Annotated in this window: 63 protein-coding genes, 3 pseudogenes and 1 riboswitch (2 of these 67 running past the window's edge); of the genes and pseudogenes, 28 read left to right on the top strand and 38 right to left on the bottom strand. The window is 37.4% G+C overall.

Going from position 1 to position 57671, the window contains the following annotated elements; all coding sequences use genetic code 11:
• Positions 1-897, bottom strand: the 5' portion of a protein-coding gene (locus ADM90_RS06490) for a 2,3-butanediol dehydrogenase (RefSeq protein ID WP_053994907.1). 153 nt of this gene lie to the left of the window's left edge; only the first 897 of its 1050 coding nucleotides appear in the window; it begins with the start codon at positions 895-897; its stop codon lies off the left edge, out of view.
• Between the two features lie 19 nt (positions 898-916).
• Positions 917-1555, bottom strand: a complete 639-nt coding sequence (locus ADM90_RS06485) for a GntR family transcriptional regulator (protein WP_053994209.1) — start codon at positions 1553-1555, stop codon at positions 917-919.
• Positions 1556-1834: 279 nt separating this feature from the next.
• On the opposite strand from ADM90_RS06485, the gene ADM90_RS06480 reads away from it, so the two are divergent.
• Positions 1835-3232 (top strand): hypothetical protein, encoded by a 1398-nt coding sequence (locus ADM90_RS06480; protein ID WP_053994208.1) that lies wholly within the window; start codon positions 1835-1837, stop codon positions 3230-3232.
• Positions 3233-3316: 84 nt separating this feature from the next.
• Here ADM90_RS06480 and ADM90_RS06475 read toward each other — a convergent pair whose 3' ends face one another.
• From ADM90_RS06475 to ADM90_RS06450, 6 genes are read right to left on the bottom strand one after another with little or no spacing between them, the layout of a single operon-like run.
• A complete protein-coding gene (locus ADM90_RS06475) occupies positions 3317-3715 on the bottom strand; it encodes a GntR family transcriptional regulator (RefSeq protein WP_053994207.1) in 399 nt (132 codons plus the stop codon).
• Positions 3712-5262 carry a hypothetical protein gene (locus ADM90_RS06470; RefSeq protein WP_053994206.1) on the bottom strand — a complete coding sequence of 517 codons (1551 nt, stop codon included), beginning with the start codon at positions 5260-5262 and terminating at the stop codon, positions 3712-3714. Before ADM90_RS06470 ends, ADM90_RS06475 begins: the two co-directional genes overlap by 4 nt.
• A complete protein-coding gene (locus ADM90_RS06465; protein WP_053994205.1) occupies positions 5252-5953 on the bottom strand; it encodes an ABC transporter ATP-binding protein in 702 nt (233 codons plus the stop codon). Before ADM90_RS06465 ends, ADM90_RS06470 begins: the two co-directional genes overlap by 11 nt.
• 19 nt (positions 5954-5972) lie before the next feature.
• Positions 5973-6752: an ABC transporter permease gene (locus ADM90_RS06460; protein WP_053994204.1), complete on the bottom strand. Its 780-nt coding sequence runs from the start codon at positions 6750-6752 to the stop codon at positions 5973-5975.
• A gap of 4 nt (positions 6753-6756) precedes the next feature.
• Positions 6757-7659 (bottom strand): ABC transporter ATP-binding protein, encoded by a 903-nt coding sequence (locus tag ADM90_RS06455; protein ID WP_053994203.1) that lies wholly within the window; start codon positions 7657-7659, stop codon positions 6757-6759.
• Positions 7643-7894, bottom strand: coding sequence for a PLD nuclease N-terminal domain-containing protein (locus ADM90_RS06450; RefSeq protein ID WP_053994202.1), 252 nt, complete (start codon positions 7892-7894; stop codon positions 7643-7645). Before ADM90_RS06450 ends, ADM90_RS06455 begins: the two co-directional genes overlap by 17 nt.
• A gap of 185 nt (positions 7895-8079) precedes the next feature.
• On the opposite strand from ADM90_RS06450, the gene ADM90_RS06445 reads away from it, so the two are divergent.
• The 4 genes from ADM90_RS06445 (at position 8080) to ADM90_RS06430 (ending at position 11264) form a co-directional block, all read left to right on the top strand.
• On the top strand, positions 8080-8619 hold the full coding sequence (locus ADM90_RS06445) for a transcriptional regulator (protein WP_053994201.1): 540 nt from the start codon (positions 8080-8082) through the stop codon (positions 8617-8619).
• Between the two features lie 31 nt (positions 8620-8650).
• Positions 8651-9511 carry a YitT family protein gene (locus ADM90_RS06440; protein ID WP_053994200.1) on the top strand — a complete coding sequence of 287 codons (861 nt, stop codon included), beginning with the start codon at positions 8651-8653 and terminating at the stop codon, positions 9509-9511.
• Between the two features lie 383 nt (positions 9512-9894).
• Entirely contained in the window at positions 9895-10200 is a 306-nt protein-coding gene (locus ADM90_RS06435; RefSeq protein WP_053994199.1) for a hypothetical protein, read from the top strand.
• A 206-nt stretch (positions 10201-10406) separates the two neighbouring features.
• On the top strand, positions 10407-11264 hold the full coding sequence (locus ADM90_RS06430; RefSeq protein ID WP_053994198.1) for a hypothetical protein: 858 nt from the start codon (positions 10407-10409) through the stop codon (positions 11262-11264).
• A 33-nt stretch (positions 11265-11297) separates the two neighbouring features.
• Here the strand turns inward: ADM90_RS06430 and ADM90_RS06425 are convergent, their stop codons facing one another.
• Entirely contained in the window at positions 11298-11894 is a 597-nt protein-coding gene (locus ADM90_RS06425; protein ID WP_053994197.1) for a TetR/AcrR family transcriptional regulator, read from the bottom strand.
• Positions 11895-12008: 114 nt separating this feature from the next.
• Between ADM90_RS06425 and ADM90_RS06420 the strand changes: the two genes are divergently transcribed.
• Both ADM90_RS06420 and ADM90_RS06415 read left to right on the top strand, forming a co-directional pair.
• A complete protein-coding gene (locus ADM90_RS06420; protein WP_053994196.1) occupies positions 12009-12737 on the top strand; it encodes an ABC transporter ATP-binding protein in 729 nt (242 codons plus the stop codon).
• Positions 12734-13750 carry an ABC transporter permease gene (locus ADM90_RS06415; protein WP_053994195.1) on the top strand — a complete coding sequence of 339 codons (1017 nt, stop codon included), beginning with the start codon at positions 12734-12736 and terminating at the stop codon, positions 13748-13750. The genes ADM90_RS06420 and ADM90_RS06415 overlap by 4 nt, the downstream gene beginning before the upstream one ends.
• A gap of 29 nt (positions 13751-13779) precedes the next feature.
• Here ADM90_RS06415 and ADM90_RS06410 read toward each other — a convergent pair whose 3' ends face one another.
• Positions 13780-14232 (bottom strand): 2-thiouracil desulfurase family protein, encoded by a 453-nt coding sequence (locus tag ADM90_RS06410; protein ID WP_053994194.1) that lies wholly within the window; start codon positions 14230-14232, stop codon positions 13780-13782.
• A 375-nt stretch (positions 14233-14607) separates the two neighbouring features.
• Between ADM90_RS06410 and ADM90_RS25305 the strand changes: the two genes are divergently transcribed.
• The gene (locus ADM90_RS25305) at positions 14608-14787 is read left to right on the top strand and encodes an ATP-binding cassette domain-containing protein (RefSeq protein ID WP_053994193.1); all 180 of its coding nucleotides are present in this window, start codon (positions 14608-14610) and stop codon (positions 14785-14787) included.
• A gap of 91 nt (positions 14788-14878) precedes the next feature.
• On the opposite strand, the gene ADM90_RS06400 is transcribed toward ADM90_RS25305, so the two are convergent.
• Positions 14879-15985: an RNA-guided endonuclease TnpB family protein gene (locus ADM90_RS06400; RefSeq protein ID WP_053994192.1), complete on the bottom strand. Its 1107-nt coding sequence runs from the start codon at positions 15983-15985 to the stop codon at positions 14879-14881.
• 11 nt (positions 15986-15996) lie between these two features.
• A pseudogene (locus ADM90_RS23710) lies at positions 15997-16083 on the bottom strand (transposase); the annotation flags it as partial.
• 106 nt (positions 16084-16189) lie between these two features.
• Here ADM90_RS23710 and ADM90_RS06395 point away from each other — a divergent pair.
• A complete protein-coding gene (locus ADM90_RS06395; RefSeq protein ID WP_053994191.1) occupies positions 16190-16921 on the top strand; it encodes an ATP-binding cassette domain-containing protein in 732 nt (243 codons plus the stop codon).
• Positions 16914-17621: a hypothetical protein gene (locus ADM90_RS06390; protein WP_053994190.1), complete on the top strand. Its 708-nt coding sequence runs from the start codon at positions 16914-16916 to the stop codon at positions 17619-17621. Before ADM90_RS06395 ends, ADM90_RS06390 begins: the two co-directional genes overlap by 8 nt.
• A gap of 26 nt (positions 17622-17647) precedes the next feature.
• Here the strand turns inward: ADM90_RS06390 and ADM90_RS06385 are convergent, their stop codons facing one another.
• Together ADM90_RS06385 and ADM90_RS06380 are read right to left on the bottom strand one after the other, a co-directional pair.
• Positions 17648-18391 carry a DUF4184 family protein gene (locus ADM90_RS06385; RefSeq protein WP_053994189.1) on the bottom strand — a complete coding sequence of 248 codons (744 nt, stop codon included), beginning with the start codon at positions 18389-18391 and terminating at the stop codon, positions 17648-17650.
• An 85-nt stretch (positions 18392-18476) separates the two neighbouring features.
• On the bottom strand, positions 18477-18992 hold the full coding sequence (locus tag ADM90_RS06380; protein ID WP_053994188.1) for a DUF6886 family protein: 516 nt from the start codon (positions 18990-18992) through the stop codon (positions 18477-18479).
• Positions 18993-19282: 290 nt separating this feature from the next.
• Here ADM90_RS06380 and ADM90_RS06375 point away from each other — a divergent pair, with 290 nt between their 5' ends.
• From ADM90_RS06375 to ADM90_RS06350, 6 genes and pseudogenes are all read left to right on the top strand, one after another.
• Positions 19283-20347 carry an iron-siderophore ABC transporter substrate-binding protein gene (locus ADM90_RS06375; RefSeq protein WP_053994187.1) on the top strand — a complete coding sequence of 355 codons (1065 nt, stop codon included), beginning with the start codon at positions 19283-19285 and terminating at the stop codon, positions 20345-20347.
• A 1-nt stretch (position 20348) separates the two neighbouring features.
• Positions 20349-20672 (top strand): annotated as a pseudogene (locus ADM90_RS06370) (iron chelate uptake ABC transporter family permease subunit); the annotation flags it as partial.
• A 97-nt stretch (positions 20673-20769) separates the two neighbouring features.
• Positions 20770-22200, top strand: a complete 1431-nt coding sequence (locus ADM90_RS06365) for an IS4 family transposase (RefSeq protein WP_053993818.1) — start codon at positions 20770-20772, stop codon at positions 22198-22200.
• A gap of 116 nt (positions 22201-22316) precedes the next feature.
• Positions 22317-23039, top strand: a pseudogene (locus tag ADM90_RS06360) (FecCD family ABC transporter permease); the annotation flags it as partial.
• A complete protein-coding gene (locus tag ADM90_RS06355; RefSeq protein ID WP_053994184.1) occupies positions 23036-24067 on the top strand; it encodes a FecCD family ABC transporter permease in 1032 nt (343 codons plus the stop codon). The pseudogene ADM90_RS06360 and the gene ADM90_RS06355, both read left to right, overlap by 4 nt.
• Entirely contained in the window at positions 24067-24867 is an 801-nt protein-coding gene (locus ADM90_RS06350; RefSeq protein WP_053994183.1) for an ABC transporter ATP-binding protein, read from the top strand. Before ADM90_RS06355 ends, ADM90_RS06350 begins: the two co-directional genes overlap by 1 nt.
• A 122-nt stretch (positions 24868-24989) precedes the next feature.
• On the opposite strand, the gene ADM90_RS06345 is transcribed toward ADM90_RS06350, so the two are convergent.
• On the bottom strand, positions 24990-26189 hold the full coding sequence (locus ADM90_RS06345) for a YbfB/YjiJ family MFS transporter (RefSeq protein ID WP_053994182.1): 1200 nt from the start codon (positions 26187-26189) through the stop codon (positions 24990-24992).
• A gap of 122 nt (positions 26190-26311) precedes the next feature.
• On the opposite strand from ADM90_RS06345, the gene ADM90_RS06340 reads away from it, so the two are divergent.
• The 6 genes from ADM90_RS06340 (at position 26312) to ADM90_RS06315 (ending at position 32853) form a co-directional block, all read left to right on the top strand.
• The gene (locus tag ADM90_RS06340; protein ID WP_053994181.1) at positions 26312-27199 is read left to right on the top strand and encodes a LysR family transcriptional regulator; all 888 of its coding nucleotides are present in this window, start codon (positions 26312-26314) and stop codon (positions 27197-27199) included.
• A 310-nt stretch (positions 27200-27509) separates the two neighbouring features.
• Positions 27510-28628 carry an N-methyl-L-tryptophan oxidase gene (solA, locus tag ADM90_RS06335; RefSeq protein ID WP_053994180.1) on the top strand — a complete coding sequence of 373 codons (1119 nt, stop codon included), beginning with the start codon at positions 27510-27512 and terminating at the stop codon, positions 28626-28628.
• 299 nt (positions 28629-28927) lie between these two features.
• On the top strand, positions 28928-29566 hold the full coding sequence (locus ADM90_RS06330; RefSeq protein ID WP_053994179.1) for a TrkA C-terminal domain-containing protein: 639 nt from the start codon (positions 28928-28930) through the stop codon (positions 29564-29566).
• 237 nt (positions 29567-29803) lie between these two features.
• Complete coding sequence (locus ADM90_RS06325; RefSeq protein WP_053994178.1) at positions 29804-31003, top strand: quaternary amine ABC transporter ATP-binding protein; 1200 nt, start codon at positions 29804-29806, stop codon at positions 31001-31003.
• Entirely contained in the window at positions 30996-31850 is an 855-nt protein-coding gene (locus ADM90_RS06320; RefSeq protein ID WP_053994177.1) for an ABC transporter permease, read from the top strand. Before ADM90_RS06325 ends, ADM90_RS06320 begins: the two co-directional genes overlap by 8 nt.
• A 118-nt stretch (positions 31851-31968) precedes the next feature.
• Positions 31969-32853 carry a glycine betaine ABC transporter substrate-binding protein gene (locus tag ADM90_RS06315; protein WP_053994176.1) on the top strand — a complete coding sequence of 295 codons (885 nt, stop codon included), beginning with the start codon at positions 31969-31971 and terminating at the stop codon, positions 32851-32853.
• 50 nt (positions 32854-32903) lie between these two features.
• Here ADM90_RS06315 and ADM90_RS06310 read toward each other — a convergent pair whose 3' ends face one another.
• From ADM90_RS06310 to ADM90_RS06300, 3 genes are all read right to left on the bottom strand, one after another.
• Positions 32904-33218: a DMT family transporter gene (locus ADM90_RS06310; RefSeq protein ID WP_053994175.1), complete on the bottom strand. Its 315-nt coding sequence runs from the start codon at positions 33216-33218 to the stop codon at positions 32904-32906.
• A complete protein-coding gene (locus ADM90_RS06305; RefSeq protein ID WP_053994174.1) occupies positions 33218-33559 on the bottom strand; it encodes a DMT family transporter in 342 nt (113 codons plus the stop codon). Before ADM90_RS06305 ends, ADM90_RS06310 begins: the two co-directional genes overlap by 1 nt.
• Before the next feature lie 62 nt (positions 33560-33621).
• Positions 33622-33718: riboswitch (guanidine-I (ykkC/yxkD leader) on the bottom strand.
• Positions 33719-33750: 32 nt separating this feature from the next.
• Positions 33751-34899, bottom strand: coding sequence for a PstS family phosphate ABC transporter substrate-binding protein (locus tag ADM90_RS06300; RefSeq protein WP_053994173.1), 1149 nt, complete (start codon positions 34897-34899; stop codon positions 33751-33753).
• 121 nt (positions 34900-35020) lie between these two features.
• Here ADM90_RS06300 and ADM90_RS06295 point away from each other — a divergent pair, with 121 nt between their 5' ends.
• On the top strand, positions 35021-35494 hold the full coding sequence (locus tag ADM90_RS06295; RefSeq protein ID WP_053994172.1) for a YbaK/EbsC family protein: 474 nt from the start codon (positions 35021-35023) through the stop codon (positions 35492-35494).
• A 100-nt stretch (positions 35495-35594) separates the two neighbouring features.
• On the opposite strand, the gene ADM90_RS06290 is transcribed toward ADM90_RS06295, so the two are convergent.
• Both ADM90_RS06290 and ADM90_RS06285 read right to left on the bottom strand, forming a co-directional pair.
• Positions 35595-35804, bottom strand: coding sequence for a hypothetical protein (locus ADM90_RS06290; protein WP_053994171.1), 210 nt, complete (start codon positions 35802-35804; stop codon positions 35595-35597).
• 153 nt (positions 35805-35957) lie between these two features.
• Positions 35958-37001, bottom strand: coding sequence for a DUF418 domain-containing protein (locus tag ADM90_RS06285; protein WP_053994170.1), 1044 nt, complete (start codon positions 36999-37001; stop codon positions 35958-35960).
• A gap of 177 nt (positions 37002-37178) precedes the next feature.
• On the opposite strand from ADM90_RS06285, the gene ADM90_RS06275 reads away from it, so the two are divergent.
• The 3 genes from ADM90_RS06275 (at position 37179) to ADM90_RS06265 (ending at position 38716) form a co-directional block, all read left to right on the top strand.
• Positions 37179-37442 carry a phospholipase A2 family protein gene (locus ADM90_RS06275; RefSeq protein ID WP_053994168.1) on the top strand — a complete coding sequence of 88 codons (264 nt, stop codon included), beginning with the start codon at positions 37179-37181 and terminating at the stop codon, positions 37440-37442.
• A 595-nt stretch (positions 37443-38037) separates the two neighbouring features.
• A complete protein-coding gene (locus tag ADM90_RS06270) occupies positions 38038-38382 on the top strand; it encodes a hypothetical protein (protein WP_053994167.1) in 345 nt (114 codons plus the stop codon).
• 19 nt (positions 38383-38401) lie between these two features.
• On the top strand, positions 38402-38716 hold the full coding sequence (locus ADM90_RS06265; protein ID WP_053994166.1) for a DUF5713 family protein: 315 nt from the start codon (positions 38402-38404) through the stop codon (positions 38714-38716).
• A gap of 157 nt (positions 38717-38873) precedes the next feature.
• Here the strand turns inward: ADM90_RS06265 and yidA are convergent, their stop codons facing one another.
• A complete protein-coding gene (gene yidA / locus ADM90_RS06260; protein ID WP_053994165.1) occupies positions 38874-39683 on the bottom strand; it encodes a sugar-phosphatase in 810 nt (269 codons plus the stop codon).
• Between the two features lie 144 nt (positions 39684-39827).
• Here yidA and ADM90_RS06255 point away from each other — a divergent pair, with 144 nt between their 5' ends.
• A complete protein-coding gene (locus ADM90_RS06255; protein WP_053994164.1) occupies positions 39828-40523 on the top strand; it encodes an HAD family hydrolase in 696 nt (231 codons plus the stop codon).
• Between the two features lie 82 nt (positions 40524-40605).
• On the opposite strand, the gene ADM90_RS06250 is transcribed toward ADM90_RS06255, so the two are convergent.
• Together ADM90_RS06250 and ADM90_RS06245 are read right to left on the bottom strand one after the other, a co-directional pair.
• On the bottom strand, positions 40606-41643 hold the full coding sequence (locus tag ADM90_RS06250) for a galactitol-1-phosphate 5-dehydrogenase (protein WP_053994163.1): 1038 nt from the start codon (positions 41641-41643) through the stop codon (positions 40606-40608).
• Positions 41644-41674: 31 nt separating this feature from the next.
• Complete coding sequence (locus ADM90_RS06245) at positions 41675-42439, bottom strand: DeoR/GlpR family DNA-binding transcription regulator (RefSeq protein ID WP_053994162.1); 765 nt, start codon at positions 42437-42439, stop codon at positions 41675-41677.
• 211 nt (positions 42440-42650) lie between these two features.
• On the opposite strand from ADM90_RS06245, the gene ADM90_RS06240 reads away from it, so the two are divergent.
• Positions 42651-43643 carry a tagatose 1,6-diphosphate aldolase gene (locus tag ADM90_RS06240; RefSeq protein WP_053994161.1) on the top strand — a complete coding sequence of 331 codons (993 nt, stop codon included), beginning with the start codon at positions 42651-42653 and terminating at the stop codon, positions 43641-43643.
• Between the two features lie 71 nt (positions 43644-43714).
• Here the strand turns inward: ADM90_RS06240 and ADM90_RS06235 are convergent, their stop codons facing one another.
• The 15 genes from ADM90_RS06235 to ADM90_RS06165 all read right to left on the bottom strand — a co-directional run.
• On the bottom strand, positions 43715-44491 hold the full coding sequence (locus ADM90_RS06235; protein ID WP_053994160.1) for a DeoR/GlpR family DNA-binding transcription regulator: 777 nt from the start codon (positions 44489-44491) through the stop codon (positions 43715-43717).
• Between the two features lie 174 nt (positions 44492-44665).
• Positions 44666-45289: an HAD family hydrolase gene (locus tag ADM90_RS06230; protein ID WP_053994159.1), complete on the bottom strand. Its 624-nt coding sequence runs from the start codon at positions 45287-45289 to the stop codon at positions 44666-44668.
• A gap of 117 nt (positions 45290-45406) precedes the next feature.
• Positions 45407-46051: a bifunctional 2-keto-4-hydroxyglutarate aldolase/2-keto-3-deoxy-6-phosphogluconate aldolase gene (locus tag ADM90_RS06225; RefSeq protein ID WP_053994158.1), complete on the bottom strand. Its 645-nt coding sequence runs from the start codon at positions 46049-46051 to the stop codon at positions 45407-45409.
• An 11-nt stretch (positions 46052-46062) separates the two neighbouring features.
• A complete protein-coding gene (locus ADM90_RS06220) occupies positions 46063-46638 on the bottom strand; it encodes a glucose-6-phosphate isomerase (RefSeq protein ID WP_053994157.1) in 576 nt (191 codons plus the stop codon).
• A gap of 18 nt (positions 46639-46656) precedes the next feature.
• Positions 46657-47601: a shikimate dehydrogenase family protein gene (locus tag ADM90_RS06215; protein ID WP_053994156.1), complete on the bottom strand. Its 945-nt coding sequence runs from the start codon at positions 47599-47601 to the stop codon at positions 46657-46659.
• Between the two features lie 19 nt (positions 47602-47620).
• Positions 47621-48586: a phosphotriesterase family protein gene (locus tag ADM90_RS06210; RefSeq protein ID WP_053994155.1), complete on the bottom strand. Its 966-nt coding sequence runs from the start codon at positions 48584-48586 to the stop codon at positions 47621-47623.
• Entirely contained in the window at positions 48586-49530 is a 945-nt protein-coding gene (locus ADM90_RS06205) for a phosphoglycerate dehydrogenase (protein WP_053994154.1), read from the bottom strand. Before ADM90_RS06205 ends, ADM90_RS06210 begins: the two co-directional genes overlap by 1 nt.
• Positions 49531-49566: 36 nt before the next feature.
• A complete protein-coding gene (locus ADM90_RS06200) occupies positions 49567-50592 on the bottom strand; it encodes a zinc-dependent alcohol dehydrogenase (protein ID WP_235473348.1) in 1026 nt (341 codons plus the stop codon).
• 14 nt (positions 50593-50606) lie between these two features.
• The gene (locus ADM90_RS06195; RefSeq protein WP_235473346.1) at positions 50607-51644 is read right to left on the bottom strand and encodes a zinc-dependent alcohol dehydrogenase; all 1038 of its coding nucleotides are present in this window, start codon (positions 51642-51644) and stop codon (positions 50607-50609) included.
• A 21-nt stretch (positions 51645-51665) separates the two neighbouring features.
• On the bottom strand, positions 51666-52625 hold the full coding sequence (locus ADM90_RS06190) for an ABC transporter permease (RefSeq protein WP_053994152.1): 960 nt from the start codon (positions 52623-52625) through the stop codon (positions 51666-51668).
• Positions 52626-52628: 3 nt separating this feature from the next.
• A complete protein-coding gene (locus tag ADM90_RS06185; RefSeq protein WP_053994151.1) occupies positions 52629-54110 on the bottom strand; it encodes a sugar ABC transporter ATP-binding protein in 1482 nt (493 codons plus the stop codon).
• Positions 54111-54225: 115 nt separating this feature from the next.
• On the bottom strand, positions 54226-55296 hold the full coding sequence (locus ADM90_RS06180; protein WP_053994150.1) for a substrate-binding domain-containing protein: 1071 nt from the start codon (positions 55294-55296) through the stop codon (positions 54226-54228).
• A 148-nt stretch (positions 55297-55444) separates the two neighbouring features.
• Positions 55445-56221: a glucose 1-dehydrogenase gene (locus tag ADM90_RS06175; RefSeq protein WP_053994149.1), complete on the bottom strand. Its 777-nt coding sequence runs from the start codon at positions 56219-56221 to the stop codon at positions 55445-55447.
• A gap of 11 nt (positions 56222-56232) precedes the next feature.
• The gene (locus ADM90_RS06170) at positions 56233-57162 is read right to left on the bottom strand and encodes a 1-phosphofructokinase family hexose kinase (protein WP_053994148.1); all 930 of its coding nucleotides are present in this window, start codon (positions 57160-57162) and stop codon (positions 56233-56235) included.
• 69 nt (positions 57163-57231) lie between these two features.
• Positions 57232-57671 carry the end of a xylulokinase gene (locus ADM90_RS06165; protein WP_053994147.1) on the bottom strand. It continues 1060 nt past the right edge of the window, so 440 of the gene's 1500 nt are visible here — the last part of the coding sequence; its start codon lies off the right edge, out of view; it ends in the stop codon at positions 57232-57234.

The raw sequence follows: 57671 nt of genomic DNA, 5'->3' as shown, positions 1-57671 counted from the left end.
TCTTTGGAAAATGGACGGTGTATAAACAATGGAAGATAATACATTAACGCCTGTGTTTGTAAGTTGCATTGGATTCCATTCGATTGGTCTTGCAAAAATCGACACAATCATCATGTTTCCACGAGGTTTTGTTACATCAATTGCTTGTTTAAAGGTAGGAGCAACTCCTGCAACCTCAAAGGATACATCAACCCCATCTGCAACAATCGAACGAACAGCTTGTACAGGATTTTCTTTACCTGAGTTAATAGCATGGGTTGCACCTAATTCTTTTGCCTTTTCTAATCGATCATCCGATAAATCTAATACGATAACTTTACTAGCACCAGATGCTTTTGCAGCAATTACTGTTAATAATCCAATTGGTCCAGCCCCAAATACAGCAACAGAATCGCCTAATGTAACCCCAGCATCTTTGACAGCCTGTACAGCAACAGCCATTGGTTCTACCAGTGCACCATCTTGTAATGTTAAGTTATCTGCTAAACGATGTATATTTGTTACAGGGACATTAACATATTCCGCAAATCCACCGTTTCCATGTAAACCGATGAAGTTAAATCCATCATAACGATCGACTTCTTCATGTTTATTTCTATATGTTAATGTAGGATTGATGACAACTCGGTCCCCAACCTTAAAGTCAGTCACCTTAGCGCCAACTTCTTCGATGATACCAGCAAATTCATGTCCCATTGTAAGTGGGGCAACTTCACCTGTTAATGCAGCTTTTTCATCAACTGGTACGAAAACCGGACCTTCTTCGTATTCATGCAAATCACTCCCACAAATTCCAGCCCATGCTACTTTTACTTTCACTTCTTCTTCTCTTAAAGCGCGTAATTCAACCTCTTCGACTCTAATATCTTTCACACCATGCCAAACTGCAGCTTTCATGTATGTTACCCCCATAAAATTATTTAAATTGGTACCATAAAATAACATCCTTAATAGCCACTCGTGCATGATCAAAATCCGACACTTCTATACACTTGATAAAAGTATTGATGGACATATGATAGGATTCAACTAGATTCATTTTCCATTTTGTTTGCGCCGCTACATTTGTAACGAATATTGTTTCTTTAAAGAATCGTAGCATGGCAATATTTCCTGTAACATCAAAAAACAATTGTAACAAGTGGGCAAACGAAACAACATATTCATAAATATTTTCGGCAGACTTTCTTTCCTTCATCGCTTCAAAACGAAGTAATAGTTCATTTTGCAAATCGGCAGTCCATTTAGATTCACACGTTGTAAGTGCAATATCCAATAGGTTATAAAGCGCTTCCAAATAATCCTTTAATTCCTGATCCGTTATAATCTTCACTCTTACACCTTTATGTTGTACTTTTTCAACTACACCATCTTTTTGTAAAAGATAAAGGGCCTCACGGACAGGTGCATGACTTACTTGTAACTCCTTTGCAATTTCTGCCTCTATTAAGCGCTGACCTTGTTCATAGTAACCTGAAAATATGCGAAATAATAATCGTTCAGCTATTTGCTCAGAAATTGTTTTTTTTGAAATTGAATTTTCATCAAACCCCATTAAACCACTCCAATAAATTTATATCTTTTCATTTTAACATAGTTCAGTGTATAGGGTGATTAGCTAAAAGCGTTATATATTATGGATTATAGATTATCGATAATCTATAAAAGTATTTTAATCTATAAATTCATTTCTTTCAAATATCTTGTTTTGGGTATAACTTAAAATACCTTTTTGGTTGTTGTTTAGCTTTCGCCTAAGTTAAATTTTTTAAAATCATCACCATCTTTTTTTCTCTTCATATTCTATAGAATCAGAATATTGAGGGGGAAACGTATGGGGATTGAATTCACAGCTCTCCATTGGATTTACGTGGTTTTTATTGTGCTCATCATCGGATTTATGGTTAAACGTCGCGATACCACCCTCATTTGTATAGTAGGCATCTTTATGCTAGCGATTGGGGCGACTGGCGATTTTACCTCGTCCATAAGTGGGGTTTTTAACAGCTTTATTTATGCGATAACTGAGCTGTTATCAACGATTCTTATTATTTCTATTATTGTTGCGATGAGTCGAGTGATGATGACTTCAGGTATCAATGAGGTCATGGTTGCTCCTTTCACAAAGATCATTAAAACACCAGCTCTTGCCTATTGGACGATTGGTTTATTAATGATGCTGATCTCATGGTTTTTCTGGCCATCTCCTGCTGTTGCATTGTTAGGAGCGGTACTATTGCCTGTGGCGATTCGTGCGGGTCTGCCAGCACTGGGCGTTGCCATGGCGATGAATTTATTTGGGCATGGCATTGCGTTATCGAGTGATTTTGTCATACAAGGAGCTCCAAAGCTAACGGCTGATGCTGCGGGTATTCCTGTTGGGGATGTTGTATCAGCTAGTATTCCACTTGTTATCACGATGGGCGTTGTAACGACAATTGTTGCTTATATTTTTTTACGACGTGATATGAAAAGAGGCACATTCCTTTTAAACACTGTCAGCGAGGAAAATGAAGATAGTACACAAGCAATGGAGGAAAATTTACTGTCTATCGGGCAAAAACGATTCTTTGCTGTGCTTATTCCTATCGCTTTCATTTTAGATGTTATGGCAATGGCTGTCTTTAAATTACAAGGTGGCGATGCTACTGCTTTAATCGGAGGAACCTCTGTTTTTATCCTACTGTTACTTAGTATTGTTGCTCATAAATCAGAGGGGCTTGAAAAGACAACAAGCTATTTAATTCAAGGATTTCAATTCGGCTTTAAAGTCTTCGGACCAGTAATCCCAATTGCTGCCTTCTTCTACCTTGGTGATGTTGGCTTTATTCAAATTATCGGCGACCATTTGCCCGCTACCTCGCATGGTATTGTCAATGACCTTGGTGTTGGTCTTGCCGCAGTGGTACCTTTAACAAAGGAAATAGCCGTTGTAACATTAACAGTGGTGGGCGCTATTACTGGATTAGATGGTTCAGGCTTCTCCGGAATTTCTCTCGCAGGCTCTGTTGGTAGTTTGTTTGGCAATGCTATTGGTGGTGGTACGGCAACTTTAACAGCTTTAGGGCAAATCACAGCTATTTGGATTGGCGGCGGAACATTGATTCCTTGGGCATTAATCCCAGCCGCTGCTATTTGTAATGTAAGTCCCTTTGAACTGGCACGACGTAACTTAATTCCTGTAGTGATTGGGCTTGTTGTGACAACAATAGTAGCGATGTTTTTAATATAGCGTTATCAAAAAATAGTTAAGCGATGGACATTTTCCTAGCCCATCGCTTTTAAATATTTTTTTAAAGCAATTTTTTTATAAAGATTAATCGTACTGCCTATTATCTGTATAATATTTGCTTAATTTCTCCTGAAATACCTGCTGAAGTTGTTGCCTACTCATCCCTAAAACACAAGCTTCTATCACTAGTTGTTCGATTTTTATAGACAGTTGTTGTTGGGTAGCATTCTTTGCTTTATCCGATTTTTCAGTAATAACAAATGCATTTGAAGAAGGCTTTATCGTAATAATGCCCATTTTTTGAAGCTCCTTATAGCTTTTATGAACGGTGTGATAATTGAGATTTGTTTGCCCTGCTAAATCACGAATCGAGGGTAGCTGGTCCCCATGCTGTAAATTTCCTGTCGCTATTCCTAAAAGAAGCTGGCGTGTTAGTTGCTGATAATAAGGGATTTTATTCTTTCGATCTATGTTTATCTTCAATGATCTACATAACCTTTCATTATCGTGCTATTGAATAGTTTATATATGAATATAATTACAACTATCAAAATAATGACTGTTGCCATCAATGGGGAAATATCAAAAATAAGCAAACTAACATGAAGAAGTGCAATGATTAGCAATAATGGTAATCCATATACCAAACTAATTAATACAGTAGGATTAGATTTAATGGCCTCTGATGGATTTGTCCAGTCAAGTAATGGATGTTTTCTATCATAAAGAGGAGATAAGATATTATAGGCAATCACTAACAGTACCGTAATTAACAACAATAATATGGTTGTTATGTCGCCTTTACCAAATAGCGTATAAATAATATAGCTTATAACAACTGCTATTGTACTGATGCATGTGGAAATCATCACTTTTGCTCTATAAATTTTTTGTGGGTCGAAAGGTAGTGTGATGCTTGATGCATAGTATTTCCCCTCTCTCGAATAAGGTGTTCCGCTAATATTGTTTGTACAGCTCAACAATAAAACCATATAGGCAAAGAGATAAGATTCAAAATGAGCAAGCCAGTCAGCCTGTAGTATATTCATCTGAAAAATCGTTAAAAAGATAATTGTACAGATGGGCGTTAAAATCATCCCTAAAATGGCATGCATTTTAAAGTAAGGTTCAACTTGGATAATCCAATATTCATGCTGCAAATAATTACCCCACGTTCCTTTACTGCCCCATTTCCAAACCTTAGCCGTTTTTTCTACGCTACTTACAAGCAAGCCATGCTCATAATACTTAGACGCAATTATCTTGATGGTTGCCTTAAATAATAATAAGCATAGTACGAATAATAACAAGAAACTTTGCAGAGAATACCATGGATAGAATAGTTCAACCAATGGCTGTTGCATGGCAAAACGATAACCTAAACCAAGAAAGTCTGATATCGTTGAACTATCAAAATCCTCTAAAATCATGCTGATTGCACGATATTCTTTTGCTATAAAGTAGATAACTGGACTTGTTCCAATAGCTAACATCACCATCATTCTAGCTAGCAAATACACAGATGGCTGAATAAAAGCCGTCCGAACATGATTTAAAATGGATAATATAAATAACAGGCATAAGGTAATTAAACCATTTATTACAACCATAAAGAATATTGATTTTATAGCAATGCCTAGCTTAAATTCGATTAATAATAGGATAAATGTCGGTATTGATAGGATACTTACTGCTATTATGGGAAAAGCAACTCCACTTACGATTTTCGACATCACAATCCGCTCCGTAGGAATAGGCAACTGAGCAAGTATAAAGAAATCCTTTTGGCTAAATACGACCGAAATAGCAAAATAGGCTATTAATATATAGGTGATGGCATTTGAAAGAAGAATCGTGTAAAATAAAAACTCCTCTGGGCTTGCTATAAAGTAGATCATTAAATTAAGCACTGTATACTGGATGGCTATATAAATGATGGCAAGCACTAGCAGTACCTGAATCATCGGCTGCTTTGGCTTGGCATACAAGGATGTTAAAAAAATTTTTATGAATGGTATATTATTCTTCATTAGCTTGCTTCTCCAAAAACATAGCCTCTAAGCTGCCATTTACCAACAAATGCTCTACACGCTCATGCAAAACAATTTTTCCATCCTTTAAAAATGCAATCGATTGACAAATTTTTTCTGCTACATCTAATAAATGCGTGGAGAAGATAATGGTTCCGCCATTTTCTACATAGCCCTTCATACAATTTTTAAAAGCAACAACAGCAAGAGGGTCCAAACCATTTAGTGGCTCATCCATAATAAGAATAGATGGATGAATCGTAAAAGCAGTAATTAACGCCATTTTATGAAGCATTCCATACGAATTCGAGCCCAATGGTTTATCAATACTTTTTTCCATTCCAAAGACATTCATAAAATATTGGAGCTTTGTATGATCCGTTTCTTCATATAGTTGCAAAACAAAGTGTATCCAATCATAGGCAGTAATATTTGGAAACACTTGAATCGTATCAGGAATAAAATAAAATTGCCTTTTATAGTCAAGTGACTGTGATTTTGGCACATTGTTAATGATGATTGTACCATCATCTTGCTCTACTAACCCCGTAATACAATTTAATGTTGTTGTTTTACCCGCACCATTCCCACCAACAAATCCCAATATTTCTCCCTTTTCTACCCTTAAATCTACTCCCTTTAAAATATCGCATTGTCCATACGATTTCTGTAAATTTTCTATCGTTAACAATTTCTTCACCTCATTCAGGTTAACATTTCTTTTTCGCCATATAACTTTGCATCATCACGATCATTAAAAGCACCAATAACAGTGTGACAACACTATGGATGCTATACCACTTGTCTATATTACCTGTCATTAGTATATTGGTGGCAAACAAGCTATTACTTGCTGGATTCATAATGTCTATGAAAGGATGTAAGCCAGCAATAAAGCGACATATTAATAGCACAACAACACTGATTAGAGCAATGAAGGCAGGGCTTTTGAAAAACGTACTCATCATCGTCACAAACGTGATCACAAACAATAACCAAACACAGTAAAAAGCTAAAGCCCACAAAGCCTCTTTAAAAGGAACAAGCGTGAATAAATACGCTGAATAACCATAGGACACTGCATAGCTTAAAGTGATACAAATCACAGCTAAAAGATAATGGATCATGATTTTGCTGTTTAAATAGGATGCTATTGATACAGGTCTTGTAAGGATAAATGCCATCATCCCATTGGCTTTTTCTCCCTGAATAATACTCATCGAAGCAACGACTAAAATAATAATACCTAGCTGATCAAATTGTGAATTGAGTGTTGAGGCAAGCACCTCTCGTCCTTCAGGTTTGGTCATTGCTGGATCAATGATGATCCCCTCAACGCCACCCATCGATTGTAAAATAACAGGCAAGTAATACATCATAATTGGCTGCGTAAGCCCTAGTAAGATAAAGACAATGGGAAGCCAAACTAGTTTAAACTCCCTTACCATTTGATGTATTTCTTTTTTACTTAATGCCAGAAAAGAATTCATTTGCTCACACCACCAATTGTAAAAATATTTCTTCTAAGCTTTCTTGAATGCCTACTTCAAACTTCAAAAACAATACCTGTGCATCTAGTCCATGCTGTAATAACTTTTGTGCATCAGCTTCCATGTGATGGACATGGATTTTAAAGCCATCTCCATAGCTTTCTACTTTCTTAACATATGGTAAATGCTCAATCCTCGCTAACCACTTAGTATCTTCTTGGCGAATCATCACAAAGATCGCTGATTCTTGATAGCGCTCTAGCAGCTCTAATTTTGTGGCATCCTCTATTTTATGACCTTGTTTAATGACCGCAAAGCGCTCACAAATTTCCTCTGCATCGCTTAAGATATGCGTGGAAAGTAAGATGGTCGTTTCTTTTTTAATCTCTTTTAATAGATTTAATACTTCACGTCTACCGATTGGATCAAGCGCTGATACTGGCTCATCCATAATCATTAAAGCTGGTTTATGCAATAATGCCTGTGCGATGCCAAGGCGTTGCTTCATTCCCCCCGAAAACGTCCCGACATGAAAATGTGCTTCATTTGCTAAGCCTACCTTTTCTAATAGCACTGGAATTTCTTTCTGTAAATCGTGTTTTGCTAGACCAGAAAGTGTACCCATAAACGATAATGTTTCAAATGCGGTCATCCATGAGAAAAAATTAGGATACTGTGGTAAATAACCGATTTGATTTTTCATCGCTGAAATCTTTTGCCCATCGAGAAGAATGTCTCCTTCATCTGCATACAGGATGTCAGCAATAATTTGGATCAATGTAGATTTCCCTGCCCCATTTGGTCCAATAAGTCCGACACACTCATGCGTATCAATCATCATTGAAAAACTATTCACGACTGTTTTTTGCTTAAACTTTTTTGTAATATTATTAATTTCTAAGCGCACGTTTATTGACATCCTTTCTCCCAATAATGAAATATAGAACAGAACCAATTGTATTAAAGAGCAAAATAATAACTACCCATATTAAAATATTTTCTCTGGTGTGTCGATGTCGATATAAATCCATTAATGCAATAATAATTAGTAAAAATCCTACCAGTAAAAAAGGTACAAGGATTGGAAGAATGCTTCCCCAATCAATTTGATCGAATTCATTAAATCCATAATGTAATTTCATTTTTTCAACTCCCTTTATTATCATTATTGATAATGATAACAAAAGGCAATAAAAATTGCATTATCTTTTTGCTGTACATCTTTTAAAAAAATATATATTATATTTTTTGATAATGTTATCAATATGAGAACATTTGATTGCTTCCCTTGATGCTATCTCATTTTTCCTGATAGGAGGATCGGTTTATGCGTAATAAAGCAGAGGTATTAATGCATCCTGTGAGAATGAAAATTTTACAAGCTCTGATGCACAATAAAGAAGAGGGTTTAAGTACATTGGAGATGATTTCTGTCATTAAAGATGTACCACAAGCCACTCTATATCGTCATATCCAAATTTTAGTCGATGAAAATATCATAAAAATTGTGAAAGAGCGAAAAGTTCGTTCTGTGACAGAGAAGTTTTATGCATTAAATGAAGGAGCAGCAAAACTTAGTAAGGAGGATTGGATACAGCTTACAACGAAGCAAAAATTAAATTATATTTCCTACTATCAAGTGGCTTTGTTATCACAATATCAAAATTATTTACATTCTCTTGATGAAAAAGAAAGCACAGCAGATTTAGCCACTTTTTCCTTAGCCGATTTGACATTAACAAAAGATCAATTCATAAGCTTCGATCGTGAATTAAACGATTTATTAACCAAATACTATAATATGGTTGACTCAAATAAGGACGTTGAGACGAAAACAATTGCGATCAATATTATTCCAAAACCTTAGGTCGATTTTGTCGAAAGAAATGGGGAAGATGATGAAAAAAGGAAAGTTATCAGAAACCATACGAAAATTTATTATGATTGTTATTGGTGCAGCTATTGCTGGCTATGCACTGGAAGCAGTTTTAATTCCAAACAATGTTATTGATGGCGGTGTTACAGGGATTAGTATTATGGGTGCACATCTTTTTGGTATTCCATTAGGGGTGCTACTGTTCATCTTAAATATTCCATTTGTTTATATTGGCTATAAACAAGTAGGGAGAACATTTGCTTTAATGAGCAGTGTAGGTATTGCTGCGTTATCCATTGCTACAGTTCTGTTACATGATGTCGAAACAATTTTAGGACCAAGCGATCCCCTGCTAATTGTTTTATCGGGTGGTATCTTGCTTGGTGTTGGTATTGGAATTGTCTTACGGAATGGTGGTGCTTTAGACGGTACGGAGGTATTAGCTGTCCTACTATCTCGTAAAGTGCCATTTTCAGTCGGTGATATTATACTATTTATTAATGCCTTTATCTTCTTAGGGGCAAGCTTTATTTTCGGCTTAGAAAGTGCTCTATACTCAGCATTAACCTATTATATTGCGAAAAATGTTATTGATATTATTCAAGTTGGTTTAGAAAAATCAAAAGAAGTTCGTGTGGTCAGTGCCAAGTCAGAGGAAATTGGCGACGCTATCCAGGCTCGTTTAGGGCGTGGTGTTACTTATACTAAGGGACGTGGCGGCTTCTCTAATGAACCCACTGAGGTTTTATACTGCGTTATTAACCGTATGGAGGAAACTAAACTAGTCTCTATCATTAAAGATATCGACGATGGGGCTTTTGTGGTGATTTCAGATGTTTCTGAGGTTCGTGGTGGTAACTTTAAGAAGCGTGATATTCACTAATTCGTTTAAGGGGAGAGCCTAGCAAAAACTAGGCTCACTTTTTATTTTATCTAAAAACAGCAAGACGATATGGAGTGTAGCATAAATAAAAAATGCTAACGAAGACTATCCACCACTTCAGCCATTCTATCCTTCACCTTTGGACTCTTTTGTCTTCCTATCCTTCATGTTGAGGCTCTTCCACCACTTCAACTGTTCTATTCTTCACTTTAGAGATACTATCTGCTACTTCCCTTGTTCTATCCATCACTTTTAAAATACAATCCACCACAAAAGCTGTTCATCAGAGAAATATCTGCCAAGCAGCTATTTCTATCCTTTTCTTTGACAGCTGCATTTATTTTCTTTAGGCTTTTCTTAGACACTCAAAGGAGGGGCTTCCTATGGATCTTTTTATTGCTAGTAACCGTCAATTGCCTATCCGTTATTATAGGCAAGAAGCTGTTTGGATTCGGCGTGGAGGCAATATCAGGCTTCCTTATTTAACATTGCCATTTTTCGTTGAAGTAGAAATTAAAAACCCTTTTTATTTATCCATTATTCGAGATTATATTATTGATCTTCAACAACAATATAAACAGACAGAAATTCAAATTTTGATTAACAACACGGCTCTTTTCGCTACAATGCACGAGATACTTTCCCATCGTCAGCAAACACATCATATTATCACTATTCATCAACTTTAATCAGAAGCACAATCGATCATCCTTATATGCACCACTTTTTCTGTAAGATTTACGAGGAAATTTATTAACTAACCTAAGAATTTATTTATATGGCAATCTATTAATTATTTCTTACAAAAAATAGGCATAGAATGGCGGTTAGTAGAATAGAAACCTATATAGAGCATAATTTTCGTGATGGAAAAAATAAAGTGGGGTGTGAAAGGATGCTGAAAGTAAAGAATACAAAAGAAATGGTACTTGAAATTGTGCAAGGTGACCCATTATTTGTGGTACTACAACATACGCCTTTAGAGGAAATTCTCTATAATGATGCTTACTTAGCAGACATCAATGAAGCCAAACACTATACAATTGCAGAAGTCGCTAGCTGGTTTAATAGTACAGATGCGATGCTTCGCTATTATTTAAAGCCATTTGAGCAATATATTTTTGATAATACCACGCATAATGCAAATGGGAATATTCGTTTAAACCTACCAGCTATCGTCAAATTACGTATGATCTTATTATTAAAGGATGAATATCGTGTGAAAGGGATCAAGCTTTTGCTTGGTATTGATGATAATGGCCAGCTATTAAAACATCAAATTACGGCCACAACCAGTGATACAGAGGAATTATCCCATAAAGTAGCTGTTCTTGGAAACGTTCTTCATCAAATGATGCAAACAGGTCTCTTTCAGTTTGTGCCAAATGATGGACACGAAACTTTACAAGTGAATATTAATGAAAATTTTTTTGCTCACACGATTCAACAAGAAACTTTGGCGCTCAAGCAGGAAAATGACCACCTTCAACAGCAAATTTTCGAGCTACAAGAAAATAGCGTAAAGGATATTGTTCAAAAAATTAGAGAACGTCATATTGAAAATGAAATCGTCTCTACCTTACGAACGGAAGCATTACAGCAATTTACAGTGAATAATAAAGTAGGCTTTTTCGCAAAGATGTTCAAATCCTCTGAAATTGAAATGGAGAAAGAACAATTTGTATTACGTTATATTTCACAGCATTTAGAAGAGCGTTTAGAAGTGGCATTGAATGATTACTATGAAAAATAAAGAACATGAGGAGCTATCCCCTCATGTTCTTTTTTATATAGACGATACAAGCGTTCCAACAAGTCTTAGTAATCGAAAATGAATCATCACCATTTCCTCTGCATTTAAATCCTTATTCCCTTTGTCCAACCATTCCTGGATAACACCTAAAATGGCCGATGCGATAAAGGCTTGTAAGTATTGTTGCAATTCTGGATCTTGCACTTCTTCACGTATTATGGATAATCGATCTAAAATATGGGTGCCAAAGATTGTTTTTACCTTTTTCGCAAATGTAGGGCTACCCTGCTCCCCTAACAAAACTCGAAAGGCAGGTGCATGCTCTTTAATACATGTAATAACGTGTACAAATGGCGGATAAAGATGACCTGTTTGTAAAGTTTGAAAGGCTTCCACTGGCTGCACCTTTTTCACATGACGCTCTAGCTCCATCAATAGCTCCTGCTGTACATCCTCCATCACTGCGAACTTATCTGCATAATGTAAATAAAATGTACCTCGATTAATATGGGTGGTTAATGCTAAATTTTTAACGGTTACGCGTTCAAAACCTACCTCTTCCATTTGTTGAATAAAGGCTTTTTTAATGGCCTGCTTTGTTTCAAATGTCATTTGTTCATGTATCGACATACCTACTCCTCCATTTACTTAACACATGTTTGTAAACTGTTCATTGTATTTGCCCATATGCTACCGTAAAATTTTCATTACATCAACACTGTGTTCAGCGAAGGAGTGATAGTAATGGGTAGCGATGCAATCTCTATTCAAAACCTTGAAAAAGGCTTTAAGCATAAACAAGTGATTGCCCCTCTTTCTTTGGCTATTCCAAAGGGACAGTTAATGGGCTTACTTGGGCCCTCAGGCTGCGGCAAAACAACACTTATTAAAATGATAATGGGTATGCTAAAACCAGATAAAGGCACTATTCAAGTATTTGATTTCATTGTTCCGCATCAGCAATTATTAAAGGATATTGGTTATATGGCTCAATCCGATGCACTTTATTTAGACTTAACAGGTGAGGAAAATCTCCATTTTTTTGCAAAGCTTTATCGTTTACCAAAAAAAGAACAGCTAGAGCGCGTAGCCTATGCTGCCAATCTTGTTCGTTTAACAGATGACTTATCACTAAAAGTCACAAATTATTCTGGGGGCATGAAACGCAGATTATCGCTTGCCATTGCACTGATTCAAAATCCGCAGCTATTAATTTTAGATGAGCCAACGGTGGGTATTGATCCTGTTTTAAAAAAAGAAATTTGGCAGGAGCTTATTCGTTTAAAAGAGGAGGAACAAAAAACCATTTTAGTAACAACCCATGCAATGGATGAGGCGGAAAGATGTGATCAGCTAGCGATGCTGAGAAGCGGACATATTATTGCGCAGGGCACACCACAAGCATTAAAAGAGCATTACCAAGCAAAGGATTTTGATGAGGTGTTTTTAAAGGCTGGGGGTGATGCACAATGAGAATAGCTGCTATTGTTACAAGAATCATTCAACAAATGAAACGAGATAAACGAACACTTGCTTTACTATTTTTAGCACCGCTTCTTGTACTATCATTAATGTACTTTATTTTTAATAGTGATGAGGCTCCGATGACACTTGTAGTCTCCAACGGCTCTGCCCCACTAATTGAAAAGCTAGAAAATGCAGATTTCAACATTATTGAAGACAATAATTTTACGAAAAAGCAATTAGAGGAAAAAGCATATAATGGCTGGCTAGCAGTAGCGCCTACTACAATCAAGCTTACTTTATTAAATGATAACCCCTCTCAGGCAAAGATTTTAACAATGCAACTTGCTCAAATTTTACAGCCTACCCCAGCCTCTCCAAATAGTTTGGAAACCGACTATGTGTATGGGGGTAAGGATACGGTAATTTTTGATATTTTTAGTCCGATGTTAATTGGCTTTTTTGTGTTTTTCTTTGTCTTTTTAATTACAGGTATTGCCTTATTAAAAGAACGTACTTCTGGCACATTGGAACGCTTGCTGGCAACACCCATTAAGCGTTCAGAAATTGTAACAGGCTATATGCTTGGCTATGGTTTATTTGCTCTGCTGCAAACAATTATTATTGTACTATTTGGTATTTATATACTTGATATTGTCCATGATGGCTCTATTTGGCTTGTTTTATTAATTAATATGATGGTTGCCCTTGTGTCCTTATCCTTAGGTGCTTTACTATCAAGCTTTGCGGCCTCCGAGTTTCAAATGATGCAGTTTATTCCGTTAGTTATTGTGCCACAAGTATTTTTTTCCGGGCTTTTCCCACTCGATAGCATGGCGGAATGGCTGCAAAATCTCGGGCATATTATGCCTCTTTATTATGCAGCAGATGCTTTAAATGGTGTGATGTATAAAGGCTATTCCTTCAACGAAATTCTGCTAAATCTACTTGTGCTCGCTTGTTTTGCGATCGTCTTTATTGTGTTAAATATTATCAGCTTAAAAAAATATCGTTCATTATAACTCATCGTCTAAGGTTCTAAAGCAGAGCCTTAGACGATTTGAAAATCTTCCTCTGATAGCACCTCAATACCATGTCTTTGTAATAACGCAGTCGTTACCCCTGCTCCAGCTATTTTAGTGCCGTTAAAATCACCGTTATAAATCATCGCACTGCCACAGGAGGGGCTATATTCCTTTAAAATCACCTTTGTTGCCCCTACTTCAAGTGCCTTGTGTAAAGTTACATAAGCTCCCCTGATATATAGCTCTGTAACATCACGTCCCGATTGTTCAACAACGACTGCTTTCCCATCCAGAACATCCTTCCCATTGCCGCCTACAATTTCAGCAGGTTCACGGGGTGTTGAAAAGCCTCCCATAAGCTCAGGGCAAACCGTGACAGCCCTATTTTCTAGTACAAGCTTTCGTATTTGCTCGTCCAAACTATTTGTGCCATTGTAACGGACATTCAATCCTGCTAAACAAGCACTAATTAAAATCACTACTATCCCTCATTTCTTTATAGCTAATTGCTCTCTTATAAGTGTAGCATGATTACGAAGCCTTTGCTGTCACCATTATACTTGAAAATAGCCATATTGCTAAAAAGATAGTGTAATAAACTATTTCTTCTAAATTTAGTAGCCAATACTTTGAAACTATTCCTATATTTATTCGTAAATATATTTGAGAGGTCTTTTGATGAATGGCATCGGGTATTGCTGTGTTATTTATTCATTTGAGAGCAGTAGATGTCTGAGATTAGATTTATTTTATAATGTCAATTGGCATACCTTGATTTCATGAAGAAAAGATTAAAAATAATAAATATACTACCTTTGAAAGGAGAGAAGGCGATTAGCTCTCGCTGAGTATTGATGAAAACATTGCTTGATGTACAAAATATTACAAAACAGTATAGAGGCAAGAAAATTTTAGAGAATGTTTCATTTTCCATCTATACTAATCAAATTGTCGCTCTTGTAGGAAAGAATGGTTCTGGAAAAAGTACACTTGTGAACTACTCCCACCACTTACTACCCTTGCGAGTCGCTTGAAGTGGGGGCTTCTCGACTTATCGTTGCTTTTACTAGCCAACGAAAACTGACCGAGCTACCCCTCTTGTTCCAAGAGTTTTGGTGCTTATGATCACGCTAATAGGCGTATACCTTCGTTTTTGATATTGATTGCTGCATTATCGTCACGATCTGCCACATAGCCGCAGGAACAGCGGTAGGTGCGTTCAGATAGTTTCATTGGTTTTTCTGCACCACAACAAGAACACTTTTTAGTGGAAGGGAACCACTTATCAATTTTCACAAGTTGTTTCCCTTGTTCCTTTAGCTTATACGCGAGGAAAGTAGTGAACATCCCCCAACCGTTGTCGTGAACGCTTTTTCCAAAGCGAAGGGCTTGAGACATTCCTTTCATGTTCAAGTCCTCCATCACAACAGCATCAAAATTAGAAGCTAACTCTTTTGACTTATGGTGAAGGTAATTCATGCGTTGGTTCGCCACTTTCTCATGTAACTTAGCCACTACTCGTCGTTGCTCATTCCAACGTGCAGAACCTTTCTTGCGTTTCGATAGAATACGTTGTGCGTTGGCTAATTTTTTTGACATGACACGATAGTACCGAGGATAATTGGCTTTCTCATTCTCACTACTCACGTAAAATTCAGCCATAGCAAAATCCAGCCCAACGACATTTTCTATTTTTTTAGGCTGTATGTCTTTTTTGTATTCTGTTAGGACAGAAACATAATATTTTCCTGAGTTTGTTCTTGAGATTGTACATGATTTTAGTTTGTAATTCTTAGGAATTTCTCTATGCTGTTTGATTTTCACAAGTTTCAGTTTTGGTAACTTGATATGACCATCTTTCCATTCGATGTTTCCATTGACAAAGTTAGTTGTATAGGATTGTTTTGTTTTACGGTTTTTGAACTTTGGAAATTCAGCATGTCCTTCAAAAAAGTTCTTATAAGCCGTCTGTAAGTTCATTTGTGCATTCGCTAAAGCAAGTGAATCCACTTCTTTTAGGAATGGAAATTCACCTTTATACTTTGCAGGAGTCGGAAACTTTTGCTTTTTAAGTGCTTCTTTATCATTCTTAAACTTTTCATACGTTTCTTTGCGTTCAGCTAACATCTTATTGTAGACAAAGCGAACACAACCAAATGTCTTAGCTAATAAGACGGATTGTTCTTTGTTTGGCAACAAACGAAATTTGAAAGCTTTGTTTTGTTTGGTCATATCAATTCACCTCACTTTTGACCTTGATTTTCAATATATTTTTTGATGGTATCTATTGGGACACCGCCTGTTGGAAGTAGGCAGAAGCTTCTTGACCAAATATACCAAAACCTTTGGCTAAAGCCAACCGAAATTCATCTCCCACCTACTCAGCACCTTCACATTCCTTGAGGATGGGAGACTTCTTTCGGAAAGCCGTTAAAAATGCTTGCAGGCTTAAGCGATCCTGATGATGGCATGATTATTCCATCCACACAATCCTTAAAAATTGGCTATGTGCCAGAGATAACCCCAGCTCATATTTTATTTACACCAACAGAATATCTTTATCATATGGGACGTATTCGCGGAATGGCTAAACAGGAGCTAATAGCAAGAATAAATGAGTTGCTAAAACTCTTTTATTTAGAAGATGCACAAGATACAAGAATTACTTATTTTTCCAAGGGCATGAAGCAAAAAATCATGATTATGCAGGCTATGCTTGAGGAAACGGATTTATTGATCTTAGATGAACCATTATCAGGGCTTGACCTTCAAACACAAAATGATTTAGAAGAAACCCTTAGGAGCCTCAAACAGCAAGGACTAACAATTGTTTTAACCTGTCATGAAACAAAGTTGCTGGATCATCTCGTTGATACTATTTTAATGATTCGTGATAAAAATGTTATACATGCAGATTTATTCATTCATTCTACAGCACTTTATAATAAATTAATTTTTGAAATCGCTGATCCTACATATTTAGATGATATTCTACACTTAATGAAAATTCAGCAGCAATCATCATTTGCTACTGGCTCCTATGAAGTTACTATCCGTTGTCAAGCACAGCATACTGATGTTCTTTTACAGCAGCTACTTCATAAAGAGGCTTCTATTAAGCAATTAATGCCTATTCATAACAAGGAGAAGTTTATACACAATGATTAGTTTAATGCGTTATCAATTGCTCAACTATGCTAGAAGCTATCAATATGTTCCACCTTTTTCAATTTTCGTGTTATGTCTGATTGTCAATTATACCTTTACTCCTAATCCCATATTAGATAGCTTTTCGTTGACCTCGATTATGCTCTTTTTCCTTATGGGCTGGTTTACCATCACCCTATTCCATACAGAGGATGAGGGACAAAAAACAATTACATGCTTTCATACAAATGGCTCAGGTCGATATCATATTAGTTTATTTACGATTGGCATACTGATTGCTTTAAGCTTAAGCCTTGTATCTATCATCTACCCTACAATTATTCAAGCTTTTGCAAAAACGCCAAGCTTTGCACAGCTACTACTCGGTTTCCTCGCCCATTTTTGTTTAGCAATCTTAGGTATGGCTCTTTCGGCTTTGTTTACAAGAGAGCTTGTCAACAGCAAGCAAAATACCTGGTGGGGTGTTTTAAGTATTTTATTGCTCACATTAGTCTTAGCAACGCTAAAGAATTCCATTTTGCAAATAAAAGGGCTTATTTGGCTGCTACCACCGCTACATCTTTCTCTTGAAATCATGAATAGCGGCGACCAACTAAAGACTATACCCAGTCATTTTTATGGGCGATTTCTCTGGATAGTAGTTTATGCAAGCTTTATTATCTATTTATTCTTCCTCTTATCCAGGCTAAAAAGGAAATAATTTAATAAAAGGAGATGTTTCTAGGGTCACTCGAAACATCTCCTTTTATATGTAGTTAACAAGGAAACTGTTAATAGGCTACAGAAAAATGCGTCAACTATACGGACTACTAAAACGCCATAGCTATATAAGGGCTGCTGATCAATAGCGTACCAAAAATATATAGAACTAAATGTTAAGCCAAAGACGGCTAACCAAAAAAGGAACTTCTGTTTTGGATAAATAGTTGGTAAGGAGCCCTTTGGAGAATGGGCTGCTCTATTATATACATAGCCTATAATCAACGCAATTCCAAGTAATGTACTGCCGTGCTGTAATAATTTATAAACAGGTATTTGAAAAATGCCTATCTGAAAGGTCTGTGATAGTATGGGGAATGTTGTCACCATAAAACCATGCTGATGTGTAAAGGCATCCCAAAAAACATGTGTTAGCATTCCCAATAATGCAGAATAACTAAAAACAATTATATTAACCAGCTTGCTTTTGGTTACTGGCTGATAGGTTGTATCTTGCAGGCATTTTGGTAAATGCTGCATAAGACCTTGCGAAATACATATGCGATAAATCATATAGAAAAGAATGGTAAGAGGTAAATTAAACATAAAAAAGCCTGTTAAGTTATGACCAATTTCTGCGATTGGTCTACCTCTCACAAAATACTCAAAATCAGGAGCCATGCTTCCTAGTACAAGCGCTGAAAAATGAAGATATTTGCTTTTTCTCGAAAAAGGCAACACTGCAGCGGGGTGTGCAAATGTTAATGGCATGCCCTCACCTCCCTTTGTTCAGACGTTATTCCACTAGAAAAGTTACTGCTAGCAGGAGGCTTCCTAAGGCGTAAGGAATAAATTCTTACGATCGTGGCTGTGCAAAACGCATTCTGCACATAGACCAATTCAAGGTTGTATGCTGGATTTCATCATGAATTTCCCATAAGCTCTCTACGATTTGCAGTTCAACATTCCATGCCAATAATGCTTTATGTAGATCATCAACCTCAAAGGTAGCGATGGGTATTTGCATTCTTTCACTAGTATAATAGCCTGCATTGTCATCCTGTAATATAAATTCCCTACTATCAAACTCATATAAGTACAATTTCGTATTCTTTAATACTTCAAACCATTTCCTTTCAATAACGACTACATGTGAAGCAGTTGAGAGATAGTTTCGTTTATCTTGCTCTGTTGTTTGTGCCCCTGCATGAAAACATACACGTGGACAATTTCTCGGTGTTAAGTAATTTGGTAAGCACCTTTCATTGATTCCCCATACAAGTCCCTTTGTTATATCCAAATCTTGCCGCGCTGGTAGACGGGGATAAAAAATTTGTATAGTAGGATCCTCACTTACATGAAATAAGCGCAAGATTATTCCTCCTTTTTCGTTGAATAAGGCTTAACCACTCCTACTTGTTAGGTAAAGCCATACTCTTTTTGACATAGTTCCTCTCCTGTTATAATACTTTTTTCTGTAGATGAATCAAGCTCTACCCCTGCTACTATTTTAAAATTGTTAAGCTTTCTACCTTCCCCACTAAGACAAACAAACGTCAAAAAGTAAAAAATTTTGTTGACTTTTATTGAAATTAGCGTAATATTTTTTCTTAGTGATAAGGATTATCATTATCATTTTAAAAATAAAGTGAGGTTACTAAAATGCCAAAAATGAAAAATTCTATGTTGCTATTAATGCTTCTATCATTAATGGTTTTCGCTTTAGCAGCATGTTCTGAGTCATCTAATAAAGACACTGCTAAAAAAGAAGAAGAGCAAACAAAAGATAATACATCCGAAACTACGGATGAACAGCAATATCCAATTACCATTCAACATGCTTTTGGTGAAACAGTTATTGAAAAAAAACCGGAGCGTATTGCAACAATTGCATGGTCTAATCATGATGTTGCACTAGCACTTGGAATCGTTCCTGTAGGTTTCTCAGCAGCAAACTATGGTGTACAAGATGGTAGTGGTATGCTTCCTTGGACTGCGGAAAAATTAAAAGAGCTTGGTGAAGAAAATCCAAATATTTATCAAGATACGGACGGTTTAGACTTTGAAGCGATTGCTGATTCTAATCCAGATGTGATTCTTGCTGCATACTCTGGTATTACGCAAGAGGAGTACGATACATTAAGCCAAATCGCACCTGTTGTTGCCTATAAAGAAATTCCTTGGGTAACTTCTTGGCGTGATCAAATTTCATTAAATGCCCAAGGTATGGGTATGGCAGCAGAAGGTCAACAATTAATCGCAGAGACAGAAAAATTAATTCAAGATAAAGTAAATGAACATCCTGAAATTAAAGGTAAAAAGGCAGCATTTGCTATGTTTAGTGCAACAGATTTGTCAAAATTTTATATTTATACACCTGCTGACCCACGAGGTGAATTTTTAGTGGAATTAGGGATGGAATATCCTGAAAGCGTTAAACAACAAATTACAGATAATAGTAGCTTCTATCTTGAATTAAGCGCTGAAAATGCAGATGCTTTAGCGGATGTAGAAATTTTCATTGCTTATGGGGATGATACAACTTTACCTGCATTACAAGCGGATCCAATTTTAGGGAAAGTGCCTGCTATTCAAAACGGTAATGTTGTTGTGATTGGGGATAATACACCACTTGCAGCTGCTGGTACGCCTAGCTCTCTATCAATTGCTTATACAATTGATGAATACTTATCATTAATCTCAGACGTAGCAAAAAATGTGAAGTAATATGAATAAGTTACATGCTACCGAACAAAAGCAATACTTTATTCCCAAACATTTTGGTAAGGTTTTGCTATTTCTTATCATTGTACTGGCGATATGCGTGTTTGCTTCTCTTCTATTCGGCTCTCGTACAATTGGCTGGACTGGACTAATAGATGGTTTATTCCATCCTGATGTCCAGTCTCATGAAGCCAGCGTTATACGTCAAAGAATCGTTCGAACAATTTTTAGTTTACTGTGTGGTGCAGCATTAGGTGTTTCTGGGGCACTGATGCAAGCTGTTACACGCAATCCAATCGCAGATCCAAGTATTTTGGGGGTAAACACGCATATCCATCAAGCTAAGCACATCAATACCCCAAAAATGAAAAAAACGTTATTCTTTCTTTAACAGCAGTAGTTTACAAGAAAGGATGGCGTTTTTGATGAATCGAATCCTATCCAATGAACTGAATCTTTTTGCACAAGAGTTACGTGCGTGTTTATCTCCAACCGTGCTAAAAGACATTGCGAAACGCGTTGGCTTTGTAAAGCGCGCGAGTAAGTATCAAGCGAGTGAACTCATTGCCCTTTGTGTCTGGTTGAGTCAGGAAATTGGCAGTACATCCCTTACACAATTGTGTAGTCGGCTAGAAGCTTCAACTGGCGTATTGATGAGTGCAGAAGGTTTGAATCAACGCTTTAACCAGGCAGCTGTCGCTTATCTTAGAGAGGTCTTTCGCACGCTGCTTGCACAAAAGCTCTGTGCCAACCAATCACTCCCCGACACCTTGATGTCTCGGTTTAAGCGAATCCGTATTTTAGATGCGACCGTGTTTCAACTGCCAGATGCGTTCGCTCGTGAGTATCAAGGATCGGGTGGCAGTAGTAACACGGCGGGTGTAAAAATCCAATTGGAATACGACTTACTCAGTGGTCAATTTCTGAACGTACATGTTGGACCAGGAAAAAACAATGATAAAACGTACGGAACCATCTGTCTTCAAACGGTCGAGGCCGGCGATGTATGCCTGCGCGATCTTGGCTACTTCGATTTAGGCGACTTACAGGTCATTCATGAGAAAAAGGCGTACTATATCTCACGGCTGAAGCTCAATACACGGATTTATATCAAGAACCCTGCGCCAGAAACGTTCAAAAATGGGACGTTGAAAAAGCATACCGAATATATTCAACTCGATATGGCACAAATGATGGCTGAACTTACGCCTGGTGAAACAATTGAAATTCAGGAGGCTTACATTGGGCAAAATCAAAAGCTACCAGCACGTGTCATTATGCATCGTTTAACCGACGACCAAACGCAAACACGCTTGAAAAACCAAGCCATTCGTGAAAAGAAGAAGGGCATTGTCATGAAGGAGAAAAGTAAACGCTTAATGGGCATGAACGTCTACATCACGAACACATCACCTAAAGAAGTCCCAACGAAGGACGTGCATGCCCTGTATTCGCTTCGCTGGCAGATTGAAATTTTATTTAAAACGTGGAAGTCTTTTTTTGAAATTCATGCCTGTAAAACGATGAAAAGAGAACGCTTAGAATGCCATTTATACGGACAGCTCATTGCCATTCTCCTGTGTTCTTCGACGATGTTTCAAATGCGACAGCTCCTGCTCGAAAAGAAAAAGCAGGAGCTGAGTGAATACAAGGCGATTTATATGATTAAAGATTACTTTCCGTTATTCTTCCGAGCGATGGCAGCCGGTGCAGAAGAACTGGTAAAAATTTTGCATCGCTTGTATCAGCTACTCTCAAAGAACGGTCGGAAGTGTCATCGAGCTAAAAAGATGACGGTCTTTGATATTTTAGGTGTTGTGTATGAAACGACGGTGAAGCCTAGACAAGCTGCCTAGCGAAAAAAAACGCTTTTTTCGAGGCTTATTTGGCATGCTTGTTTTTCGTGCACTGGTTAGTTATCAGAAAGAAACGATTCGAATCTAGCTAGTTACGTTGTTAGATTGATGGGGATGGGGTAAACACGGGTGCATCCCTTTTTGTCGTTTGTGGAATTGCATTTTTAAATATTAGTTCAGCAAATCAGTATATATGGTTAGCAATTGCTGGTGCTATTATCACAGCTATTTTTGTATTTGGTATAGGCTCTATGGGGGCAAGTGGGGCTACTCCATTAAAGCTTGTCCTTGCGGGGGCTGCGACAAGTGCCATTTTATCATCATTAGTTGTTGCGGTGATGATTCCGCGTACGAATGTGATGGATCAATTTCGATTTTGGCAAGTTGGAAGTGTAGGCACTGGTAGTTGGGATGCTATTCAGTTATTTATTCCTTTTTTAGTTATCGGTATGGTGATTGCCCTCTTTACGGCGCCAGCACTCAATGCTTTAGCGCTTGGTGATGAAGTGGCAACGGGTTTAGGGGTTCGTACAGGGACATTACGTCTATTTGCAGCACTAGGCGGTGTGCTTTTATGTGGAGCTGCCACAGCGCTAGCGGGACCAATTGGCTTTATTGGTTTATTAGCCACCCATGTTGTTCGCCTTATTATTGGACCTGATATACGTTTTATCCTTCCTATGTCTGCCTTAGCAGGAGCGATTATTTTAACCGTGTCAGATGTTTGTGGTCGACTTCTTGGTAGCCCTGGAGAATTAGAAGTGGGTATTTTAACAGCCTTTATTGGTGCCCCTATCTTAATTTTAATTACGATGAAAGCGAAAATGCGTGCGTTATGATGAATGAAACATTGAAATCCATAATGGAAGGTAGACAACGAAGAAAAAGACGCTTTGTGATCACAACTTCTGTACTTACTTGTATTGCCCTCATACTTTGTGGCACAATGCTGATGCTCGGGAACACCATTTATCCTGTTAAAGACGTGATCCATGTACTTCTAGGACAACAAGTACAAGGTGCTTCCTTTGCTGTAGGGACCATTCGCTTACCACGGATGCTAGCGGGTGCATTTGCTGGCTTTGCATTTGGTGTTGGCGGTTATATTTTCCAAACGATGCTGCGTAATCCTCTAGCAAATCCAAATGTTATTGGAATTACAGCTGGTTCAAGTGCGGCTGCTGTCTTTTGTATTATTGTTCTACAAGCAAGCAATACAGTTATATCCATTGCTTCAATTATTGGTGGTTTAGCAACTGTGCTCATTATTTATGCTTTATCAAAAGGCTCTTCTTTTTCAATTGGCCGATTAATTTTAATCGGGATTGGGATTCAAGCAATGCTCAATGCGTTTATCTCTTATTTAATGCTGATTGGCAATACACATGATATTCCCTCTGCAATGAGGTGGTTAAGTGGAAGCTTAAATGGCGCAAAAATGGAAACACTCTATCCCTTGCTAATTGTGGTGATTATCTTTACACCAATCCTATTATTTTTCGGGAAATATTTAGAAATGCTTGAGCTTGGTGAACAAGCGGCTACCTCTCTAGGTATAGATACAAATAAAACGCGAATCATCTTAATTATTTGTTCTGTACTAATTATTGCCCTTGCCACCGCGACTACAGGGCCAATTGCCTTTGTTGCGTTCCTTGCTGGACCCATTGCTAAAAAGTTAGTGGGTGTCGGGTTTTCAAATATACTTCCAGCTGGTCTAATTGGTATTATTTTAGTATTGGCGGCAGATTTAATTGGTCAATTCGCATTTACAGCTAGATATCCAGTAGGTGTTATTACAGGAATCATTGGTGCACCTTACTTAATTTACTTGTTAATTCGAATCAATCGAAAGGGAGATATATAATGAAACCAACACATACGCTTCAAGCTGAGCATCTCACATCTGGATATGAGCAAAAAACAATTTTAGAGGATGTCAGCATTGCTATTCCAAGTAATAAAATTAGCATTATTATTGGTGCGAATGGTTGTGGCAAATCTACGCTACTCAAAACAATGGCACGCTTAATTAAACCGACTGGTGGTCAAGCCATACTAGATGGCAAATCCATTCATCAAATGTCTCCAAAGCACTTAGCGCGTGTGTTAGGGCTATTACCTCAATCCCCTATCGTTCCAGAGGGCATTACAGTGGCTGATTTGGTTGGGCGTGGTCGATTTCCTCATCAAACATTGTTTAAAGGATGGTCCAAGCAAGATTATGAGGCGGTTGCAGAGGCACTTGAAATGATGAACATTACAGAATTTGCTGATCGCAATATTGATGAATTATCAGGTGGGCAGCGTCAACGTGTGTGGATCGCGATGGCATTAGCGCAACAAACAGATATTTTATTTTTAGATGAACCAACAACTTTTTTAGATATTACATATCAAGTTGAAATTTTAGATTTACTAACGGATTTAAATAAAAAATATGGTACAACCATTGTCATGGTATTACACGATATTAATCTTTCTGCTCGCTATGCCGACTACTTATTTGCATTAAAGAATGGTCGATTACTTGCAGAGGGTTCACCAAAAAGTATTGTGACAAGCGCGTTAATTAAAGAAACGTTTGACCTAGATAGTGTAGTTATTGAAGACCCTGTTTCCCAGACGCCTTTAATTGTTCCTGTGGGTCGCTATCATGCTGTCTAATAAAAAGAGAGGGACTGTCGCAAAAGAAAAATCTTTGCCGACAGTCCTAATTTTTATAGTAAATATTCCCCAAAAATAACGATTGCTTCTGAGATGGTCGCTCGCCCTCCTCCTTTTACATTTTATGAACGTGACTGGGAAATCGAGATTGTATTGTCAGCGACAGCTTGCTTTTTCATATCGAGCCATCTGCCCACTAGCATGACAAGTAATGCTAGAAAAACAATCGTTCCTGCAAAAACAAGTGCTGCTTTATAGCTATGATAAACTTCTACAAGCTGCCCTGCGATAATTGGTCCGATAATTTGTCCAAAAGCATACACCGTAGTTAATACGGATACAACTAAACCGCTTTGTGTTGGGAACAACTGGCGCGCATAGGATGTTGTCAATGTAACGATTCCAACAAAGGTTAAGCCAAATAAAAATGATGCTAGTAACACGCTCCAAACAGTTTGTGAAAATACAGGGAGCAGGATGCCTATCACTTGAAGGATATAGGCCACAATCAAAATTTTTATAGCTGAAAATTTTTCTAATAACAATGTCCAAACCGGTGCTGATGGAATCGCTGCTACTCCAACAACTACCCAACTATAGGAAGAATAAGCTTGTAGAGATGGGATATTATGAATGATATCCACTAAAAAAGTACCTGTAATAATATAGCCTAAGCCCTCCAACCCGTATGATAAAATCAGCCATAGCATAAAGCCCTTGATCATTTTTGTGTCAAAGGAGGCTGTTGTTTTGACACTATCCTGCACACTTAAGCTTTTCCATAAATGATGCGTAATCCCTACAAAAATGGCAGATAATATACCTAAACCAATCCATGTCCCCTGCCAAGCAAACTGTTTTTCAATCATCGGCACACATAGACCAGAAATAGCAATGCCTAAGCCGATCCCACTAAATACATAGCCTGACCATCGAGATAGTGACTGCTTCGCTAAATAATCCATAATAATGCTAGACGTTAAAACAAAAATAAGTCCGCCCGTAATACCAGCGATTAAGCGCAACACAAGCCATACACTATATAATTCTAGCAAGCCCATTAAACCAACTGATAATACATTTATCACAACACTGACTAATAGAATCGTTTTGCGCTGACGATAAATAAATCCTGCCCATAATGCCCCTATGAAATAACCAATATAATTGCTTGATGCTAAATAGCCCGCTACTTCTAATGAAAACCCTACATCATGACGCATAAATGGCAGAATTGGTGTAAAAGCAAATCGACTAATCCCCATTGCAATTACTAGTAATAAAATGCCACCAAAGACAATTCCCATATGTTGTCGATTCATTTTTATCCACTCCCCCATGTTCTATACTGTAATTTATAGGATACAGAGTAAAAATTAATAAATCTAATATATAATATATATAAAACCATAAAAAAAATTTATTAAAGGTGTGTCGATTATTTATGAACTTACATGCACTACGTTTATTTACGAAGGTTGCGGAGCAAAACAGTGTTTCTAAAGCCGCTCAAACGCTTAGAATTAGTCAGCCTGCTGTCACTATTCAAATCCGAAATTTAGAAAGGGAGCTAGGCTTAATTTTACTAGAATCTAAAGGTAGAGGCATTGCATTAACACAAAATGGTGCTTTTTTATTTAAACAGGCCCAGCGCTTATTTGATTTAGAATTGGATATTGAAAATAAAGTAGCTCAATTAAAAAGTACGGGCAATGAGGAATTGCAAATTGCTTCTACACATGTGCCCTCTCATTTTTTATTACCGAAATGGCTAGCTCATTTTAAACAAGTCCAGCCAACCACACATATTCATTTAAAAACGGCTAATTCACAGCAAGTCATAGAGGAATTGCTCCACTACCAAGCTGACTTAGCCTTTATCGTAAAAGAAGATGGGCATCATCCTGATATTACCTATCAATTTCTCATGAATTTAGACTATTGGTTTATCGTGCCTGATCAGCATCCTCTCGCAGGTCAAACAGTTGCACTGGCAGAGCTCATGCAGCAGCCCTTTGTTTCGAGAGAGGATGGTAGCTCCACTAAGGAATTTTTAAATGCTTTATGTAAAGTCCATAAAATACCACCACCTAAAGTAGGACTACAACTAGATGGCATTAATGAGTCTATTCATGCCATCGCAGCGGGCTATGGTACAATGCTTGCCCCCTCTATAGCCGCCTCTAGCTTTCTCCAACAGCGGCAAGTTGCACGTGTTTTTATTAAGGATATGGATATTCAGCGTCCTATTTATCTATGTACACGAAAAAACGAACAGCACCACTCCCCTTCCTTCCATAGCTTTCTTCATATTATTAATGAGTCTATTTAATACCCATTGGCGTTCTGTTTGAAAGTGGAACGCCAATGAACCTTCTGATTGAGCGGGTCGACCTATGGATTGAGCGGAGGTACTCCTGTATTGAGCGCTTCTACACTAGTATTGAGCGGACCCATCCTTCTATTGAGCGCTCTTGCTTCAATTGCAACAGCAGCATTCGTAGCCATTGTACTGAATAAGATCTTACCAAATACTAAGTAAACAAAATGCACAGCCCCCTATTTAGCAGGTACTGTGCATTTTTTAGCTACTTTATTTTGCTATCTTCTGTTATACTAGAGCAAAAAAGTAGGGATTTAGAATGCTATATGATGTTGTCATTGTAGGTGCAGGCTCCATGGGTATGGCTGCAGGTTATTATTTATCCAAGGCAGGAAAAAAGGTGCTTCTGTTAGATGCCTTTAATCCTCCACATGAGGAAGGTAGTCATCACGGGGATACACGTATTATTCGTTTTGCCTATGGTGAGGGAACAAGCTATGTACCTTTTGTTAAAAGAGCTGGCGAGCTATGGCAGGCGCTAGAAAGGTTAGTAGATGAACGCTTATTTTTACAAACAGGCGTTGTTAATATTGGCGAGCCAACAAGCTCCTCTATTCAAAATGTGAAGGCAAGTGCACAGCTCTATGATTTAGCACTTGACTGTTATTCAGCAGAGGAAGCAATGAACAAATGGCCGGGATTAGCCCTCCCCGCAAATCTTGTGGCTTGCTTTGAGCCAACAGCAGGTGTTCTTCGTGTTGAGGCATGTATACAAGCATATAAAAAATTAGCATTAGCGGCAGGTGCAACCTTACAAACAAATGATAAGGTGCTTGCTATTCAAGCAGGTGACATTGTACATATCCAAACAGCAAATACTGCCTATCAAGCAAAGCAATTAATTGTCACAGCTGGTGCATGGGCAACCGAGTTACTAGCAACAATGAATATAACCATTCCTGTTACACCAACGCGAAAAACCTTTGCTTGGTTTGAAGCGGATGAACAGCTTTATCGTGACGCTGTCTTCCCAGCTTACGGGATTGAGTTAGCAGATTCTTTCTATTACGGGTTTCCAAGCATTGATGGTGTAGGCTTAAAATTAGGTCGACATGATGGTGGAGAAGCGGTTGATCCAAATGAACCGCTACGTCCCTTTGACGATGAGGATCGTGAAGATTTACAGCAATTTATTCAGCAATTTATGCCACAGCATGGTGCACTCAAATACGGCAAAACGTGCAAATATTCCATGACACCGGATGAAGATTTTATTATTGATTTTTTACCTAACCATTGCAATATTGTTATTGCAGCAGGCTTTTCTGGGCATGGCTTTAAATTTAGTAGTGCCGTGGGAGAAGTACTTTCCGAGTTATTACTAGATGGCACAAGCAAGCAGGACTTAACACCATTTAAACTGAGTCGATTTCGTTAAATTATGAAAGGATTGATGCAGATAGATTGCATCAATCCTTTATTTATATACAGATTAAGCCATCCGCTATATGGGTAAAATTATTAGTAAACTGCTACACTGATAGCAAAGATATCTGTATAATAGCTAGTCCAACTAGGCAAATATTTTCTATGGTAGTATACTTTATTTACCTTATACTATATCGATCACTTTCGTAGTCATTGTCGTATAAATCTCTAGTCTTCTATGTAATAGTTTATGGAGATTCTGTGTGGGCTAGTCTATAATTACCTGTAACAACGAAAGGAAGTTTAATCATGAACTTAGAAAAAAATGTTCAACTAAAACAACCAAAATATCAGCAAATAGCCATTGACCTTGCCTCTAAAATTGTAGAAAGAAAATATCGTATTGGCGATAAAATTTACGCCCGCTCCTCTCTTGCAAGTCAGTATAAGGTGTCTGCCGAAACTGCTAGAAGAGCGATAGCGGTTTTACAAGACTTAGAAATTGTAGAGGCCTCAAAAGGTAGTGGCGTGATCATCAAATCCTATGAAAAGGCAGCTCATTTTGTTCGACAGTTCCATGATGTGCAATCCATCCATGAAATACAAAATGAACTTTTGACAAGCATTCACAAACAACAACAAGAATTAATCACTCTACAGGAAAAGGCAAAGCAGCTTATCAGTCGTACGGAGCATTTCCGTTCAGTTAATCCGTTTATTCCTTATCAATTAGAGCTAACTGCTGATAGTCCATGCATTCATCAAACTGTGCAAGCCTTAAACTTTTGGCAAAATACAGCTAGCACCATCGTTGGTATTCGACGTGGCAATGAATTATTAATATCTCCAGGCCCCTATGTATCTTTTGAAGAAGGGGACGTTATTTATTTTATCGGTAATGACGAAAGCTTTGCCCGCGTACAAAGCTTTTTATATCCGAACGCCTAATTTCGCTGTAGCTTACACTTTTGCAGATCGTATAAGAAGATAACAGTCATCAATTTCGCCTATTTACTACACTAATTTAAATCCGTCTAAGCCCTGATATAACAGCGTTTAGACGGATTTTCTCTTGTTTGTCGATTTGACAAAAGTGACAACCCTTTGTTAAAGTAAAGTTGTTACTTGTTTATTTTTGGGTATCATTATTGTCAAATAGTAATAATCTATGAAAGGAGTGTTTCTATGGAGAAAATAAAAATAGAACACGTATCCAAAGTGTTTGGTAAACATATCCCCCAAGCACTCGAACTCGTTAAACAGCAGAAAAGTAAAACTGATATCTTAAAAGAAACAGGTGCAACTGTTGGTGTATACGATGCAAGCTTTACAGTAAATGAAGGTGAAATCTTCGTTATTATGGGATTATCAGGAAGTGGTAAATCAACACTTATCCGACTCTTAAACCGCCTTATCGAACCAACGAGCGGAAATATATATATCGATGGTGAAAATATTTCTACTATGGGAAAAGAAAGTTTACGGACTGTGAGAAGAAACAAAATGAGTATGGTTTTCCAAAACTTCGGTTTATTCCCTCATCGTACATTACTTCAAAACACCGAATACGGCCTTGAAGTCCGAGGCGTCCCAAAGGAAGAACGACAAGCAAAAGCTGAACAGGCCCTCGAAAATGCTGGACTACTCGCTTACAAAGATCAATATCCGAATCAATTATCAGGTGGTATGCAACAGCGTGTTGGTTTGGCACGAGCGCTAGCAAATGACCCTGAAATATTATTAATGGATGAAGCTTTCTCTGCACTAGACCCTTTAATTCGTAAAGAAATGCAGGATGAGCTACTGGATCTGCAACAAACATTGAAAAAAACGATTTTATTTATAACCCATGATTTGAATGAAGCCTTACGCATAGGAGACCGCATTGCCATTATGAAGGATGGTTCTATCATTCAAATTGGTACAGGTGAAGAAATACTCACAAATCCAGCAAATGATTATGTTAAAACATTCGTTGAAGATGTAGATCGTTCGAAAGTATTAACAGCAGAAAATGTTATGGTGCGTCCTGTTTCTGTCAATGTAGACCTTGATGGTCCTAAAGTAGCACTAAAGCGTATGCGCCAGGAAGCAGTGAGCTTGTTGATGGCTGTTGATAAAAACCGTCATTTAAAAGGCTATATTACAGCCGATGATGCATTAGCCGCAGCGAAGCAACAGGAGCAAACGGTTCATTCTATTGTGCAATCAGAAGTATTAACAGTTCCACCAGATATGCTCATACAGGATATTTTAGGAATGATTTATAATTCCCCTACTCCAATTGCTGTTGTCAAAGATGAACGCTTACTAGGTGTGCTGATTCGCGGCGTTGTCATCCAAGCACTTTCAACGAGCGATGAGGAGGCTGAAGTACATGAATAATTTTTTAGATAATATACCAAAAATACCATTAGCTCCATGGGTAGAATCAGCTATGGACTGGTTGACGAGTAACTTTTCAGCGTTCTTTAACTCTATTCAACAATTTGGAAAGCTACTCATGAATCAGGTCACTGATTTATTAATTAGCATCCCAGCCATTCTTTTAATAGTACTTGTAGTGATACTTGCCTTTTTCATCACAGGCAAAAAATTCGGGCTTGCTGCATTTTCCTTAATCGGTTTGTTATTTATCTACAATCAAGGTTTATGGACAAATCTTATGGAAACAACCACGCTTGTTATCTTTTCAAGTATTATATCCATCATTATTGGTATTCCACTCGGTATTCTAATGTCGAAATCAACAATTGCTGAAAGCATTATTAAACCAATACTTGACTTTATGCAAACAATGCCCGGCTTCGTTTACTTAATCCCAGCTGTTGCCTTCTTTGGTATTGGGATTGTTCCTGGTGTTTTCGCATCTGTTATTTTTGCCTTGCCACCAACTGTACGTATGACGAACTTAGGTATTCGTCAAGTGCCTAAAGAGTTAGTGGAGGCAGCAGATTCTTATGGTAGTACAGCTAGGCAAAAACTATTTAAAGTAGAGATCCCTCTTGCTAAATCAACAATTATGGCAGGGATTAACCAAACCGTTATGCTATCACTTTCAATGGTTGTTATCGCCTCTATGATCGGTGCACCTGGTCTAGGACGTGAAGTATTAACAGCACTACAACGTACACAAGTTGGTAATGGCTTCGTTGCTGGCTTGGGCTTAGTTATCTTCGCGATTATTATTGATCGCTTAACCCAAAGCTTTAATAAAAAGAAAACATTGTAGAAAAATAGTTAATTTCTTACCAATACCCATTTAGTTGAAGCTTATAACATTTTTATAAAAAAATAATAATGGGCGTTGGTCAGTTTAATACAAAATTAGCAAAAGAGAGGGAGATTCGATGAAATTGAAAACATTATCAAAATTAGGAATGGCTCTAGGTCTAGGCTTGATGCTCGCTGCATGTAATGGCGGCGATACAGGCTCAGGTTCTGGAAAAGACAGTAATTCTAAGGAGGTAAACCTAGCCTATGTGGAATGGGACACAGAAATTGCCTCTACAAATGTGGTTGGGCAGGTACTTGAAGATTTAGGCTATGAGGTAACATTAACACCATTAGATAATGCGATTATGTGGGAGGCTGTTTCTAAAGGTGAAGCAGACGGTATGGTGGCTGCATGGCTACCTCATACACATGCTGATCAATACGATAAATACAGTGCTGACTTAGATGAGCTTGGTGAAAACCTTGCTGGTGCAAAAATTGGTTTAGTTGTACCGCAATATATGGATGTTAATTCTATTGAAGATTTAACAAATGAAGCGGACCAAACAATTACAGGTATTGAACCTGGTGCTGGTATTACAGCTGCTACAGAAAAAGCATTAGAGGACTATGAGAATTTAGCAGATTGGAGTCTCGTAACTTCTTCTTCTGGTGCGATGACAACTTCATTAGACAAAGCACTTAAAAATAATGAAGAAATCATTGTGACAGGCTGGTCGCCACACTGGAAATTTGCAAAATATGAGCTTAAATATTTAGAGGATCCAAAGGGTTCATATGGTGGTGAAGAAACAATTAACACATTTGCACGTAAAGGTTTAAAGGAAGATTTACCAGATGTGCATACAGTATTAGATAACTTCCACTGGACACCAGAAGACATGGAAAGCGTGATGTCTGAAATTACAGATGGTAAAGATCCAAAAGATGCTGCTAAAGACTGGATTGCAGCAAATCCAGATAAAGTTGAAGAATGGACAAAAGATGTAGCAAAATAAGCGAAAAAAATGCACTTCCGTAATTGTAAGCGGGAGTGCATTTTTTATATTCACGATAGTAATTTCAGCATAATAGCTGCTCCTAAAACAAGCACAATACAAGCAACTCGTCGCCAGTCCTTGGATTCATTAAAAAATAGCATCCCTAGCAAGGCCCCTCCTGCTGCACCAATACCTGTCCAAATTGCATAGGCTGTTCCCATTGGCAATGTCTCCATAGCGTAAGCAAGCCCTACAAAGCTTAAGACAAATGCGAAAATTAACAGCCCTAGATTTTTTATATTCTTAACCTTATTATATTTACTAATCATATAAACACCCATCATTTCACATAGCCCAGCAATCACTAATGCTATCCATGCCATTATCTACTCACCTCTTTTTCCTGTGGCTCTCCTGTTACAAGCTTTAAGCCAACAACCCCTGCAAGCAACACAACAATGCATACGATCTTCGCCAATTTCCACGGCTCTCCAAACAACAAGCTATCTGCACAGACAGTACCGGTTGTTCCTAAGCCGACAAAAACGGCATATACCGTACCAACAGGTAAATGCTCCCCTGCTTTAATGAGCAGATAAAAACTAATAAAGATAGCAATAGCTGTACCTATCCACTCCCATACACTAGTGGCATGCTTTAAGCCAATGACCCAGCCAACCTCAAAGCAAGCCGCAATAATAACACTTAACCATTGTTTATTCACCCTAAATCCCTCCCATATTTTTAACCAAATAAAAAAGCCCGAAGAAACTGTCTAACAACAGTATCTCCCAGGCTTTTATCCTTCCGTGTCACAAAATAAATTTGTGGTTTTCTCTCGGTCCAGACTAGCATAAGCTACGGAACCCTAGAAAACTTTAGCTCTATAATGTTCCTTTTAGTATAGCAAATTTTTTAATTCTTTTCCACTGGTACATAGCCAACCTTTTCGATCATCGCCTGCCCCTCATCTGAACATATCCAATCAATTAGCTTCTGTGCATTTGGATTTTCTGTTCCTGCTGTCACTGCATAAAATTCAGCTATTAAAGGATATGTACCATTTTGAATATTCTCTTTTGTCGGCGCTACACCGTCAATGGATAATAATTTAATTTCTTTATTATTGACCATCTCCGTTGAATAATAACGAAATGTATAGCCAAGAGCATTTTTATAATTTCGATACTTTGACACCTCTCGAATAATGCCACCCATTCCTGAGGCAATATCTTCGGTTGGCGCTTCCATAATAGGCTGATTGCCCATCATCTTTTCAAGTGCTGTTTGACTGCCGCTATCTGCTGGACGCTGAAAAGCACGGACGGCAGCATCCTCACCACCTACCTCACGCCAATTTGTTATGTCACCCGCATATATTTGCTTTACCTGCTCAAGTGTTAAATGATCAATACTATTTTTAGCATGAACAAAAAAGACAAATGCCTCTCGCCCAATTGGTGTCATTTTAAAGGTTAGTCCCTTGTTTTCAGCCAGCCATTCCTGTGATGTAGATGGAGCCGCTACAAAAATAATATCTGTATCGCCTGCTATTAAATTTTGATAGGCTTCTGGTGTGCGGCTAACCTTTACAATACTTTCATACGGTGAATAACTATTTTTAGGATAGGTCGCCTCTACAAATGCTGCATATAAAGGATACATAGCTGTTGCACCATCTAAGCGTGGCAATGGCTGTGTTAACTGTAAGGATGCTTTGGTATCAGGCGTTATTACCTTGTTATTGCTCGAAAATGGCTCATAGGCAAAGACATCAATTTCTGCATCTACAGTAGGAATACTCATTTTATAATAATGGTGAAGAGGTTTGATGGCCACAAGCAGTAATGCCACACTCATTATACCCATTAACCATCCCTTTTTCTTTTTTGTATTAAGCCAATTGAATAGGTAACAAACAATTAGTACAAATAAACAAGCAGAAATTGTCCAAACTAACCCCATAAGATGTAAATATCCGCTTAGTATGAGAATAAACGATACTATAAATGTTACAAATGATAGAGCAATTAATACGCTTACTATTTGGAGTAATTTAACCATTACCCACTCCTCCCTTTTAGTGTAATTTTACACTAATGATACTTGAAAAATAAGCCACTTGCAACCATATATTCTGAAGATTATGATAAGATGATTTTATACAGCAAGGAGGAATGTACATATGGCTATAGAAAAAGTACGTCAGCATTTAGCGCAATGGCATGTTGAGCATAAAATACAAGAATTGGAGGAGAGCTCTGCCACTGTTGAATTAGCTGCACAGGCACTGGGCTGTGAGCCTGAACGCATCGCAAAAACCTTATCATTTCTTGTGGACGGCAAAGCCATCCTAATCGTTGCGGCAGGCGATGCAAAAATTGACAATACCAAATATAAAGCATTGTTTGGTACAAAGGCGAAAATGTTGGCAAAAGAGGATGTGGAAGAGAAAATTGGCCATGAGGTTGGAGGCGTTTGTCCTTTTGGGGTCAATGAAGATGTAAGCATCTATTTGGACGAATCACTAAAACGTTTTACAACCGTATTTCCAGCCTGTGGAAGTAGCAATTCTGCTATCGAGGTCACTGTTTCAGAGCTAGAAACATACACACCTTATAAAGAATGGGTGGATGTCTGTAAGGGCTGGCAGCCATAAAACACTCAACTATGATCGGCAACATTTTTAATTAGTGTTGCCGATTTTTAGTGTCTTTCTATCTAATTAGTTTGCTTTTCATTTTCAAGTGATCCCAAGCTTAATCACAAGAGCCCCCAGAGTCAGATGAACTACTGGAATCATCTGAGGTTGAATAACTATCATAGCTGGAACTATAAGAATCACAACGCTCACTGGAAGTACCAGAAGTAATATCCATTGTGTTAAATGTATAATCATTCGTTGATTCCTGTGTTAAACGATGTAGCCCTTTACGCTTTCTACGATTCTCAAAATATTTTTTAAACATCCTCATTCCCTCCTCAGCGTTTAATCAACCACTTCATTATCTATATTGAATATAAATCATTTTTTATACGAATACAAAGATAGTCTACGCTGCTCTTGCTAATACGGTTAAAAAGTATCACTGATTGTAGCATTCAACTATTGATCCTTATCACTATTTTGCCACTGTTTTTTTACCATAGGTCATATAACGCCATAGTTTTTCAAATGGACCTATAGTAAAGAATTTAAGCCAAATCACACTAAAGAATATTTGAATCATAAAAATAATCAGTGCGATTACAACAGTATCTGACGGTGAAACAACTTCTAGCCCCATTAATGAAATGATCATCATACCAATTAGGCTTTGTAGTAAATAGTTCGTCAAGGCCATTTGCCCTACTCGTCCAATTGGCTGAAGAAGCTTGGCTAGCTGTTTATTGTCCATCAGTATAAATAAACAAGCTAAATAAAAATAAGTGGTTGGAATGGCCCCTAAGCTAATAATGGCTTGGAGATGAGAATTGTCCGCCTGTGAGGCAAACCAAATCCACAGAGAAAAACCAATAAAGAATGGACATGTTATATAAAGTATCCGTTTAATATTGTGCATATATTGTTGAATATGATTAATCCAGCGTGCTTTCGCTACATAAAAGCCGCTTAAAAACATAATAAAAATAGTTATTGTATCATTGCCTAAAACATTTAAAGCAATGGACAATGCTGTGTTAGTAGACATCAACAATTGTCCTACAGTAGCAAGGAGATGGAGTGTAATAATAGTAAACAGCCATTGACGAATCGTTGCCATTTGCGCACGATAAAATGGCAACAATAAAAAACCAACGACTGCATACATCGCTAGAATTGAACCCCAAAATATAACAATATGCACAATACCTATTATCCATAATGCCATTAAACGTCTAGCAAAGCGTCGTTTCGGTTGATCTCCCCGAGCCTCTGCACGGGATGCAAAAATATAAAAACCAATCCCAAATAAAAAAGAAAAAATGGAAAAAAACTTTTTTTCAATAAAAATAGTAATAAGTGAATTGATCACACCATTGATACCACTGTAATCAGGTCTTGGTCCACCCTCTATTAAAACCTGATAGGCTCCGACATTAATAAATAAAATTCCCAGTAGCGCCAATCCTCGAATAATATCTAAGGAAGCAATTCGTTCTTTTTGTGTAATGGATGGTTTCATGTTGAGGATGCTCCTTTTATTAAACTATAGCCAGTATAGCTCGCCACCCTTACAATTATTTTCTTTTAAGCTTACAGCAACCTTACAAATTAGTTTATTTTCTAGTTTTTCATCCTTTTTAGGTATGAAATTTTACATATTTTATAGTAAAAGTTTTTTAGAAAAGGGGGTAAATAGATGAACAACAGGCGCAAGTTCGGCTTTTGCTACCCTGGCTATCGCTATTGTGGACCAGGCTGCTCAGGACCAGGTAAGCCTACAAATGCTGTAGATGCTTGCTGCCAACAGCATGATGAATGTTATGCACGCTATGGCCGTTCGAGCCATTGTGATAAATTATTTCAGCAATGTCTTCTCCCTCATATGAATATCTCTCATCAAACCGCTAAAGATGCTCGATTATTTTATCGGGTTTTTGAATTACGCAATCGCTTCTTTTAACAACCAAGCTCACGATGTTCTTAAAAGCAACGTGGGCTACTTTTTTGTATAAATAGCAAAAGATAAGCTTTGTGCATAGAGAGATCGATACCATATTCGAAATATCCTTATTCTAGCAAGGCTTTAGTTGGTTTCTAAAATAATGCTTTTGGAAGGTTTCTACTGCTCTATTAGCGAAACTTTACTAACACAGATAGCTTTTAATATACTTGATTTTAACAATGCTAGCGCAATCACGGTTAATTTTCCCTTACTTCGATGTTGAGCAAGATTGAATAGTCTTCTTCCTTCAGAATTTCTATCCTTTTTAGACAAAGCGAATTGACAGGTATATTTTTAGCTCGATATAAAACTCCTTATTTTTATGTTCAGTGAATTTGTATATTTTGTAAAAATAATAAATCTATTAGATTAGAATTTTTAGGGCTTTCTGCATCATGTATGAATAAAGACATTATAGAATAATGGAATAAAGAGAGAAGGGATAAAAATGGGTGCTTTTATAGAAAATTTACCCCGTACTTTGGCAATTCAGCAATAGAACACACATTTTTGAATACGTAAAAGTAGCATAAAGGATAGGAGATTAGATATTATGAGTGTGTCTCTTTATTATACATGTGTGCGGAATAAACCATTAACGAACGAAGAAAATAAAAAGATAACTGCCATTATCACTACATACAATAACAATTTTCAATGGTCAGATATTGGGGAAACTTTTTATGTGTATGATGCTGATACAACTACTACCATTTTTCAAGGGGCAACGAAACTGCCTCTAGTAGACGACTATGAAGCAACGGTACAAACACTATTTTATTGGCTCCAATGTTTAACAGAAATTCGCCAAGTCATTGTCGATGGCGATTGGCATGTGCATTTAGATGATGTAGAGGCTATTTGGGCTAAAGAAAATGGCTGGCAAATGCCAAATTAATATAAAGGAGCGGAATGTGATGAAGGAAATAAAATATTTAGAAATTATGTATAAGGATGATTATTATCCAACGTTCTTAGTTGATAAAATTAAAGAATTATTAGAGGATGTTGTTCAATATTTAGCGCAGAATTCTCATTCCTTAGTGGCTATTCAAGAGAAGTTTGATGAGATGACATTAGCCATTAATGATTTAGAAGATGAGTTTTATAAGCATAATAGTGAAATTGAAACCGTTGCGAGAGATAGTATTGCAGAAACTGTGATAGATATATTACAAGTATACAATATTGCTATTGATGTGGAAGAAGCATTAAGGGAACGTGAATGGTAAGGCGTTTCTTACAGAAAAGTCTGCTACTTAGATAATGCTCTCCAAAAGCTAGCGTAAAAACTTTAACTTGAAGAGAGCACTATCGTAGCTCCACCCCTTCTCAGCCTTTTACCTGTTACAGATAGGTAAGTTAGGTGTAACAGCGAGTTGTCATTAATTATGTTAAGAGCAAGTCATAAATTGCACGTGCAACACCGTTCTCATTATTAGATGTCGTTTCATAATCTGCAATAGCCTTTATAGCGGGAATAGCATTTCCCATTGCAACTCCACATCCTGCAAATTGAATCATAGGTAAGTCGTTTGCATTGTCTCCTATTGCTAGTACTTCTTCACGTCGAATGCCTAACTTTTCAGCCAACTGTTTGATAGCAGCCCCTTTATTCACTTCTTTATGAAGAATCTCCAAATAAAACGGCATACTTTTCACAAGCATATACCTTTCCTTCATGATTGCTGGGATACGCTCAATTGTTTGATTCAATAAGGCAGGTTCATCAATAAACATAGCCTTTGGTATCTCAATATCTCGTGGTACATCATCAAATGCCGTATAGCGAAAAGGTATTTTGGTCACATATGCTTCATATACCGTGTAAGGGCTAATTAATTTATTCGTTGTATATAGACAATTTTCATCAAAGAAATGCATGGGTGTCTGCAACTCATAACTAATTTGGTGAATCAACGTTAGGTCCTGATAATTCAAGAATTGCTTCGATATAACCTCATTCGTAGAAGTATTTTGTACAATGGCTCCATTATTAATAATGATAAAATCCTCTTCACCATCCAGTTGAAGCTTCTTTATGTACGATTGAACACCTGCTAGTGGTCTGCCTGTGCATAGCACCACCTTTACACCCTTTGCACGTACTTGATCCAGTGCCTCACGAACTTCTATGGTCACTTCATGGTGCTCGTTTAATAATGTGCCATCCATATCAATTGCCAGTAGTTTATACATAATCGATCTCCTTTCTTAATTTCATCTAAAACTGCAAACGGAACAGGAAGCTTCTTATAGGTCTCTTTCATACTAGAAGCTCGCCAACGTAAACGTAAAACATGTTATGATAATGCTAGTCAGCAAAGGAAGGACGCATCAGACATGCAAACTATTATCTTCGATGTAGATGATACTTTATATAATCAATTACAGCCTTTTCGCAAGGCATTTGAACAATATTTTGGTCACCTACTCCATATTCCAGTCGAACAGTTCTATATTGCTAGTCGAAAATATAGCGATGAGGTCTTTACTAGTACAATGTCACAACAAGAGCAGCAACTATATCGCCTAACGGCAGCTTGTCATGATTTTGGTATTTCCCTTGATGAAAACACAGCTCGCCAATTTCAAAAAACTTATGAAGAAGAGCAGCAAAAGATTACACTATTCCCTGAAATTCGACAGTTATTTGAGCAGCTGCTACAGCAAAATAAGCAGCTTGGGATACTAACGAATGGTCCCTTTGAGCACCAAATGAGGAAAATCCAACAGCTACAGCTCACTAAATGGATCCCAAAAGAGCATATTTTTATTTCTGGTAGTATCGGCCATGTCAAACCGTCAGCATGTGCCTTTGAATTTGTAGAGCATAAACTTCATTTACAGAAGACACATACTCTTTATATTGGGGACTCCTATGAAAATGATATTATTGGAGCGAAGCAAGTAGGATGGCAAGCTATTTGGTTTAATCACCGTCAAAAAGCACAACCAAATGCACCTTTTCACCCAGACAAAACCTTTACCTCACCACAGGTATTATTGGCTTATTTTACTGAAAAGGAGCAGCTTTAGCATAAAGCACAACTAGTAATTCACTTCTAGTTGTGCTGACCGTTCTTTCAATAATGGAAAACACCCTTATTATGCTAAGGCATCATTCACCAATTTTATACAAATATTTAATGGCATGATTTTTAGGGTCTCTCATTTTTATAAATGGTATTTCCTGATCTTCTAATCGATAATGCTCATTGATAAGCGGCCTTACATCCACTACCCCCTCTTTCAGATATTGGATAGCAGCCTGCCACTCAAATCCTGGGAATGGTGCGGAATAAGACATCCAAGAACCTGTAATTTCTATTTCTCCTCTAAGAATTCTTTCAAATACCTGTGGAGGAAATGTTACTTCCCTTACTGCTGTTCCAATATAAACAACTTTACCTAGCTTATCTACAATTTCGATACTTTGAACCTGCGTTTGTGCAACACCTGCTGTTTCAATTACTACTTTTGGTTTCGGATGGGTCGTGAAATAATCATTCAAATCGACTTGTAAGGAATTCACTGTATAAGTAGCACCAAGCTCTTTAGCGATTTTTAATTTATCTTCATTAATATCAATAACCGTTATTTCCCCTGCTCCTCGTGCCTTTAAAGCTAACAATGTCATAATGCCAATTGTTCCAGCACCAAACACCACAACAGCAGCACCTGCATGAAATTGAATTCTTTCAATGCCATGAATCGCAACAGTTAATGGCTCAATCAATGCGGCTTCCTCGTTGCTTACTTCAGCAGGTAGCACCAATATATTTCTTTCATCTACAGCAACATACTCTGCCATAGCTCCTTGCTGTCTCGAACCAATAAAGCTATAATGCTCACATAATGCTGGCTTGCCCTGTTGGCAATTTTCGCATTGATCGCAAGGCACTAAGGGGGCAACTGCCACCCGATCTCCATTTTGCACAGCGGTTACTTCACTTCCCACCTGCTCCACAACACCAGAAAATTCATGTCCTAGTATAGTTGGGTAATTATGCACCTTTCCTTCAAAAAATCTTGCTAAATCAGAACCACATATCCCTACAAATGCTACCTTTACTAATACTTGCTTATTGGATATGATAGGTTTCTCAATATCTCTTAACGCAAACGTTGCTTTACTTTCTAAGACGAGCGCTTTCATTGTTTCTCTCCCTCTCTCTGCTATTGTGAAATTACTCTTCACAAACGACGATTATTGTATTTTTACCTTCTATTTGTGCTAATATTGTTTGGTTTGTCTTGACATCTGTTATTAAAACCTCAATCTCCTCAATAGCAGCTACCTTATTCCTAGCAACTTTATTGAATTTTGAGTAATCAGCCATTAAAAATTTCCTGTGACTATGCTTCAGCATTAAACGTGAAATTTCTGTTTCGCCTACATGTATATTGGTATAGCCTGCATCAATATCTACAGCACCTATACTAAAAAAACCTTTATCCACATTGATTTTTTCAATACCTCTACAGGCTATAGGACCACTTAAGGATTTTTCATTTTTCCTCAGATGACCACCAATAACAATCACATCGAACATGGAATGCGCCATCAGTTCATTGGCAACAGGTAAAGAGTTTGTGACAACTGTTAATCCTTTTTTCTTTAAAATTTCCTGTGTGAAAAATAAAGTTGTTGTCCCATAATCTATATATAAAATATCACCATCTTCAACAAATTGAGCTGCTTGTTTGGCTATACTACGTTTTTCAACTTCATTTATTATTTTACGGTGAACATAGCTGGTCTCATTATTGGCTTTATTAATAATTGCTCCACCATGAATTTTATGAACTAGCCCCCTCGCCTCTAACTCATATAAATCTTTTCGAATTGTTTCTCTTGTTACATTTAAAATTTTACTTATATCAGCAATTTTCACTATATGTTTTTTTTGTAGCTGTTCCATAATTTCATGTTGTCGCTCTTGTGGAAGCATTGATTCACCTCCAGAGGCTATTTAATCTGTATTTATAGTTTGACTATAAAGCAAAAAGCAAAATAATGCAAAATATTTTATTGTTATAACTATAAAATATCTTTGCTTTTTTTTGCATATCAGCTTATTATGGAAATATAAATCATTTAGGAATGGATTGTATTCTGTATTTATACTCCCAATTAATACGAAAAATAAGGAGGATTTATTGATGAACTTAACAGCAGGAAAACAAAGAGGATTGGCGTTAATTTCAGATGAAAATAATATTATTTTAGCGACAGCAATGGATCAGCGAGGCTCCCTTGGCAAAATGATTCAATCGTACAATGATTCACTTTCATATGAAGAGGGATTAGTACAATTTAAAGAAGGCGTTAGTGAAGTACTTGGCAATCACTCTTCTTCTCTCTTATTAGACCCTGAGTATGGTTGGAGTGCTGCTCAAAAACTAAATGAAGATATTGGTTTAATTATGGCTTATGAAAAAACAGGCTATGATGCATCTGAAAAGGGCCGTCTACCAAATTTAGTAGATGATTATGCGGTGCAAGATTTAGTCAAAGGTGGCGCAAGTGCTCTTAAATTACTAGTCTATTATGATCATAAGGAAGAAGAACAATATAATCTTATTAAAAAGGCATTTATTAAACGTGTAGGTGATGAATGTAAACAAAATGATTTACTATTTATTTTAGAACCTGTTTCCTATAGCGCAGCTGGTCTGCCAGAAAAAAGCCCTGAATTTGCTAAGGTTAAACCTGAAATTATCGAATATTTTATGACGGAGTTTTCAAAAGAGGAATATAGTATTGATCTCTTAAAGGTCGAGGTGCCTGTTTCTATTTATAATATTGAAGGATATAGCCAATATTCAAATTACCAACCTGTATTTTCTCCTGAAGAGGCGGCACATCATTATAAAAATTGCTCCGATAAAAGTCGCCTACCATTCATTTATTTAAGTGGTGGTGTTACAAATGAGCAATTTATCGAAACTTTGCATTTTGCCAAAACAGCAAATTCTGAATTCTGTGGTATTTTATGTGGACGTGCTACTTGGAAAGATGGCATCAAGACATTTGCCACAGAAGGCAAAGAGGCTTATTATACATGGCTTCAAACACAAGGCATTGACAATTTAAAGAAAGTAAAAGAAGCTGTTACGGCTACAGCTACTCCGTGGAGTACCTTTACTCGATAACCAATAAATAGAAGGAGCTGCCCCAAAATATAGGACAGCTCCTTCTATTTATTTATCGAGAAACCCTGCAATTAATCATCATGTTGGATTGTTTCTATGATGACCTCCACATTTTTTTCAATGATTTGCTTTAATAGAGCCTTATCTGCTTTTTCATCCGTCACTAAAACATCCACTTGCTCAATTGATGCTATTTGATTCATGGAGACAATATTAAATTTTGAAGAATCAGCCATTACAATATTTTTTTTACTATGCTGAATCATTAGTCTGGAAACTTCCGATTCCCCCATATGTATATTTGTAAAGCCAGCCTGAATATCAACGCCACTCACCCCAAAAAAACCTTTATCCACATATATTTTTTCAATCCCGCGATAAGCTAAAGGTCCAAATAAAGATTTTTCATTTTTCCGTACTTGACCACCAATAATAATCACTTCAAAATCTGAAAAATCAATAATTTCATTTGCAATAGGTAAAGAATTGGTCACAATGGTTAAATTACGCTTATTTAAAATTTCACGGATAAATAATAAGGCTGTTGTGCCATAGTCAACGTACAATGTATCACCATTTTCGACAAAGTCAGATGCTCGCTTGGCAATACTTCTCTTCTCTGCCTCATTCGCACTTTTGCGATCTGCATAATTTATTTCTAAATTTGCCTTATTTAGAACAGCACCTCCATGGACTTTACGCACAAGTCCTTTTTCCTCCATATCATATAAGTCCTTACGAACCGTTTCTCTCGTCACATTTAACATCTTACTAAGACTAGAAATTTTAACAGTTTGAAATTCATACAATTGTTTCATAATTTCTCTATGCCGATCTTGTGGAAGCATTTCTCCACCTCCAAATAATATATCAAATTAATTTTACACCATATTGAAATCTACTGCTATTTATCTCCATTCAGCAAATGTTTAATCATGTACGTAGAAGAGTCCAACGTAAAATAGCATGCCAGAATATTTCTAGCATGCTACATCTATCTTTTATTTGTTGAAACTAGGCGACTAAAATAATGTTAATAAATCAGATGGCTGTTCAATCACATAGTCGTACTGCTCTGGTTGACCAAATCCATAGGAAGCATAGACAAAAGGAATTCCTGCAAATTGTGCCGCAAGCATGTCTCCATTTGTATCCCCTACATACACAGCATTTTTTATATTATTCCGTTCCATGATTAATTGGATATTTTCACCCTTTGATAAGCCTGTACGACCAGGATTTTCAAAGTCTAAAAAGTATTTTCCTAGTTGATGATAATCATAAAAGGTTTCAATATAGCCTTCCTGACAGTTGCTAACAATAAACATTCGAAATCTTGCGGACAAGGCCACTAATGTTTCTTCTAACTGTGGATATAAAATACCACCCTCACGTAATAGATCAATTTGCTCTTGTTGACAACATGCCAAAATAAGTTCTAACTGCTGTTGTTCATTCAGATAATGAAATAACATAGCTGCAATTTCTTTAATTTGTAAGCCCATCGTTTTGGATAAATCCTCTTCTGTCACACTACCTTTACCGAGTGGTGACTCTTGAACAATCTTTGTCCATGATTTTGCTACCGTTTTCCTAGAATCCCATAACGTCCCATCTAAATCAAAAATAATACTATCTATGCTCATCTGCACCCTCCTGTATTAGACAAAGTGCCCGAATCATGTATTGATTCGAGCGCTCTTGTTGCTTTATTTCATATAGGAGAAGACTATGCAAACATCCTCTCTGATTAACATTCTATTCTAGTTATTTCTTGCCTGCTGTATTTCTTGTATAAATGCTTGTGCTGTATGGGTAATTTTGCTGTATCCATCAACCTCTGGATTACCAATCAGACTACCACCTGCACCTACTGCTACAGCACCAGCACGAATCCATTCCCCTACATTATTGACATTCACACCACCAGTAGGCATTAAATTTGCTTGTGGTAGCGGTCCTTTAAATGCTTTAATTACCTTTGGTCCCATCAATTCACCTGGGAAAACTTTCAACACATCTGCTCCATACTCCATTGCTTGTACAGCCGCTTCAATGGTCATGACGCCAGGTAGATAGGGAATTTGATATCGATTACATAGCTTAGCCGTTGCTACGCTGAAACTTGGGCTAACAATATATTGTGCCCCTGCAAGAATGGCGATACGAGCTGTTTCAGCATCCAGTACAGTTCCAGCTCCCAAAATAATGTCTGATTGAAAAGTACTAGCTAGTTCTTCAATCACCTTTGTTGCCCCTGGAATTGTATAGGTAATCTCAATTGCAGCAACGCCACCATTTAAGGCTGCTTCGGTAATTTTTTTTGCTTGTTCAATATTATCTGCACGGACAACTGCTACAAGCCCAGCATCCGTAATCTGCTTTACTGTATGGTGTTTTATAATCATCGAAACACTCCTTAATTCCATTTAGGATTATCAATAATCTCAGGCTGACCCTCTTTTTCAACGACTAATTTTCGATAGCCTTTTGTTTCGATTGTGCCATAATCATGTCCTGCATCTGCACGGAATGCATAAAAGGAAATAAGCGGTTCAGTGCCTGTATTAATGCTTCGATGTGCATAGCGTGGTGGCACATAAACTGCCTGACCTGGGCTAAACTTTTCGATTTGCCAATCACCTTCAGGGTTTTCCATCAACATAACCCCTTCTCCACTTAAACAATAATAGACTTCTCCAGTTTCTAAAATTGTATGGAAATGTCCTTTTGTCATATGATATTCATTTCCTACTTTTCCTGGATATAAAACGCTCGTACCAAATAAAATATCGCCACTTGTTTGTGGGATATCTAACTCATAAAATTCATAAACTAATGGATCATTATCATCTTGCAATTTACGATCGTATGCTCCTTGGTCAGCATACATGCCCTTCATACTTGATAGTGTACGTTTTGTTGAAGGTGTCTTTTTCGATAAACCTGTTACTAGATCAAAATCAATCGTGAAAGCTTTTACTGGCTGTGTCATCCTTATTCCCCCCATGTACTACCTTAAATTATTTGAAATGTTCTCTATTTTATCCATTATTTCATCTGTTAGTGGTATATCAAAAACCTCAGCAATCACCTGCGTCCATCCATGGATGAAATAGATCCAACCATCCTCTACATGTAACTGCTTGCTTTGCTGTTGTTGCTTTGCTTGATGAAGAAAACCTAACTCGCCTCTATAGTTTAACTCCCATACAAAACTATGCGTTGGAAATACAGCGTTGTCACTAATCGGTGAACCAGGTCTATCTTTTCCCAAACCTGTGGCATTGATAACCAATGAATTCGATGGTAATGTAGCCAATAATTCATCTGTTTGTCCATGCTCAGTAATTAAATGATAGTCGACATTTGCTGTATGATTTACATCCTGTAAAATATGTTTAATTTCTTCTAAGCGCTTGTGGTCCAAATCTGTAACGATCATGCGTTGTGGCATTTCTGCTCCGTTATCCTTGTTCAACAAATAAGCTGAAATAGCAATAGCACTTCCTCCCGCGCCTAAAAGCATCACTTCTCCATGTTGCTCTTGCCAATATTTTTTAGGAATAAAGCGTTGTAAAGCTAGTCCACTTGAAATAGGATCTTTAGCATGGCCGATTAATTTGCCATTACGCTTGGATATACAGGATAATTCACCGAACATTTGAGCATACGTATCCAATTCATCAAATAAGTCTTTAGCTGACTCATAAATATCAATTTTATGTGTTGTAACAAGTGCGCCTAAAGATAGTGAGTCATTTTTGATAAATTCAACAACTGCTCTATAGTCTTCAGGTGCTGCATGAATAGGTAAATCAATTCCGACTAATTTAGCTTCTGGAAATCCTAAAATCTTGATCCACTCAGGGAAAATTTTCATAATGGAAGACTTAGTCGTCGTTACTCCTATAAAATACATTGTTGGTACAGTTGCTGCTTGTGGTATGCTACACATGTATAGTCATCCTTTCTTGTTATTTCGCTAATGCACGGGCAGCATTTGCTATCGTAATTTTTCGAATAATGTTCTCACCAACACCTGCTTTTCTAAGCATTGGTAAAAATGTTACTTGCAAATAATCTAAACCTAAATCGCCACCATTGTAATGACGCATTCGTTTATTCGTTGTATCGAGACTAAGTAAAATACGATCTTCATGCCCCTTATCCAACAATTTCAGAATCATCTTTACCTCATCTTCATCTGAGTGATAACGAAAACGACCAATTGTATCTAGTTCCAGATAGACACCACTTTCTGCCACATGGAGCATATAGTCCAGATTCTCCACTTTACGATCTAAGTGACAGATAATTAGTTGTTCAGGTGGTACTTCATGTTTTTCATAAAATGCAATCTGCTCCAAGGCATGATAGCCCATTTCGGTATGGGACATAATCGCCGTATTGGTTAATTTTGCGGCTGCGGCTGCGGCTGTAAATAATGAAAAATACCGCCCCCCTACACCTTGCATATCTGCTGCTGTTTTAATTAACCCTGCTTTTCCAGTAATAGCTGTAGATGGCCAATCATCCTCACCATCTCGATAAAGATGCTTTGTTATTTCTGTCACAAATAGCTCTGTTAATGCTTCTGAAGATGCTGTGTGAATCCAATGATTTTGCGCGTAAAAAACAAGCTTATGGAAACCTGTACAGGCAACGATATGAATACCACTCTCCTCAGATAATCTCCTTAGCAATAAAGCATCTCTTCCTGCCCCAATTGGCTGTGCATCAACAATTGTTTGCACACCATGTGTCATTGCTAATGCTACTTCTTTTCTTGTTTTCTCATAATCGTCAAGAACAAGAGAAGCATCTACTTGCGCTGGAACTCCGTTTTTTAAAAAAAGATGCTCATGTGGATGAATAATACCTAGCTTATGTTGTTGTACTTCACCAAGTATAGTTGTCACAGTAGCTTCCAAATTCATCATCACTCCTGTTCATTTAACAGGTTTATTATATTTTGAGTTGAAACGATAGCCATACGCTCCACTGCTTCTTCTGTATAAGCACCAATATGTGGTGTTAAAATAAAATTATTAAGTTGTACCAACGCATCGCCTACTTCTGGTGGCTCCGCTGAATATACATCTTGAGCTGCAACAGCAATTTGACCCTGTTCAAGTGCAGTAAGTAGGGCCTGCTCATTCACCAATTCTCCTCGAGCTGTATTGATTAACATAGCAGATGGCTTCATTTTTTCAAAAATGTCTGCATTCATAAGATGTCTTGTCTCTGCTGTAGCTGGTAAATGCAATGAGACAATATCTGCCTGCTGAATTGCTTCTTCAAAATTAGTTGTATAATTTATTTGATAGGTCTGAAGAAATGCTTCATCCTGCATATAGGGGTCATAAATCGTCACTTCCATTGCTAGGCCTTTTGCTCGTTTGGCTACTTCTTTCCCTATCTTGCCGCCACCAACAATTAGTAAATGTTTTCCTGTTAGCTCTATTCCTATAAAGCGGTCCCATCCGAACTGTTTAACGCCTTGAATTGTAGGGGATAATTTTCTTGCACATTCAAACATTAAAGCAATCGCTAATTCACATACGGAAATATTATTTGTATCTCTCGCATTGTCAACTTTAATACCGAGAGAGGTGGCTACATGTAAATCAATATTATCCATACCAACACCATATTTAGAGATCGCTTTTAAATGAGGGAATTGCTGTAGCACTTCTTTCGTTAAAGGATCTACACCCACAATTATGCCTACAATCTCCTGCTCTGCAAAGCTTAACAGTTGTTCTTCTGTCAATGTTTTCCCTGTAGTATTTTCAATTACTTCGTAGCCCATAGCTGTTAGCATCTCAATTGGCTTTTCTTTATATTTTTGAAATGACTTTGGCGTAATTAATATCTTTGACATCTGTTTCTCTCCTTTTATACGAAGCGACAACCCATATTAATTCACATCAATAATGACCTTCATGACCTTATCCTTATTTTCCTCAATAATATGATATGCCTCTAAATAATTTTCAAATTTAACATGATTGGTGATTAATGTGTTCACTTCAACCTTCTGCTCTGTCAATAAATCAACAGCAGCGTCAAAATCTTGTGATTGATACATTGCTGTTCCTAAAATTTGTAATTCATGGTCTTGCACAAAGCCCATATTGATTTCAGTTAAATTGGAAACAACGCCTACAATCACTACTGTACTGCCTTTACGCGCAATATTAATAGCATTGGCTACAGTGAAGGAGGAGCCTACGCATTCAAAAATAATATCAGCCTTTTGCATACCAAAATGTTTGCTAATACCTTCTTGTAAATCTTCATTTTTACCATCAATAACCTCTAACCCTACTTCTTTAGCCATCGCTAATCTTGTTTCACTTAGCTCAGATACAACAACCTTACTAGCTCCATAGGCTTTAGCTGTTTGGGCAACAAGATTGCCAATTGGTCCACCACCAATCACTAAGACATTTTTATTGTGAATAACTGAAACTCTTTTTACAGCATGGACAGCTACAGCTAATGGCTCAATCATCGCACCTTCGTCAAATGATAGGCCATCAGGAAGTACCGTAAGTTTATCTTCATCAATGACAAAATACTCAGAAGCAAGTCCTGTCGTTTGGAAGCCCATCACCTTTAAATCCTCACAAACATGGTACATGCCATTTTGACAGGGGAAGCAGCTCCCACAAACAACTTGAGGTTGTACGGTCACATTTGTACCCACCTGTACGGACGAAACATTCGCACCAATCTCTATCACTTCAGCGGCTATTTCATGTCCTTGTACGACCGGGAATTGTGTATATGGATGCTCACCATGATAAACATGAATATCTGAGCCACAAACGCCAATTTTCTTGATGGCTAATTTAACTTGATTTGCTCCTACTGCTGGAATCTCTACCTCTTGAAATACGATTGTAGCAGGCTTTGTCATCAGAGCTTGTTTCATTTTCATATCAATAACCCCCTTTACTCATAGATAACCACAACTTTACGTTCTGTTTTACCAGCCAAATAATCTTCAAATGCTTGCAAAATATGTTCAAACGAATACACATCCGATAAAAAATCACGTAGTACTAACTTTCCTTCTTCAACCCACTGAAGAATTTCTTCATGACAATCACCCTCTTCTTGCTTATAAGGCATTTGTTGAAAATTAATTTTCCAATTATAAGGTGCTTCATGATAATCTAAGTGCAACTGGTTTCCCTTTGGTACGCCATAACACAGTAATTCACCACGATCTTTTAATAAGGTAATCCCCTCATTCAAAATTCGTTGATCGCCAACAGCATCCAATACATAATCAACACCATTCGGATACAATGCCTTGACTTGTTCCTTGACTGTCCCATTCTCAGTGTTAATAATGACTGGTACACCAAATGTATGCATGAGATCTTCTTTCGCTTTATTTCGAACAACCACTGCAAGCGATTCCACACCACTTAACTGTAAAAGTTTGATAAATGCCAATGCAACAGGACCACTGCCATAAATTAATACAGTGGCTCCCTTATTAATTTGAAAATATTGAATCGTACTATAAACCTCTCGTAATGTCACTACTATTGGAGCCTCTTCTATTGAGTAACTGGAAGGCAGTACTTGCTGTGCATAGGAAACCTCTGGTGATTCATTTTCTTTATAAGCTTGTTGGTCGTCAATAATGCCAAATTCACTAAAAGCTCCCCACCCTGAGGTAAATGTTGTACCATCTGTTTGAACAGTGGGTGTAAAAGGCAATAACACAATATCACCTTCTTTATAGGACACTACCTCTTCTCCTATTTTTTCCACGCGCCCTATCGCCTCATGTCCAAGCATAATGGGATAGGCAGAAGTTTCAAAGCCTTTAAATCCGCCTTTAATAATCGTGGCATCTGTACCACAAATACCACAGGCCAACACTTTGACAAGGGCTTGTTTTGCATTAATGGTAGGAATAGGAACTTCTTTCAAAAACAGTTCATTGTCAGCATTCACAGCTAAAGTTTTCATCATATCTACACTCCTTCTCTTACATTAGATCGTTCTTTCCTTTTTACTCGTCATAATTTGAAGAAGTACAGCAGCAATAATAATAATCCCTTTAATAATATCTTGAGGATACGACGGTACAGCCATTAAATTCATAATGTTGCCAATAAGACCAAGAATCAAAGCGCCTGCTACGGTATTTAACACAAAGCCCTTTCCGCCCATTAAGCTTGCTCCACCAATAACAACTGCTGCAATGGCATCTAGCTCTTGCCCCATGCCAATCGTGGCACTACCAGTAGATGTACGTGAAGCCACAAACACACCTGCTAATGCAGCAAGTGCACCAGAAATTGCATAGGTAGACATCACATAAACCTTTGTGCGAACACCTGCTAATTGAACAGCTGTTTCATTACTTCCAATCGCGACAACCTTACGTCCAAAACCTGTATAACGTTGAATAAATGTAAACATCACAATTAATAACATTGCTATCCAAATAAGTGGATATAGGAAATCTTTACTTGTCAAGACATCAATTGTTCCAGTTTCAACCTTTATAGGTCTACCTTCTGTTAAAACAAAGGCTACCCCTCTAGCAATTGTCATCGTTGCTAATGTCGCGACAAACCCTTGAATACCGGTATAAGCTACAAGCGCACCAGAAAAAACACCAAATAATAGACCCACAATAACTGCTACTGCAATGGATACAGAAAAATGTAAACCTATATCAGTAATCAAAAGTGCTGATATTGTCGCCCCTAATGCCATAATAGAACCTACTGATAAATCAATACCACCGGCTAAAATTACATACAGCAAACCAATTGCTACAAGTATTGGACCTGCTTGCTGTAATAAAATATTACGAATATTCATGGTTGTTAAAAATGTATCAGAAAGCATTGCACTAATAATGATGAGCAGCAATAAAATAATAAACGTATTATTATTAATTAAAAACTCTTTCCAGTTAAATTTCTTAGCTGTAGATGTCATCATTTAAACCCCCATCGCTAATTTGATTAAATTGTTTTCTGTTAAAAATTCTTTCTCTAAATTCCCTGTAATTTGTCCCTCACGCATCACGATTGCGCGGTCGCAAAGCCCTATAATTTCAGGCATTTCCGAGGAAATAACAATAATAGCAACACCTTTTTCCGCCAAATCATTGATGAGCTTATAAATTTCTGTTTTAGCACCTACATCTACACCACGAGTTGGCTCATCCAAAATGATTAATTTCGTATCAATCGCTAACCATTTAGCAAGTGCTATCTTTTGCTGATTCCCACCACTTAAACTATCAGCGAGATCTTCTGTTGAACCATACTTTGTATTAATACGGGCTAATAATGTTGCAACTTCCTCCTTTTCTTTTACGTGTGCAATCCATCCATTCGATTGGTTGGATACCATTGTTGTATTTATACGAATAGATTGTTTTAACAACAATCCTTGTTTTTTTCGATCTTCAGGTAATAGGCCAATTCCTAATTTAATAGCTTGTTTAGGGCTTTTTACATTAATTTCATTTCCAAAATAAATAATTTTTCCATTCTTTTTTGGAGAAGCACCAAAAATAACTCTCATTGTCTCTGTTCTACCTGAGCCAACTAAGCCACTAAATCCAACTACTTCACCAGCTTGAACGGAAAAACTTACATCGCGAATAAGTTCCTCTGTAGATAGATTTTCAACACGTAAAACCTCTTGACCAATAGCAGCATGTCTTTCAGGGAATAATGTTTGAATTTCTCGTCCAACCATCATTGTCACAAGCTGCTCTTTTGTAATCGATTTTGTTGCTACTGTATCCACATACTTTCCATCTTTTAACACAGTAATTTTATCGCTAATCGCAAATAATTCTTCGAGGCGATGTGAAATATAGACAATCGTCACACCTTGTGCTTGTAATTTTTTGATTAATTCTAATAATTTTTGAGTTTCAGAATGCGTAAGTACTGCTGTTGGTTCATCAAATACAAGAACCTTAGAATTTTTCGCGAGACATTTACAAATTTCGATAATTTGTTGATAGGCTACACTTAATTCTCCTACCTTTTTATTTGGATCAATATGGCCAAATCCAATTTTCTCTAGCTCTCGTTGTGCATCTTTCCTCATTTTCTTCCAATTTATAAAAATACCACTATTGCTTAATTTATCGATATAGATATTCTCTGCAACTGTCAAATCAGGAGCAAGCATAAACTCTTGGTAAATAACCGAAACGCCCATATCAATCATCGCTTTCGGTGTTGCTGTTTTTGCTTCCTGACCATCAATAACGATCGTACCTGTATCTTTTGCATAAGCACCAGCCAATATTTTCATTAGCGTGGATTTTCCTGCTCCATTTTCACCAATCAGAGCATGTATTTCTCCTTTTTGCACTTTTAATTGCACATCATTCAGTGCCTGAACACCACCAAAGTGTTTTGATATATGATTCATTTCGACGATGTATTTAGAATCCAATTTGCCTACACTCCTTCCTTGTTCTTCATCTTACTAATAAGCTAAATGAATTATATGTATAGAGAATCCCCACTCTCACCTTTCGAAAGGGGGGATTCTTTACTATTTAGAACTTTTAGAATCCAAACTCGTAATATTCATCTACGTTGTCTTGTTTAACAGCTGCTGGTTGCGTTAATGTAATTTCTTCATAGCTTTCTGGATCTTTGCCATCCACTAAAATTTCTTTCGCGATTTCTACACCTAATTTTGCTACCTTGAATGGGCTGTTTTCACCTGTTGCGAAATATTTACCTTCTTTAATTAAATCGTAGGCCTCAATCGCTCCGTCTGCTGCTGCTACAATGTCTACATTTGAGCTATTAGCATTTTCAAGAGCTGTCATTGCACCAAATAACATCTGATCATTTTCACCTAATACCGTTGTGATATTTGGATTTGCTGTAATAAGGTCCTCCGCAGCAGTTAAACCTTCCTCACGTGTCCAAGCGCCCCAACCTTGTCCAACTACAGAAAACTTTGCTTCTGTATTTGTCGCTTTACCACTTGAAGCAAGTTGTGCATCCATTTCGTCTGCTAGCTTCCATGCCTCTTCCTCTGTCACACCTAGCTTACCTTCTAAAATACCAGCAAATAAACCTGTTCGACGTTCAGTACCTGCTACATTCCCTTTTGCACCACTTAAAACAATAGAGATGATTTCTTCATCACCCATTTTTTCAGCATACGCTAAACCTACTAATCGACCATTTTGTTTATTGTCAGAATAAACCGTTGTCACATCATTTGCTTCTTCCGCGACACCACTATCTAAGTTAATAACGGGAATACCCGCTTCAGCTGCTTTATTAATGCTTGGTACTACTGCGTCTGGCTCTGTTGCATCAAGGAAAATTAAATCCATACCTTGTGAAATAAATGTTTCCATGTTTTCAGCTTCTTTTGTTGAATCACCATTTGCATCAAGAACAGTTACTTTCCAGCCCTCAGCTTCTGCATACTCTTTCACAGCTTCCACTAGCGATACAAAATAGGGTGAGTCTTGCGTTTTAATAGCAAAACCTACTTTAAATGTGTCATCCCCTTTACCATCCCCTGAAGAATTTGAATCCCCTCCACTACATGCGGCTGTGATAAGCATCACTGCAAATAGAGCTACAAATAACATCAACTTTTTTACCTTCATTGTTTTTCCCCCTTATTATTTAATCATCATAATATCACTATATCCTAATGTCATGACATTACAACTTAATAAATATACTATACTATCTAAAGGAAGCGTTTACAACCATATTTTTTCGAGTATTCAGTAAATATTTTATTTCTACCCCTTAAATAATGGTAAAGCCTCCATCTATCACAAGCTCGCTTCCTGTCGTAAAAGATGCTGCATCTGATAATAAGTAGATAACTGCCCCCATTAATTCAGCTGGATCACCTAGACGTTGCATCGGCGTCAATGTAGCCCATTGTTCTCGCCAATCCTCTCGAACAAAAGAAGTAAGCTCTGTAAACATATAGCCTGGACTAATACAGTTTACTCGAATACCATACTGAGCCCATTCATAGGCTAAGGATTTTGTTAAATGTGTAACACCGGCCTTTGATGTATTATATGATGCCTGTAATTGTGGATAATTCACAATAATACCTGACATAGATGCTGTATTAACAATCGCACCCTTGATTTTATTTTCTACTAAATACTTTCCAAATAGCTGAGCGACATAATAAACCCCATTTAGATTGACATCAATCACACGCTTCCATTCTTCTGGTGCTGCTTCGATAACTGGCTTTTGAATAACAATTCCTGCATTATTAAAAAGCAGCTCAATACTCCCCATTTCATGAATTGAACGCTCTAATGCCTGTTGAATCTCCTGATAATTTGTTACATCTACTTTCTGAGAAAATGTCTTTCTTCCTGTATTCTTGGCAATTTCTTTTGCTGTCGCATCCGCCTGCTCCCCATTAATATCAAAAATCACCACATTGGCTCCTGCTTTTGCTAAGCCTTCTCCAACTGTTTTACCAATGCCCCGAGCCCCCCCTGTAATTAAAACGGTTTTGCCCTCTAATGAAAATAACTCTGTCAATATTTGCATCGCTCTACCTCCTACTTTTCCACATATACTTCCACTTTTGGGAAAATCTCTTCTACCTTATTCAAATCAATATCGCCTGTTTTTTCAGATAAAGTGTTTACAGCTGAAACCGCTACACTATAACGCAACATTTCCTCAGGTGTCTTGCCTTGTGCAATAGAAACCGCTAATGCAGCTACCATAGAATCTCCCGAGCCAACAACATTCACCACCTCCATTTTTGGTGGAACAGCACGAATAACCCGATCCTTCATAACCAATAAAGCTCCATTTTCGCCCAAAGAAACTACTACATATTTCACATAATTGTTTACTAACTTATCACTAGCTCTAATAATATCTTCTATAGAAGCGATTTCTCCTCCTACTAGCTGCCTTAGCTCTTGCTGATTTGGTTTAATTAACGTTGGCTCTCCCTCGATACCACACTTTAATAATTCTCCACTTGTATCTAACAACACTGGAATACACTTTGTTTTACACAAGGCAATAAGTTGGTTATATACCGTTTTTGGCATCCCCACCATTGCGCTACCAGAAAAAGTAACAACTTTAGCTTCAGCTAGCATAGCTGAAAATTCCTTGATAAAAGATTCTAAATGCACTTCTTCTAATTGCTCACCCGACTCTAATAACTCTGTCGATATACCTGATTCATCAACAATGTTCATACATTTTCGTGTTTCAATTGGCGCTTCCATAAAATGATGGGCTATTCCATCTTCTTTCACTAATTGCAATATCCTTTGACCATTAAAGCCACCAATAATACCCGTTGCTTTTACATCTGCCTGCAATTGGTGAATGACTCTCGCTACATTTAGTCCTTTTCCACCAGCAGTTACTACTTGCTTCGCTACACGATGTACATTCCCAATTCTGAAATGAGGGACATAATAATAATGATCAAGTGCAATATTTAGCGTAACAGCAAGAATCATTTTGACACCTCCATAAAACTCTTCGTAAGCCTTTTTCTAAAATACAATTTTGCGTTCTATTTACTAATTTTAGGAATTTATATAGTCATTATACATCTCTTCAGACAGTAGCTTTGATAATCTTAAATATTCAGTCATCGCTTGCTGATAAACGGTCACATTCTCGCTATTTGGAATATGCTTCCTTTGCAGTTGAATTGTTTGACTAACAGCCTCTTCAAATGATGAATAAATTCCCACGCCAACACCTGCCAACAGAGCTGCCCCCAAAGTTGTTGCTGTATCTGAACCTGGGACGTTTATTTTACAATTGGTCACATCTGCATAAATTTGTATCCACAATTCACTATTTGCTGCACCTCCCATTGCATAAAGAGACAGTTTTTCTATCTCTACGCCTGCTTCTTGGGCCACAAGTAAATTATGATTCACTGATAATGCTACTCCCTCTAAAACAGCTCGAATCATATGGTCTCTCGATTTATCAAAGCTTAAACCATAAAATACAC

The organism is Lysinibacillus macroides (assembly GCF_001281525.1).
Classification (GTDB): Bacteria; Bacillota; Bacilli; order Bacillales_A; family Planococcaceae; genus Lysinibacillus; species Lysinibacillus macroides.
The sequence above is the reverse complement of the archived record's forward strand: the minus strand, read 5'-3'. Positions and strand labels throughout refer to the sequence as shown.

Excerpts from the sequence above, each read along its gene's own strand:
- ADM90_RS06485 (WP_053994209.1), bottom strand. The coding sequence starts at position 1,555 with ATGGGGTTTGATGAAAATTCAATTTCAAAAAAAACAATTTCTGAGCAA.
- ADM90_RS06480 (WP_053994208.1), top strand. The coding sequence starts at position 1,835 with ATGGGGATTGAATTCACAGCTCTCCATTGGATTTACGTGGTTTTTATT.
- ADM90_RS06470 (WP_053994206.1), bottom strand. The coding sequence starts at position 5,262 with ATGAAGAATAATATACCATTCATAAAAATTTTTTTAACATCCTTGTAT.
- ADM90_RS06460 (WP_053994204.1), bottom strand. The coding sequence starts at position 6,752 with ATGAATTCTTTTCTGGCATTAAGTAAAAAAGAAATACATCAAATGGTA.
- ADM90_RS06450 (WP_053994202.1), bottom strand. The coding sequence starts at position 7,894 with ATGAAATTACATTATGGATTTAATGAATTCGATCAAATTGATTGGGGA.
- ADM90_RS06445 (WP_053994201.1), top strand. The coding sequence starts at position 8,080 with ATGCGTAATAAAGCAGAGGTATTAATGCATCCTGTGAGAATGAAAATT.
- ADM90_RS06440 (WP_053994200.1), top strand. The coding sequence starts at position 8,651 with ATGAAAAAAGGAAAGTTATCAGAAACCATACGAAAATTTATTATGATT.
- ADM90_RS06435 (WP_053994199.1), top strand. The coding sequence starts at position 9,895 with ATGGATCTTTTTATTGCTAGTAACCGTCAATTGCCTATCCGTTATTAT.
- ADM90_RS06430 (WP_053994198.1), top strand. The coding sequence starts at position 10,407 with ATGCTGAAAGTAAAGAATACAAAAGAAATGGTACTTGAAATTGTGCAA.
- ADM90_RS06425 (WP_053994197.1), bottom strand. The coding sequence starts at position 11,894 with ATGTCGATACATGAACAAATGACATTTGAAACAAAGCAGGCCATTAAA.
- ADM90_RS06420 (WP_053994196.1), top strand. The coding sequence starts at position 12,009 with ATGGGTAGCGATGCAATCTCTATTCAAAACCTTGAAAAAGGCTTTAAG.
- ADM90_RS06415 (WP_053994195.1), top strand. The coding sequence starts at position 12,734 with ATGAGAATAGCTGCTATTGTTACAAGAATCATTCAACAAATGAAACGA.
- ADM90_RS25305 (WP_053994193.1), top strand. The coding sequence starts at position 14,608 with ATGAAAACATTGCTTGATGTACAAAATATTACAAAACAGTATAGAGGC.
- ADM90_RS06400 (WP_053994192.1), bottom strand. The coding sequence starts at position 15,985 with ATGACCAAACAAAACAAAGCTTTCAAATTTCGTTTGTTGCCAAACAAA.
- ADM90_RS06395 (WP_053994191.1), top strand. The coding sequence starts at position 16,190 with ATGCTTGCAGGCTTAAGCGATCCTGATGATGGCATGATTATTCCATCC.
- ADM90_RS06390 (WP_053994190.1), top strand. The coding sequence starts at position 16,914 with ATGATTAGTTTAATGCGTTATCAATTGCTCAACTATGCTAGAAGCTAT.
- ADM90_RS06385 (WP_053994189.1), bottom strand. The coding sequence starts at position 18,391 with ATGCCATTAACATTTGCACACCCCGCTGCAGTGTTGCCTTTTTCGAGA.
- ADM90_RS06375 (WP_053994187.1), top strand. The coding sequence starts at position 19,283 with ATGCCAAAAATGAAAAATTCTATGTTGCTATTAATGCTTCTATCATTA.
- ADM90_RS06365 (WP_053993818.1), top strand. The coding sequence starts at position 20,770 with ATGAATCGAATCCTATCCAATGAACTGAATCTTTTTGCACAAGAGTTA.
- ADM90_RS06355 (WP_053994184.1), top strand. The coding sequence starts at position 23,036 with ATGATGAATGAAACATTGAAATCCATAATGGAAGGTAGACAACGAAGA.
- ADM90_RS06350 (WP_053994183.1), top strand. The coding sequence starts at position 24,067 with ATGAAACCAACACATACGCTTCAAGCTGAGCATCTCACATCTGGATAT.
- ADM90_RS06345 (WP_053994182.1), bottom strand. The coding sequence starts at position 26,189 with ATGAATCGACAACATATGGGAATTGTCTTTGGTGGCATTTTATTACTA.
- ADM90_RS06340 (WP_053994181.1), top strand. The coding sequence starts at position 26,312 with ATGAACTTACATGCACTACGTTTATTTACGAAGGTTGCGGAGCAAAAC.
- solA (WP_053994180.1), top strand. The coding sequence starts at position 27,510 with ATGCTATATGATGTTGTCATTGTAGGTGCAGGCTCCATGGGTATGGCT.
- ADM90_RS06330 (WP_053994179.1), top strand. The coding sequence starts at position 28,928 with ATGAACTTAGAAAAAAATGTTCAACTAAAACAACCAAAATATCAGCAA.
- ADM90_RS06325 (WP_053994178.1), top strand. The coding sequence starts at position 29,804 with ATGGAGAAAATAAAAATAGAACACGTATCCAAAGTGTTTGGTAAACAT.
- ADM90_RS06320 (WP_053994177.1), top strand. The coding sequence starts at position 30,996 with ATGAATAATTTTTTAGATAATATACCAAAAATACCATTAGCTCCATGG.
- ADM90_RS06315 (WP_053994176.1), top strand. The coding sequence starts at position 31,969 with ATGAAATTGAAAACATTATCAAAATTAGGAATGGCTCTAGGTCTAGGC.
- ADM90_RS06310 (WP_053994175.1), bottom strand. The coding sequence starts at position 33,218 with ATGGCATGGATAGCATTAGTGATTGCTGGGCTATGTGAAATGATGGGT.
- ADM90_RS06300 (WP_053994173.1), bottom strand. The coding sequence starts at position 34,899 with ATGGTTAAATTACTCCAAATAGTAAGCGTATTAATTGCTCTATCATTT.
- ADM90_RS06295 (WP_053994172.1), top strand. The coding sequence starts at position 35,021 with ATGGCTATAGAAAAAGTACGTCAGCATTTAGCGCAATGGCATGTTGAG.
- ADM90_RS06290 (WP_053994171.1), bottom strand. The coding sequence starts at position 35,804 with ATGTTTAAAAAATATTTTGAGAATCGTAGAAAGCGTAAAGGGCTACAT.
- ADM90_RS06285 (WP_053994170.1), bottom strand. The coding sequence starts at position 37,001 with ATGAAACCATCCATTACACAAAAAGAACGAATTGCTTCCTTAGATATT.
- ADM90_RS06275 (WP_053994168.1), top strand. The coding sequence starts at position 37,179 with ATGAACAACAGGCGCAAGTTCGGCTTTTGCTACCCTGGCTATCGCTAT.
- ADM90_RS06270 (WP_053994167.1), top strand. The coding sequence starts at position 38,038 with ATGAGTGTGTCTCTTTATTATACATGTGTGCGGAATAAACCATTAACG.
- ADM90_RS06265 (WP_053994166.1), top strand. The coding sequence starts at position 38,402 with ATGAAGGAAATAAAATATTTAGAAATTATGTATAAGGATGATTATTAT.
- yidA (WP_053994165.1), bottom strand. The coding sequence starts at position 39,683 with ATGTATAAACTACTGGCAATTGATATGGATGGCACATTATTAAACGAG.
- ADM90_RS06255 (WP_053994164.1), top strand. The coding sequence starts at position 39,828 with ATGCAAACTATTATCTTCGATGTAGATGATACTTTATATAATCAATTA.
- ADM90_RS06250 (WP_053994163.1), bottom strand. The coding sequence starts at position 41,643 with ATGAAAGCGCTCGTCTTAGAAAGTAAAGCAACGTTTGCGTTAAGAGAT.
- ADM90_RS06245 (WP_053994162.1), bottom strand. The coding sequence starts at position 42,439 with ATGCTTCCACAAGAGCGACAACATGAAATTATGGAACAGCTACAAAAA.
- ADM90_RS06240 (WP_053994161.1), top strand. The coding sequence starts at position 42,651 with ATGAACTTAACAGCAGGAAAACAAAGAGGATTGGCGTTAATTTCAGAT.
- ADM90_RS06235 (WP_053994160.1), bottom strand. The coding sequence starts at position 44,491 with ATGCTTCCACAAGATCGGCATAGAGAAATTATGAAACAATTGTATGAA.
- ADM90_RS06230 (WP_053994159.1), bottom strand. The coding sequence starts at position 45,289 with ATGAGCATAGATAGTATTATTTTTGATTTAGATGGGACGTTATGGGAT.
- ADM90_RS06225 (WP_053994158.1), bottom strand. The coding sequence starts at position 46,051 with ATGATTATAAAACACCATACAGTAAAGCAGATTACGGATGCTGGGCTT.
- ADM90_RS06220 (WP_053994157.1), bottom strand. The coding sequence starts at position 46,638 with ATGACACAGCCAGTAAAAGCTTTCACGATTGATTTTGATCTAGTAACA.
- ADM90_RS06215 (WP_053994156.1), bottom strand. The coding sequence starts at position 47,601 with ATGTGTAGCATACCACAAGCAGCAACTGTACCAACAATGTATTTTATA.
- ADM90_RS06210 (WP_053994155.1), bottom strand. The coding sequence starts at position 48,586 with ATGATGAATTTGGAAGCTACTGTGACAACTATACTTGGTGAAGTACAA.
- ADM90_RS06205 (WP_053994154.1), bottom strand. The coding sequence starts at position 49,530 with ATGTCAAAGATATTAATTACGCCAAAGTCATTTCAAAAATATAAAGAA.
- ADM90_RS06200 (WP_235473348.1), bottom strand. The coding sequence starts at position 50,592 with ATGAAAATGAAACAAGCTCTGATGACAAAGCCTGCTACAATCGTATTT.
- ADM90_RS06195 (WP_235473346.1), bottom strand. The coding sequence starts at position 51,644 with ATGATGAAAACTTTAGCTGTGAATGCTGACAATGAACTGTTTTTGAAA.
- ADM90_RS06190 (WP_053994152.1), bottom strand. The coding sequence starts at position 52,625 with ATGACATCTACAGCTAAGAAATTTAACTGGAAAGAGTTTTTAATTAAT.
- ADM90_RS06180 (WP_053994150.1), bottom strand. The coding sequence starts at position 55,296 with ATGAAGGTAAAAAAGTTGATGTTATTTGTAGCTCTATTTGCAGTGATG.
- ADM90_RS06175 (WP_053994149.1), bottom strand. The coding sequence starts at position 56,221 with ATGCAAATATTGACAGAGTTATTTTCATTAGAGGGCAAAACCGTTTTA.
- ADM90_RS06170 (WP_053994148.1), bottom strand. The coding sequence starts at position 57,162 with ATGATTCTTGCTGTTACGCTAAATATTGCACTTGATCATTATTATTAT.